Source organism: Thermomonas beijingensis, assembly GCF_020034655.1.
Lineage (GTDB): Bacteria > Pseudomonadota > Gammaproteobacteria > Xanthomonadales > Xanthomonadaceae > Thermomonas > Thermomonas beijingensis.
Window position 1 is genome coordinate 57,096 of the sequence record NZ_JAIQDJ010000004.1, and the last position, 55,717, is coordinate 112,812.

Here is a 55,717-nt window from a genome sequence, read left to right on the forward strand (position 1 = left end):
CAGCCAGGCAGGCACTCGCAATGCATGCCGCGCACCTGTTGGAAGGCGGGCGTGGCGCACTGGCCCGCACCCTGACCTTGATCGAGCCGATGCTGCCACCAGTGGCATCGGCGTGAGCGTGAACCCGTCTTTACGGATCAGCCGCCGGCCAGACTCTTGTCGATGGCCTTGTCGGTGGTCAGCAAGCGGTTGATGTCTTCCACATCGCTGACATTCAAATCACCTGCGGATTGTTCCAGCAGCAGACGGCTTTGCAGGAAGTTGTACTTGGCCTGCGCATAGGCCTGTTGCGCGCTGAACAAGGTGCGCTGGTTGTTCAATACATCCAGCACGGTGCGGGTACCTACCTCCAGACCCACTTGCGAGGCGTCATACGCCTTTTGTGCGGACAGCAGCGAGGAATGCAGTGCCTCGACTTGGCTGATGCCGGCCACCATGGTCTGGTAGGCGCTACGGGTGCTGCGCTCGACCGCGCGCTTGGTTTGCTCCACGGCATCGGCCGCTGCGTCGCGTTGCGCCAAAGCGCTGCGGATATTCGATTGCGTTGCCATGCCCGAAAAAATCGGTATGTTCAAGGTCAGGCCCACGCTGGTGGAGGCCTTGTTGGCGCCGATGAACGCCGGGTCATACAGGCCGGTGATGGCTTTGCCATACGAGGCTTGCAGGCCAAGCGTGGGCAGATGTCCGGCACGTGCGGTGGCCACCGAAGATTCAGCGGCATCCAGACTGGCTTGTTGTGCTTTCAAGGTGGGGTTGTTGGCCAAGGCATTGGCTACCCAGGCATCCACGTTCTTGTCGCTGGACAGTGCAGGCTTGAAGTCGTCTGGCAGGCCCTTGAGGTTGCCCGCTGCGGCATGGGTGATTTCCAGCAATGCCTGATAGGCATCCTGCGCGGCATTGCGAGCCAGCAGGGTGTTGGCACGTGCGCCGTCGTACTGGGCGCGGGCTTCATACACGTCGGTGATCGGGGCCAGGCCCACTTCCAAACGCTTGCTGGCGAAATCAAATTGCTTCTTCAGTGCGGTTTCTGCTGCTTCGGCAGCGCTCAGGGTTTCCAGCTGCACCAGCACATTGAAGTACGCTGCCGAAGTACGGGTGATCAGGGTTTGGCCCGCGGCTTGCAGCGTAAAACCACCGGCGCGATCGAGTGACTTGGCGCCCTCCAATGCTTTATAGCTGCCGAAATTGAACAGCGACTGCTGCATGTTGATGCCCCACGAGCCGGTGCGTACGCCGCCGACGCCGTGATCGACACGGTTGGCGCCGATGCTGCCACCGATATTGGGCAGTAGCGCCGCCCGCGCTTGCACCGGGCGTTCAGCGGTGACCAAGCGGTTGGCCTCTGCGGCCGCGTATTGGGGATCGCTGTTGCGCGCATTCTGATAGCTCTGGAGCAGGTCATCGGCCTGCGCCGCCATCGGCAGCAGGGCAAAGGCAAGGGCAAGGGTGAGCGGGCGACGCAACATGAGGAGGGATCCTTGACGGGGCTTACAGGGTGAAGGCTGGGGCAGGGGCTGCGCCGGCCAGATAGGACAGGTCGGTTTCAAACAACGTTTCAATGCGGCTGCCGTTGACCGTGCGATGCACCAGCACTGCGTCCATCACTGGCGATTGGCCATGCACGATAAACATGCGTCCATTCGGGTTGAGCCATTCCACGAAGCGTGCCGGGAGACTGTCCATGGCACCAGTGACACATATCACGTCAAAGCTGCGGCCCGGGTTCCAGCTCAGCACATCGGCGCAGCGCACCTGCACATTGCCAATGGCTTGCGCGGCCAGGCGCGCCTGCGCGGCGTCGGCCAGATCGGCATGCAATTCAATGCTGATCACTTCGCGCGCCAACTGCCCCAGACAAGCCGTCAGATAGCCGCTGCCGGTGCCAATTTCCAACACGCTTTCATGTGCCTGCGGTTGCAGCGATTGCAGCAGGCGGCCTTCCAATACCGGCTTCATCATCACCTGGCCATGCCCCAGCGGCAGTTCGACATCGGCATACGCCAAGTTGCGAAGGTCATCGGCCACAAAAGCTTCACGCGGCAGCTTGCCGATGGTGTCCAGCACGCGGACATCCAACACATCCCAAGGGCGTACTTGTTGTTCCACCATGGTTTCGCGGGTACGGGCAAAGTCGATGTTCATACGGGGGAATTCCGATACTGGAAACCGCTTAGTTTAATGCGCCAAGGGCTTTGACTGGTGCGCAGTGTGAGCGTGTTGGTACACCAGCACGCAGTGCCGGAAGTCATCGCCACCAATGGCAATGCAAGGCAGTGTTCAGGCTTTGGCATAAGCACGCAGGAACAGATCCACCACACTCTCGATATGGGCATCCAGATTGCCATCTTGCGTGTTGCCGGCACCGCAGTAATTGCCCAACACGGCTTGCGCGTGCAACTCGCCTTTGAGCAAGGTGAAGAAATGCCCGGCGGCACGGGCCGGTTCATTGATCTCCAGCTCGCCGGCCTCAATCCGGCGCATCAGCAGCGCGGTGAATGCGTCATTGATGCGCTTGGGGCCGGCGTCCCAGATCATTTTCGGCAAATTGCTGCTGGCCACATGCGGCGAACACAGCACACGATGACCGGCAATCGCTTCCGGGGTCATGACCATCGCCAAAAACGCATGTGCGATTTCACTGAGTCGCACGCGCAGCGGTACATTCGGTGCCGGCACGAACAATTCAGTCGGCATGCCGCGTTCGCAATGCGCCTGCACCGCCGCCGCAAACAGGCTGTCCTTGTCACCGTAATGGCTATATACGGTCAGTTTGGAGACGCCCGCCTCGGCGGCGATCTGATCCATGCTGACCCCGCCGTAGCCGTGTTGCACAAACAGTTTGGACGCGGCGGTCAAAATCGAGGCACGTTTGGCCATGTCCTTGGGGCGCCCCGGGGGGGCAGGCTTTCCAGCGGGTGCAGGCGTATTCATGGCGGCCATGGATTCAATGCAGATGCAACACTATACCATACTGTGCGGTTTACTTAATATGGGGATCCGGTGACCACGGCAATCCAGGCCCGGCTATCCTGTGGTGGTACTCAGCCGCGCTCTGCCTGTTGCAGCAACAGCCGTGTGAACGCCTGTGCCGCCCTTGATGGAGTGCGCCCGCTATGGGTGATCAACCCCAATTGGCGCGACAACGCCACGCCCTGCACCGGCAGCCGCAGCAGGCTGCGATCCAGCAAGGTTTGTGGCAGCACGCTCCACGCCAGCCCGACGCTGGCCAGCATTTTGATGGTCTCCAGATAGTGGGTGGTCATCCGCAATTGCAGCGGCAAGCCACGCGCCGCAAAGGCATCGGCCACGATGCGATGGGTGAAGGTGCCGGGGTCGGCCAGCACCGCAGGATGGGCGGACAGATCGCTCAGGCTGAGGCGTGTGCGCTGTGCCAATGGGTGGCTTGGGGCAGCGACAAAATGCAGCGGGTCGTGCCAGACAGGCGTGGCCTGCAACGGCGATGCGGTGGGTCCCAGCGTGGTCAATGCCAACTCGGCGCGGGCGTGCAGCACCTCGTGCCAGGCCTGCTCGGAATCCATGAAGCGCAATTCCAACGCCACCTGCGGGTAGCGTGCGCTGAACTTGCGCAGCAGCGGTGGCAGCCGGTGCAGGCCGATATGGTGACTGCTGACCAAACGCAGGCTGCCACCAATGCCGTGCTCGAGCTCGCGCAGGGCGCGCCGCGCATCGTTGGCATCGCCCAGTAATTGCCGTGCACGCGGCAGCAGCAGTTGGCCGGCTTCGGTGAGTAGCACTTGCCGGCCCACGCGGTCGAACAGGCGGGCATCAAGTTCGGATTCCAACTGCGCAATGCGCTTGCTCACCGCCGGCTGGGTCAGGTGCAGGGCGGCGGCCGCAGCGGAAAACCCGCCGGCATCGGCCACCGCAAGGAATGCAGCAAGATTAGCGAGTTCCATCACTATTCCTAATGGGAATCAATTGGATGAAAAATATCCATTTGAGTGATGAAAGGAAAGCTGCCACTCTGGCACCGACTTGTGCTGCCAAGGTGCACCATGCCCGGCCAAACCCTGTACGACAAACTGTGGAACATGCATGAAGTGGTGCGCCGTGATGATGGCTCGTCGCTGCTCTACATCGACCGCCACATCCTGCATGAAGTGACCTCGCCGCAGGCGTTTGAAGGTCTGCGGCTGGCCGGGCGCAAGCCGTGGCGGGTGGCGGCCAATATCGCCACGCCCGACCACAACGTGCCCACCACCCGCGTCGAGCGCGCCGGTGGGTTGGCGGCGATCAGTGATGACGTATCGCGCGTGCAGGTGCAAACCCTGGACGAAAACTGCGCCGATTTCGGCATCCTCGAATTCAAAATGAACGATGTACGCCAAGGCATCGTGCATGTGGTGGGCCCCGAACAAGGTGCCACCTTGCCCGGTATGACCGTGGTCTGCGGTGATTCGCACACCTCCACGCATGGTGCATTCGGCGCGCTGGCGCATGGCATCGGCACATCGGAAGTGGAACACGTCCTGGCCACTCAATGTTTGGTGGCGCAAAAGATGAAAAACATGCGCGTGCTGGTGGACGGCACGCTGCCACCCGGCGTCACTGCCAAAGACATGGTACTGGCGATCATCGGCAAGATTGGTACCGCCGGTGGCACCGGCTATGCGCTGGAATTTGCCGGCAGTACCATTCGCGCCTTGTCGATGGAAGGCCGCATGACGGTCTGCAATATGGCGATTGAAGCGGGCGCGCGGGTGGGCCTGGTGGCGGTGGATCAAACCACGCTGGATTACGTGCACGGCCGCCCGTTTGCGCCCACTGGTGCCCAATGGGATGCCGCAGTGGCGCAGTGGCGCAATTTGGTGAGCGATGCCGACGCGCTGTTTGATGCCGACGTCGTGCTGCGTGCCGAGGATATTCGCCCGCAAGTCAGCTGGGGCACATCGCCGGAAATGGTGTTGCCAGTGGATGCGCACACGCCAGACCCCGCGCATGAAACCGATCCCGTCAAACAAGACGCGATCACCCGCGCGCTGCACTACATGGGCTTGCACGCCAATCAGCCGATCACCTCGATCCGGTTGGATCGTATTTTTATTGGCTCGTGTACCAATGCCCGCATCGAGGATTTGCGCGCCGCCGCCGCCGTTGCCAATGGCCGCAAAGTGGCCGCGTCCATCAAACAAGCCTTGGTGGTGCCGGGCTCCGGTTTGGTGAAAGCGCAGGCCGAGCGCGAAGGGCTGGATAAAATTTTTATCGATGCCGGGTTTGAATGGCGCGAGCCGGGGTGCTCGATGTGCTTGGCGATGAACCCCGACCGCCTGCAAGCCGGCGAGCACTGTGCGTCCACCTCCAACCGCAATTTCGAAGGCCGCCAAGGCAACGGCGGCCGCACCCATCTGGTCAGCCCGGCGATGGCCGCCGCCGCTGCGATTGCCGGCCACTTCATCGACGTGCGAGCCCTGCAATGACGCCTTTTACCCAACACACCGGCATGGTGGTGCCGCTGGATCGTGCCAATGTGGATACCGACCAGATCATCCCCAAACAATTTTTGAAGTCGATCAAACGCACGGGCTTTGGCCCCAACCTGTTCGACCCGTGGCGCTATCTGGATGAGGGCCAACCGGGGCAAGATTGCAGCACGCGCCCGCTGAACCCCGATTTTGTGCTGAATGCGCCGCGCTACCAGGGGGCCAGCGTATTACTGGCGCGGGAAAACTTTGGTTGCGGTTCCAGCCGCGAACACGCCCCGTGGGCCTTGGCCGAGTATGGTTTTCGCGCCATCATCGCGCCCAGTTTTGCCGATATTTTTTATAACAATAGTTTCAAAAATGGCCTGTTGCCCATCGTGCTGGACAAAGCCGCCATCGACACCCTGTTTACCCAATGCGACGCCAGCGAGGGCTATACGTTGCGCATTGATCTGGACGCACAAACCGTCACCCGCCCGGAGGGTGTGGCGCATACCTTTGCCGTCGATGCCTTCCGCAAACATTGCCTACTCAATGGGCTGGACGATATCGGCCTGACCCTGCAAGACCAAGCCGCCATCGAGGCGTTTGAAACCCGCCACCGCACTGCGCGGCCGTGGTTGTTTGGGAGGTAGGGGCGACGGGCTTGCACGGACGGGTTTCAAACCCGCCCCTGCGGGTCACGCGATCTCCTCAATCCCGCAACGCCAACACCTGGCAGCCTTGCTGGCGTTCCAGCACGGCGGCGGTGGCGGTGTGGGTGCTGACGGCGTGACCTTGTGTGGCAAGGTCGGCGGTGAAGACGCCGGCTTCGAGAGCTTCGGCAACGGATGTTTCGACGCATTGCGCTTCTGCTTCCAGCCCCAGTGAATGCCGCAACAGCAAGGCGGCGCTGAGAATGGTGGCGTAGGGGTTGGCGATGCCTTTGCCGGCGATGTCGGGGGCGCTGCCGTGGATGGGTTCGTAGATGCCGACCTTGCCATCGCCCAGTGAAGCACTGGGCAGCAGGCCCAGTGAGCCGGCCAGCATCGACGCCTCGTCGGTAAGGATGTCGCCAAACATGTTTTCGGTGACGATCACGTCGTACTCGCGCGGGCGTGCCAGCAAATGCATCGCCATCGAATCGACCAGTTGATGCTCCAGCGTGACATCGGGAAATTCCTCGCGCACCACGCGGCTGGTGACGTCGCGCCATAGGCGTGAGGTTTCCAGCACATTGGCTTTATCCACCGAGGTCAGTTTGCCGCTGCGGCTGCGCGCCAAGGTGGCGGCGTGGCGCACCACGCGTTCGATTTCGACAACGCTGTAGCGACACAGGTCGGAGGCATCGGTGGCGCTGCGGGTTTTTTCGCCAAAATAAATGCCGCCGGTGAGTTCACGTACCACCATCACATCCACGCCTTGCAGCAGATGCGGTTTGATGGGCGATGCGCCCAGCGTGGCCGCGTGCGGTTTGACCGGGCGCAGGTTGGAATACAAGCCCAGTGCTTTGCGGATGGCCAGCAGGCCTTGCTCGGGGCGCACCTTGGCATTGGGGTCTGACCACTTGGGCCCGCCCACGGCACCCAGCAACACCGCATCGGCGTGCTGTGCGGCGTGCAACGTCGCGTCGGGCAGCGGCGTGCCGGTGGCGTCGATGGCGGCACCGCCGATCAACTGTTCATCAAACTGGAACTCATGGCCGAAGCGCTGGGCCACGCATTGCAACACTTCGACCGCAGCGGCGGTGACTTCCGGGCCGATGCCGTCACCTGGCAAGACAAGAATATGGGCTTTCATGGTGTTCCCTGGAAAATGGATTAAGCGAAGGCCGGTACGCGCTGCATGGCATAGCTGCGCAGCAGGCGGTTGGCAACCTCCAGCCAGGCAATCGCGGAGGCTTCCAGCACGTCGCGGCTGGTGCCTTGACCGCTGAACGTTTCGCCGCCGATGCGTGCGCTGAGGTTGGCCTCGCCGCGGGCGTCGCGGCCGATGCCCATGCTGTGCACTTCATAGCTTTCCAGTTCGAAATCCACACCGGCAGCCTTGGCCAGTGCGGCAAACAGCGCCGCAATCGGGCCGTCGCCGCTGGCATCCTGCTTGACGCGGTGGCCATCGGGATCCGACAGTTCCACATGCGCACGGGTATGTTGGCCCTCGTCGATCAAACTCATCGAGGCGATGCGCCAGCCGGTATCACCGTGGTCGCCGGCCACCAGCCGCAGCAAGTCGGCATCACTCACCACATGCTGGGTGTGGGTCAGTGCCTTTGCCTGCGCGATGACCAGATCCAGCTGTGCATCGTCCAATACATGCCCTAACGCGCGCAGACGGTCGGCCACCGCCGCACGGCCACTGTGGCGGCCCAGCACCAATTGCGATGCCGGCCAGCCCACATCTTGCGGGTGCATGATTTCGTAGGTGTCGCGGTTTTTCAGCATGCCGTGTTGATGGATGCCGGACTCATGCGCAAAGGCATTCAAGCCGACGATGGCTTTGTTGCGCTGCACTTGGATGCCGGTGATGCGCGACAGCAGGCGCGAGGTGTCCAGCAGTTTGGGGGTGGTGATGCCGGTGTCCACGCCGTACCACCCTTGGCGCACTTTCAGCGCCATCACCAATTCTTCCAGCGCGGCATTGCCGGCGCGTTCGCCGATGCCGTTGATGGTGCACTCCACTTGCCGCGCGCCGCCCTCAATGGCGGCCAGCGAGTTGGCCACCGCCAGTCCAAGATCGTTGTGGCAGTGCGCACTGAACACCACGCCATCGGCACCTTGTACATTGGCGCGCAGGTAGCGGAACAATTCGCGGATTTCATCGGGCGTGGCATAGCCCACGGTATCGGGCACATTCAAGGTAGTGGCACCGGTGGCCACCGCAGCATTGAAAAGTTCAACCAAAAAATCACGCTCGGTGCGAAACGCATCTTCGGCCGAAAACTCGACATCATCCACATGCTTGCGTGCCAGTGTGACGCCCATGATGGCGTGCTCGATCACTTGCTCGCGGCTCATGTTCAATTTGTATTGGCGATGCAGCGGGCTGCTGGAAATAAATACGTGGATGCGTGGGGATTCGGCACGCTCCAATGCGCGCGCGCAGGCTTCGATATCGCCTTCGTGGCAGCGTGCCAGTGCGGCAATCGACGCGCCGCGCACATCGCGGGCGATGGTCTGCACCGCGCTGTAGTCGGCCGGCGAGCTATTGGGAAAACCGGCTTCAATCACGTCCACGCCCAGCTCGGCCAAGGCGTGGGCGAAGGCGATTTTTTGCGCGCCGCTCATGGTGAAGCCGGGCGATTGTTCGCCGTCGCGCAGGCTGGTATCGAAAATGCGGATACGGTTGTTGGGACTGTTCATGCGGGAAGCTCTTCTGTGCGGGAAACGCGCGGCTTGCGCGGCGTTGGGAGGGTATGTGAAAGACTGGACAGCAAGCCGGCAGGCAGTGCGCTTGGCAGCGCTGCCGGCGGCATAAGTCGCTCCTGTTTGCGTTGGCGCGGTTTGCGCGGCGGCCGCGGGCGCACGTCTTGCAGCAGGCTGGCCAGCACGCCGGCATCCAGATTGCCGCCGGACACCACCGCGCATTTGCGCTTGGCGGCGATGCGCTTGCCGGCGGCCAGCGCCAGCGCACCCGCGCCTTCGGCAATTACATGTTCTTCCAGCGCCAAGCGCACCAGGGTTTCGCGTAGTTCGGCTTCGCGCACGATAACGACATCATCCAGCAGCTCACGCAGCACGCGCCGGGTCAGTTGTCCGGGTTCTTTCACTTTCACGCCATCGGCCAAGGTGGCCACCGGCTCAAGGATGCGGTCATCGCCACGCAATGCGCGCGCCATTGCATCCACGCCTTCCACTTGCGCGCCGATCACCCGCACACCTTGTGATTTCAGTGCCAGCACCACGCCCGCCGCCAGGCCGCCGCCGCCAATCGGCACGATCACCACATCCGGCGACAACACGCTGGCAATTTCCAGCCCCACCGTGCCTTGCCCGGCAATCACGTCGGGATCATCGAATGCCGACAGCAGGCGGTAGTCGTGCTGCGCGGCCAACTCGGCGGCAAATGCTTTGGCTTCGTCATAGCTCTCGCCATGCAAGCGCACGGTGGCGCCCCAATGCGCCACGCCGGCAATCTTGGTTTGCGGTGCGCAGCGCGGCATCACCGTGATCGCTTGCAGGCCAAGCCGGTACGCCGCCCATGCCAAACCTTGCGCGTGGTTGCCGGCCGAGGCGGCAATGGTAGGGCGGTTGTCGCCACGTTCGCGCGCGGCCAGCAGCGCGTTCAGCGCGCCGCGCACTTTGTACGAGCCGGTGCGCTGCAGGTTTTCCAGTTTCAACCAGCAGCCAAAACGTTCGGCGTAATGGGTGGGGGTAATGTCCAGATAGCGGCGCAAACGGGCCTGTGCTGCCAGGACATCACTGGCAGAAACAGCTGAGGCGATGGCTACGGAGGGCTCCATCAGCAGACTGCGCTGTGCATGGTTACGCGCATGGTTGCACCTCGACCGCAAGGCAGTCGTAGAGCTTGGCCAGCTGGTGTTGCAGGCCTTCGGCTTCGCGTTCACCTTCCACCGTCATGCGCAACTGCCAGCGCTCGCCATCGGCATGCGCATGGCCATCCACCGACAGCGGTGCAAAACCGCGGCGTTCGGCTGTGCCCAGCACGCGGGTCAGTGCACCTTCGGCACGACGCAAGGTCAACTCAAGCTGGTAGCGCATGGGGGGTCTCTTTGGGTGAGGAAGCGTCGTCGATCATTTGCGCGTTATTGCGGTTGGGTGGCACCAGTGGCCACACATTGGCGGTGGTGTCGATGGCCACATGCAGCAGTGCCGGGCCTTTTGCAGCCAGCAGTGCGGCGATGGCGGTATCCACGTCTCCGGCGCGATCCACATGCAGGGCTTCGATGCCGAAGGCGGTGGCCAAGGCGATGAAGTCGGGGTTGTCGGACAGGTCGATTTCCGAATAACGCTGTTCGAAAAATAGCTCCTGCCACTGCCGCACCATGCCCAGTGCCTGGTTGTCCAACAGCACGATCTTCACCGGCAGGTTGTAGCGGCGCAGGGTGGCCAGCTCCTGGATGTTCATCTGGATCGAGCCATCGCCACTGACGCAGATCACTTGCGCAGTGCGGTCTTGCAGTTGCGCACCGATGGCGGCCGGCAGGCCAAAGCCCATCGCGCCGAGTGCGCCCGAAGTCAGGTGTTTGCGTGGGTGCTGCATTTGCCAGTGCTGTGCCACCCACATTTGATGCTGACCCACATCGCAGACCACGAATGCATCGGCGGCAGTTTCCGATAGCCGCTTCAACAAGGCTGGCGCATACACGGTGGCACCAGGGGCGTCGTAGCGCGGTGCAAATTGCAATGCACGTTGCTGGCATTGGCTGCGCCAGGCCTTGCGTGCTGGGCCGTTGCGGCCATGCAGATGCGCTGCACACGCCAAGGTCAGCTTGGCCAAGGTGGTACAAATATCGCCACGCACACCGGCATCGGCCACCCGCAATTTGCCGATTTCGCAGGCATCCACATCCATATGCACCACACGCGCATGTGGCGCGAACTCGGCCAGTTTGCCGGTGGCGCGGTCATCAAAGCGCGCACCCACCACAATCAGCAAATCGGCCTCTTGCACGGCCAGATTGGCCGCGCGCGAGCCGTGCATGCCCAGCATGCCCAAGTTCAACGGGTGCTTGGATGACAGTGCGCCCAAGCCTTTCAGGGTCAGCACGGTGGGGATTTGGGTGGCATCCACGAAGGTACGGAAGTCCTGCACGGCATCGCCCAGGGCAATGCCGCCACCGCCGTAGATCACCGGCCGCTGGGCCAATGAGATCAAGGCCAAGGCTTCGTGCAGCGAGGCATCCTTGGGCGCCTCGACATCGTCGATGGGCTGCGGCACATGCGGTGGCAGATGGCTGGCATCGGCGTTTTGCACATCCTTGGGCAGGTCGATCAACACCGGCCCGGGGCGACCACTGCGGGCGAGGCGAAAGGCTTCACCAACAATGTTTGGCAATTCGTCCACGCTACGCGCCAGAAAGCTGTGCTTGACCATCGGGAAGCTCATCCCGAATACGTCGAGTTCTTGGAATGCATCGGTGCCCATCAAGCCGGTGGGCACCTGTCCGGTGATGGCCACCATCGGCACCGAGTCCACCAGTGCATCGGCAATGCCAGTGAACAGGTTGGTGGCACCCGGGCCGGAGGTGGCCACGCACACCCCCACGCGCCCGCTGGCACGCGCATAGCCATTGGCGGCAAACGCGGCACCTTGTTCGTGGCGAACCAGCACGTGCTGGAGTTCGGGCACGTCGTACAGCGCATCGTAGAACGGCATGATCGCGCCACCCGGATACCCGAACAGCGTGTCCACCCCTTCTGCAACCAAGGCTTGCGCCAACCAGCGGGCACCGTTCATTACGCGGCCTCGCTCTGTTTGGCGGTGGTATTGGCGGCTTGCGAGGTGCTCAGCCATTGCATATTGGCGCGCAGTTGCTTGCCCACGGTTTCGATCGGATGATCCAGATCGGCCTGTTTCATCGCCTTGTAATTGGCATTGCCGGCGGCATATTCGGCGATCCATTGACGTGCGAAGGTGCCGTCCTGGATTTCTGCCAGCACCTTGCGCATTTGCGCGCGGGTGTTGTCATCCACCACGTAATTGCCGCGAGTCAATGCGCCGTACTGCGCGGTTTCGCTGATGAATTCATGCATGCGCGTGACGCCACCTTCGTAGAACAAATCCACGATCAGCTTCAGCTCATGCAGGCATTCGTAGTAGGCGACTTCGGGCTGATAGCCGGCTTCCACCAGGGTTTCCCAGCCGGCCTGCACCAGCTTGGTGGCACCGCCGCACAGCACGGCTTGTTCGCCAAACAGATCGGTTTCGGTTTCTTCCTTGAAGCTGGTCTTGATCGCGTTCTGGCGCGCACCACCAATGCCGGCGCAGTAGGTCAGCGCCAATTGTTCGGCCTTGCCGCTGGTGTCTTGGTGCACCGCATACACCGACGGCACGCCACGGCCGATTTCGTATTCGCGACGCACCAAGGCACCCGGGCCCTTGGGTGCCACCAGCACCACATCGAGGTCTGCGCGTGGGCTGATCTGGCCGTAATGCACGTTGAAGCCATGCGCAAACAGCAGGCACGCGCCCTTGGCCATATTCGGCTCCAGCACTTCGCCATACAGCTGCGGCTGCACCATGTCGGGGGTCAGCACCGCCACGATGTCGGCGTCTTTCACCGCGTCGGCCGGCGTTTTCACGGTGAAGCCATCGGCCTTGGCTTTCAGCTCGGTGGGGCCGCCGGGGCGCAGGCCCACGGTGACATCGAAGCCGGAGTCACGCAGGTTGAGCGCATGTGCGCGGCCTTGGCTACCGTAGCCGACGATGGTGATGCGGGGTTTGTTGCTGGTCATTGCGGTGGTTCCTGTTGGGAGAGGTTGGTAAAGACCCAAAACGAAAAACCCCGCACCTTGCGATGCGGGGTTTTCGATTTTGGCGTTGTGCGTTTGTTGCTTACACGCCGGATCGTCCCGCAGATGTGGGCGGAATAATGAGTACGAGTACGAGCGCGCTTGCCGCCGAAAGGGCGGTCACGGAAGGTGTCGGCAGGGGCATGTGGCGTTGCAACATAATTGCAGGAAAACACGCTAGGATCGGGTTTGTCAAGCCTCGCGCAAAAATAATCCGGAGCCGCAAAACGATTTCATCTGAAATCGTTGAAAGCTTTCTGCACCAAGGCTTTCATGATTCTTCCCCACTGGAATTGAGCACCCTTCATGCCCGACTATCGCTCCAAAACATCAACCCATGGGCGCAACATGGCTGGTGCCCGCGCCCTCTGGCGCGCCACCGGCATGCAAGATGCCGACTTCCACAAACCCATCATCGCCATTGCCAATTCCTTCACCCAGTTCGTGCCCGGGCACGTGCATCTGAAGGACATGGGGCAGTTGGTGGCGCGTGAAATCGAGCGTGTCGGCGGCGTGGCCAAGGAGTTCAACACGATTGCGGTGGATGACGGGATCGCGATGGGCCACGACGGCATGTTGTATTCGCTGCCAAGCCGTGAACTCATTGCCGATGCGGTGGAATACATGGTCAATGCGCATTGCGCCGATGCGCTGGTGTGCATTTCCAATTGCGACAAGATCACTCCCGGCATGTTGATGGCGGCGCTGCGTTTGAACATCCCGGTGGTGTTTGTCTCGGGTGGGCCGATGGAAGCCGGCAAGACCGCGCTATCACCGCGCAAACTGGATTTGGTGGACGCCATCGTGCAGGCCACCGATGTCAATGTCAGCGATGCGCAGTTGGACGCGGTGGAGCGCAGCGCATGCCCCACCTGTGGCAGTTGCAGTGGCATGTTCACAGCCAATTCGATGAATTGTTTGACCGAGGCGCTGGGTCTCTCGCTGCCCGGCAACGGCACGATGCTGGCCACCCATGCCGACCGTGAAGCGCTGTTCAAGCAAGCCGGTGTGACGGCGGTCGAGCTGTGTCATCGCTGGTATGGCGCGGAAGATGCCAGTGCATTGCCACGCAGCATTGCCAGCTTCTATGCGTTTGAAAACGCGATGATGCTGGACATCGCGATGGGCGGTTCCACCAATACCATTTTGCATCTGCTGGCCGCCGCGCAAGAGGCCGGCGTGGACTTCACGCTGCGTGATATCGACCGCTTGTCACGCAAGGTGCCGCAGTTGTGCAAGGTGGCACCCAATACCGAGAAGTACCATATCGAAGATGTGCATCGCGCCGGTGGCGTGATCGCGATCCTGGGTGAATTGGCGCGCGCCGGATTACTCCACACGGATGTGCCGACGGTGCACGCCAGGACATTGGGCGAGGCGATTGCGCATTGGGATATCACCCAAACCGGCGATGCCAAGGTGCATGAGTTTTTCCAAGCCGGGCCTGCCGGTATTCCCACCCAAGTGGCGTTCAGTCAAGCCACACGTTGGCCGTCGTTGGACATGGATCGCAGCACGGGTTGTATCCGTGATGTTGCGCATGCGTATTCGCAAGAAGGTGGCCTCGCGGTGTTGTACGGCAATCTGGCGAAAGATGGCTGCGTGGTGAAAACGGCCGGCGTGGATGCATCCATCCATGTGTTTGAGGGGCGTGCGCGGGTGTATGAAAGTCAGGACGCAGCGGTGGCTGGCATCTTGGCCGACGCGGTGCGCGCCGCGGATGTGGTGGTGATTCGCTACGAAGGTCCGAAGGGCGGGCCGGGCATGCAGGAAATGCTGTATCCCACCAGCTATCTGAAATCCAAGGGCATGGGCAAAACCTGCGCATTGCTCACCGATGGCCGGTTTTCCGGTGGAACCTCGGGCTTGTCGATCGGCCATGTTTCACCGGAAGCGGCCGCCGGTGGCGCGATCGGTTTGGTGCGCGAAGGTGACCGCATCCACATCGATATTCCTGCGCGCAGCATCACCTTGCTGGTGCCGGAGGCCGAGTTGGCCGCACGCCGCGCAGCGCAAGAGGCGCAAGGTTGGAAGCCTGCATTTCCGCGTGCGCGCAAGGTCTCCAGTGCACTCAAAGCGTATGCGCTGTTGGCCACCAGCGCGGACAAGGGCGCGGTGCGGAATCAGGCGTTGCTGGAGCAGTAGAGCGCACTGCCGCAGGAGCGCACCGCAGGGGCGCGATGCATTTCCAGGGATTTCGCGAAAGCGTTCGCACCCCTGTGGTGTGCTCCTGCGAGTATCGTTCAAAGCACCAGCGGTGGCTGCCCGCCGACAATCACCACATCGGCGGGGCGGCGTGCAAACAGACCCACCGAGACGACGCCTGGGATTTGATTGATGGCGCGCTCCATCGCCACCGGGTCGGTGATGGCCAGATTGTGGATGTCGAGGATCACATTGCCGTTGTCGGTGATGACGCCATCGCGCCACACTGGTTGGCCACCGGTCAGTTCCAGCAGTTTGCGAGCCACCAGACTGCGCGCCATCGGGATCACTTCCACCGGCAGCGGGAATTTGCCCAGCACCGGTACCTGCTTGGATGGATCGACGATGCAGATAAAGCGTTCGCTGGCTTCGGCAATGATTTTCTCGCGGGTGAGTGCGGCACCGCCACCCTTGATCAGGCATTTGTCGGGGTCGCATTCGTCGGCACCATCCACATACAGGGATAACGGGCCAGCGGCATTGAGGTCGATGACGTCGATACCATGCGCCTGCAGGCGTGCGGTGCTTTGCTCGGAGCTGGACACCGCACCTTGGATGCGATCTTTCCAGGCGGCCAGCGCGTCGATGAAATAGGCCACGGTGGAGCCGGTGCCTACGCCCACGATCATGTTGTCTTCAACGTATTGAATGGCTTTTTCTGCGGCGAGTTTTTTGGCTTCAGACATGGGGTGCACCAAGTTCAAGGGGAGAAGGTCAGGGCTTTTCCAGGCCCAGCAATAGTTTCCACTGCGCGGTGGTTACCGGAAACACCGACAGCCGGCTGCCACGTGCGGTGAGTGCAAAGCCTTCGCCCAATGCATCGGCGTGCTGGCGAATGTCTTCCAGCGCAATGACCTGCTTGAACTTGCGCTCGAATGCCACGTCCACCAAAAACCAGCGTGGGGCTTCGGGGGTGGCTTTGGGGTCGAAATAGTGGGACTTCGGGTCGAACTGGGTGCTATCGGGATAAGCATGACTGGCCACGCGGGCCAGCCCGGCGATGCCCGGCACTTTGCAATTGGAGTGGTAGAACATCACGCCGTCGCCCACCTGCATGCCGTCGCGCATGAAATTGCGCGCTTGGTAATTGCGCACCCCATTCCACGGCTCAGTGCCAACGCGGGCAAGGTCATCAATCGAAAATGCATCCGGCTCCGATTTCATCATCCAATAGCGTTTGCGTGGGCTCATGCGTGATCCTCGCGGAAGTAGGTGGCGCTTTCGCAGCAAATGGCATCCATCCGGATATCCCAATATTCGTGGGCAATCGCGTCGGTTTGCTGCGCGGCAAAGCCTACGCCGACCAGCCAGGGTGGGGCCGGTTGGGTGTTGCGGAATGCAAAGCTGCGGTCGTACCAACCGCCGCCCATCCCCAAGCGGTGGCAGTGCGCATCAAACCCGACCAAGGGCAGCAGCACCAGCGTCATTGCGTCGGCGCGCAATGCCGCGTCGGGGCTGATGTCGGGTTCGGGGATGCCGTAGCGGTTGGTCACCAACGAATCGCCCGGGTGCCACGGCGCAAAGCGCAGCGTACCATCGGGGTGCAGGATCGGCAGGCAATAGATCCAGCCCTTGGGCAGGCCTAATTGCAAGGCGTGCAAGCCGATTTCGCCATCCATTGCCCAATAGCCGGCCACATAACCACCGGCCGACCGGTCTGTTTGCGCCAGCATCGGCAGCGCCAGCAAGCGTTGGGCGAGGGCATCGGCGGCGGCAATGCGCTGCGCGGCCGGCAGGCTGCGGCGCACTTCACGCAATTGGGCACGCAGGGTTTTGCGCAGCATGGCGCGGTTGGAAGGCGGGCTCACGCGGCAAACGCCTGCAGCAAAAGGGGGGAATGTCTCCGCTGTGGCGATGCGAGCGAAACGACCTTGAACCCGGGGTTCAAGTGGGAACGCGTGGCGGCCATTGGGCTTTCCGCATGAAGCGGACTTGCACTCCCGGCAACCAATGCGTCCCCGTGGTCGTCATTAAGGGACAAGGCGAATGTTGCGCGCGCCGTCGCTCACAGCAGAGGACATCGCCAGTATAGCTGGCGATGCCGATTAGTGAAGCAGAAAGGTGGGCTGCGGACTTGAGTGGTTCAGCTTGCCGCCAGCAGCGCATCCAGTTTGCGATTGGCATCATCCAGCAGGGCGAAGGGATCGCCGCTGCGCGCTGTTGCCGGCGTTTGGCTTTGTTGCAATTCGTGCGCCAAATTGAGCGCGGTCAGCACCGCCAGCCGGTCGGGGGCCACCATCTTGTTGCCGCCGCGCAGCTCGCGCATGCGCGCATCCAGCATGCGTGCCGCTGCGGTGAGCGAATCGCGTTCATCATCGCTCACGCCCACGGTGTATTCGCGGTCCAGAATACGGACGGTGACCGGCTCGCTCATGTGTGTTGCTCCAGCGATTTCAAGCGGCCAATCATCGCTTCCACCCGGCTGCGTGCTTGTTCCTGCTTGCTGAGTAGTTGCGCACGCTCGCCGCTCATTTGCTCCACTTGCTGGCGCAGGCTGCGGTTCTCGTCGTGCAGACGTTGCGTGCGCACGGCAAGCAGGTCGATGCGTGCCAGCAGTTTGTGCAATTCAGCATGCAGGTCGCGGTTTGTCATCTGCCCACATTAGGCAGGTGGCAGTGCTTGGTCAAGATGCGTGGTGGGCTGTGCCAACGCGTGCCGAGCAGTGTGCTGCTGAACATCAAGAATAAAGCGCAGGCAGGCGTCGGCCTCCAATGGAGGAGAAATCAGATAGCCCTGCGCAAGATCACAGTGTTGTTGTTGCAAGAAGGTGAGTTGCTCGGGGGTTTCCACGCCCTCAGCGACCACAAGCAAGCCCAGTGAACGGGCCATTGCGATGATGGTGGTGGTGATGGTGGTGTCTTCGCTGTCGCCGGACAATTGCAGACCGTCGACGAACGCTTTGTCGATCTTCAGGGTATTGATCGGCAGGCGATGCAGATAGGCCAGCGACGAATAGCCGGTACCGAAATCATCCACCGCAATCGACACCCCCATCTCCCGAAAGGCTTGCAACCGCTCGGTAGCCACATCGGCATTTGCCATCAGCACGCTCTCGGTCAACTCCAATTCCAATGCACTGGGCGGCAAATGACTTTGTGTGAGCGCGGCGTGGACGGTTTGCGTCAGATCGCTGCGCAGAAACTGAAGCGCCGATACGTTGACCGACACCGAGAGCTGCGTGCTGACACCGGCACGCTGCCAGGCGGCTAGTGTGCGACACGCTTCTTGCAACACCCATTCGCCAATGGGAAGAATGGCACCGCAGTCTTCTGCCAACGGGATGAATTGATCGGGTTGGATCGAGCCATGTTCAGGGCTATCCCAACGTAGCAATGCTTCCACTGCATCGATGCGGCCGTCGGCCAGCACTTGCTGCGGTTGAAATACCAATCGCAATTCGCCGCGTTCCACCACGCGCCGCAGCGAGCTGATCAGATGTGCGCGTCTGCGCAGATCCACGGCCATGCTGTCGGTGTAGCACATGCAGGTGCGTTTGCCGGCAGCCTTGGCGTGATACATCGCGGTATCGGCGTATTTAAGTAGATCGGTGGGCACCTGCGCATGCTCGGGGAACAGGCTGATGCCGATCGAGGGCGTGATGGTGAATTCGAAGCGGTCATCCAGCCGCAGCGGCGCATCAAATGCAGTCAGAATGCGTTGTGCACATGCTTCAGCCTCGGAAGCATCGTGCAGATCTTCCAGCAGTGCGGTGAATTCATCGCCGCTGACCCGTGCAACTGTGCGCTCCGCACCCACGACGTCCTGCAAACGCTGTGCGGCTGCGCGCAACACGCGGTCACCAGTGGCGTGGCCCAGCGAATCGTTGACGTCCTTGAAGTTATCCAAATCAAGAAACAGCAGCGCCAATTTGTTGCCCTTGCGGCGTGCGTTGACGATGGCGCGCGACAGGCGTTCGGCCAGCAAGGTGCGATTGGGAAGGCCGGTCAGGGTGTCGAAATTGGCCAGGTAGCGCAGCTCTTGCTCAATCCGGTGGCGCTCGGTGATGTCATTGGCCACCAGCACATACAGCGGGGCGGCAGCGCCCGATTGCTCGATCTGGTTGCACTGCATTGCGCACAGCACCACGCTACCGTCCTTGCGTTGCTGCCACATGTTGCCCACCCAGCTGCCGTTGTTGCGTACGGCATTGCGGACATCTGCATAGAATTGGGGGTCATGGCGGGTGGAGTTGATCAGCGCTGCATCTTCACCCACCACGTCTTCAGCGGTATAGCCTGTCATTTGACTGAACGCCGGGTTGACGGTCACGAAGTGAAATTGCGCATCCAGCACGGCGACTGACTCGGCCATGCTGTGCATCACCTTGGCGGCAATTTGGCGTTGGCTTTCCAACTCTCTGAGTGATTCGACATTGCGCGCCGTGCCGGCGATACGTACCACCCGGCCATCATCAGAATACTCAACTGCGCGGCCGCGCAGCAGCATCCATTGCCACTGCCCGGCGTCCCCTAGCATGCGATGTTCGGAGAGGAAAATCGCAGACTTGCCCTGCAAATACTCGCGCAAGCGCTGCAGTACATCCTGCAGATCGTCAGGATGGATTTGTGGGTTGGTGTCGAGGATGCTGTACACCACCAAGTCGTTGGCTTGGTCTGGCAGTACCCGAGTGGTTTCCAGTTCTCGTGAGCGCAAGTCGTACTGCCAGTACAACTCGTTGGACGCCCACAGTGACAGGCGCAGGCGCTGTTCACGTTCATGGGTCTCCGATAGATGTTCGCGTTGCACGCGTTCGCGGCGACGGTAATTGATTAGCGTTGTGCCGGCCAGCACCAGCACCAGAGCGACCAAGACCAACAACAAATAGTGGCTGCCCGGCAAGTTGCCAGAAACCGCAACCGCAGGCACTGTCGCCAGCGTACGCTGTGCGCTGCCAAGGATTGTTCCTGCCGCTGAAAACAGCTCTTTCCCCATGTGTCGAGTGTAGACCAAGGCAACCGGAAGACAACAAGCCGGGGCGGCGATTGCTACACTCGCATCTCCCTTCGCCGAGATTGTGTGCGTGAGCGAGAACGAGTTGCCGGGCTGGACCGAAGTGGCGCAAGCCGCAAATCGACTGGCGTTGGCCAGCAGCCCTGCCGAATTGCATGGCAGCCTGTGTGGTTGGCTGGCGGCGGGCGGTGCGGATGTGGCCGATTGGCCAGCACAGGTGATGGTGGATTCGGCCTTGTCCACACCGGTGGCTGGGGATGCGCTGGATCGCTTGCGCAGGGCCAGCGTTGAGCAGTTGCGGGATCCGGACTTCGGCTTCCAAATGCTGCTGCCAGAGGACGCTGCCGTCAGTGTGCGTGCGATGGAGTTGTTTGCGTGGTGCCGTGCCTTTTTGGGCGGGTTCGGGCTGGCTTTGGGCCAAGCCACCTTGTCCGAGGAAGCGCAGGAGGCCTTGTCCGATCTGGCCAATCTGGGCGGCGCGCAGCTGGATGAGGGTGAGCAGGACGATGACGAGGAGGCCTTGGCCGAAATCGAGGAATACCTGCGCATGGCGGTGTTGTTGCTGCACGCAGATTGCGTACTGGGTAGCCAGCAACGGCAGCGTCTGCACTGATGGAGTAGCTTGCCGGTGAGTGATCGCAAGCATTTTGCACGGCGACGCCAACAGCTGATGCAGGCGGCAGGGGAGGGGTCGATCCTGATTTTGCCGGCTGCACCGGAACGTGTGCGCAGTCGGGACACGTATTATCCGTATCGGCAGGATTCCGATTTTTGGTATCTGACCGGCTGTGATGAGCCCGAGGCGGTACTGGCCTTGGTGCCGGGGCGCAAGCATGGCGAGGCGATTTTGTTTTGCCGCGAGCGCGACCTTGAGCGCGAAGCCTGGGATGGCGCACGCATGGGGCCGGAGCGTGCGATTGCGGTATTGGGTTTGGATGATGCCTATCCGATTGCGGATATCGACGACATCCTGCCCGGTTTGCTGGAAGGCCGCCGGCGCGTGCATTACCACCTTGGCCGCGATCCCGACTTTGACCTGAAATTGATCGGCTGGATCAACCGTGTGCGCGCCCAGGTGCGACAGGGCGCGCAGCCGCCGCAGGAATTCCTTGAGCTGGGACATTTGCTGGACGAGCTGCGTTTGTTCAAATCGGCAGATGAGATCCGCATGATGCAGAAAGCAGCCGATATCAGTATCGAAGCGCATCGTGCGGCGATGCGTGCCAGCCGCGTTGGCATGCATGAGTTTGAATTGCAGGCAGAGTTGGAATACGTATTCCGCAAGCATGGCGCACAACCGGCGTATGCCAGCATCGTGGGCAGCGGTGCCAATGCTTGTGTACTGCACTATCGCGATAATGCGGCGAAATGCCGCGACGGCGAGTTGGTGCTAATCGACGCCGGTGCCGAATACGCTGGCTATGCGGCGGACATCACGCGCACGTTTCCGGCCAATGGACGTTTCAGCAAGCCGCAGCGTGCGCTGCATACGCTGGTGTGCGCGGCACAAGCGGCTGCATTGGCACAGGCGCGTCCGGGTGTGCCTTACGAGGCTGGTCACGACGCGGCAGTGGCCACGCTGGCAGAGGGTTTGCTGTCGCTGGGCTTGCTCAAGGGCAGGCTGGAAAAGGTGATTGCCAATGGCGATTACAAGCGATTTTATCGGCACAAGACCGGGCACTGGCTGGGGCTGGATGTGCACGATGTGGGCGAGTACCGCATCGATGGCGCATCGCGCCTGTTGGAGCCGGGAATGGTGTTCACCATCGAGCCTGGCGTGTATATCCCGCCCGACGACACGTCGGTTGCGGCGCAGTGGCGCGGGATTGGTATCCGTATTGAAGATGACGTGTTGATTACCCGCGAGGGTCACCGGGTGTTGACCGCTGCGCTGGAACGCAGCGCAGAGGATGTAGAGGGGTTGATGGCGGGCTGATCTCGCGGCGGGAGAATGAAGTCTTAGGCTGCAAACGCCTCACGCGTCAGGTTGATCGGTACATCCTCGGTGCACACCACATCGTCCTCGATGCGGATGCCGCCAAATGGCTTGAACGCGTCCACGCGTGACCAATCGACCGCATCGCCCAGCCCCTTGGCTTTGACTTCGTCCAGCAGCATGTCGATGAAATAGATCCCCGGTTCAATCGTCACCACCATGCCGGGGGCCAGCGTGCGGGTGAGGCGCAGATAGGGGTGGCCGTCGGGCTTGGCAATCCGGCCGCCACTGTCCGATTCGGCAAAGCCAGCCACATCGTGCACCTGCAAGCCAATCCCGTGGCCAATCCCGTGCGGGAAGAACGCGCTGGACACGCCACTGGCCAGGGCGTCTTCCGGTGACACGTTCAAGACCCCGAATTCACGCAGTACACCGGCCAGCAGCAGGTGCGCCTGCAGATGGATGTGTGCGTAATCGGTGCCGGCGCGCACGCGATCGCAAAGTTCGAGCTGTGCGGCGTCAACCGCGCGGATCATCGCGGCGAATTCGTCCTCCGCGGCGGAATAGGTGCGGGTGATGTCGCTGGCGTAGCCGCCGAAGCTGGCCCCGGCGTCGATCAGGAAGCTGCGCACTGGCTTGGGCGGCACACGGTCACGGTCGGTGTAGTGCAGCACGGCGCCGTGTTCATTGAGCGCCACGATGTTGCCGTAGGGCAAGTCGTTGGCGTCCTGGCCGGCGGCTTGGCAATAGGCCAGATGGATGCCGAACTCGCTGGCCCCGGCGCGGAAGGCGCGCTCGGCGGCGCGGTGCGCACGTACGCCGATGCGGTTGGCTTGCCGCATCATCTCGATTTCATATGCGGTTTTGAACGCGCGGTGATACTCCAGATAGTGCACGACGGCGGCCGGATTGTTCGGGGTGCAATCACCCAGTGCACTGTGCGGCTCACCCACGATCGCGCAGCTGGCGAGGTCTTGCGGCAGATGCATCAACGCTTCGTCTGCTGTGCGAATGGTGAGGATGTCGAAGTGCTCTACCCAGTAGCCACTGGGTGCATCCGGCACCACATGCCAATAATCATGCGGCTGCAAGAACAGCAGCTTGGGGCGCTGGCCGGGGCTGATCAGCAGCCAACTGCCGGGCGCACGGGTCAGCGGCAGCCACGCTTTGAATTGCGGATTGACCGCGTACGGGTAATCACGGTCATCGAAGGCTTGGTAGTGCAGCGTGCCGCTGGGAATCAACAGGTGGTCGAAGCCGCCGCGTTGCAAGGCTTCGGCGCTGCGTGCCAGCAGGGTGTCAATGTGCTGCGGGTACAGCGAGGCAAGCGTAGCTGAGGACATGAGCAGAGTGCCGCGAGGAAAATGCGATTGTCGCGCATTGATCGTTGCGCTGCAGCTGACGCACTCAACTGGCCGGTTGCGTGGACCAGATGCGCAACCGGTGCCCGGCATCGCGTGACAACCCCAAAAATCGCATGCCGACCCAATATTGCCCCGGTGCATGCCCACGTGCCTGCCACAGCACATGCCCGCCAGTAATAATCGGTTGGGCTGCGTCGATCTCGTCGGGCAGGTTGAAACGCAGCTGAAACAATGCATCCTCGGGTAGATCGCGGTTGGCAATCAGCAACATGCCGCCAGACGATAGATTGCCGAGATGGCCCACGACTTCATCGGTCATGGTGTCGATGACCTCCACGATGCCGGACACAGCACGGCGCGGTTGGCGGCGCGATTCAATCCCCATGGCGAGCCTCCGGATCTTGCTGGTCGGCGTCATGCCCAAATCGCTTCAAACTATCCAAAGTGGCGCTCCATGCGGCTTCGGTGGGTGAGGCATCGTCGACCAACAAACGCATTTGGCCGGCTGCCAGTTTGCGCGATAGCGAATCCAGATCGTCATTGGCGATGCGCTGGCCACGACGATTGACAACCAGGATTTGTCCGGTCTGTGCACTGACCCATGCCAGCCTGAAGCGATGGCTCTGGCCATGTTCGTTCTGGACTTCCATCCAAACGGGTTCCTGCAGGCCGCGCAGTGCTTGCTGTGCCAATTGCTCTTGATCGGACAGCTGCGTTTCGGGGGGGGCTGCGGCAGCCACCTGGCCCTCACCCAAACGCGATTGGTTGCCGTATTTCGACAGCAATTCCTGGCAGGAATCGGCGGTTGCCGCATGGCCATTGATCAGATGCTGAGTAATGACTTCGGCGCCTTCGGCGTGATAGCCCACTTGTTCCAGCGAGCTGCGCATGCATTCGATATCGGCCTGCGGCAGCGCGCCCTGGCTGCCATCGGTGCAGGTGTCGATGATGCGGGTGGTGACTTCCAGCAATTGGTGCCACGCATCGGAGTGGTCACCACTGCGCAGATGTGCCAGTGACAGCACGTCAACCCACGCTTGTTCCAACAATGCAGTTTGAAACTCCGGCAAATTACGGCCTTGGGTGCGACGGGCAATTTCAATCTGTGCACGGCTGCGTGCCACTTCCAATTTTTCACGCCCGCGCGCGGCTTCGACTTGCCTGCGTTCGGCCATTTCTGCTTTGCGGGTCATCGCCTGCAGGCCCGACTGCAGGGTTCGATTGGCCTCAATGAATGTATCAACCGTGCAGTCGGGTTCTTGCTGGATAGTCAGCACCGCACGTTGCAGCAATCCCAACCACTGTGGATCCAGATCCTCTTCCGGCAGCCATTTGGCACCGGCTTGCGATACCGAATTCAATAATTGGCGGGCGGGATGATTGGCATCCACGAAGAAGCTTTGATCACGCAGTGCCATTTGCAGTAGCGGCAGTTTCAAGCGATCGACCAATGCATCTCCAATACTGGATTTACGCAGATTGCCCTGCAGCTGGTTGACGAACATCACCAGCAAGTCGAAGGTGTCATGGTCGGCTTGCGACAACGTCACGCCATGCCCATGCAGTTGGCGCGCCTGAGCCAGCAGGATTTGCCGGTATTCATTCACCGAATCGGCACTGACATTGCCGGCGCGCATCCGCTGCAGCCCAGTCAGCACGTCGTCATGCTGCAAGAGTTGGCGGACGCGCTCGTCACGCGCACCCGGGCGCAACTTGCTAAGCAGGCTGCGACGTTGATCCAATAGCGTTTGCAGCATGCTGAAACCGGGGTCGGTTGCGGTGGTCGATGGTTCGGGCGGAACCTGCACAATCGGCGGCGGCGCAAACTCGCCGGGATCGGAGCTGCGCAAGGGGACGGTTTCAAACATCGCGGGTGGCGGTGTGGAGGGGGCGGTGCTTTCGGCTGTGGCACTCCTTGCAGCGGAGCCAGGACGTACACGCACCGGCACGAAGCTCAAATGCGGCAAGATTCCGTCTTCAATCAGCCGGGCGTTGAACGCTTCCAGTAATGTCGGATAAAACTCCACCATGCTGCGTTCAAACTGCTGGAACAGTTGCAGTCTGGCGTAACGCGACAGGGTCAACGCAGCGGCCGCTTCCGCCAAGGCATAGCACAACGTGTGCGGTCCTAACGGCAGGTATTCACCTTGCAATGCCGGGGTACCTGCCAGCACACCAAATCGCAGGCCCATCAGCTGCAGGCCAAGACTGTTACGTGCCTCCATGCGGCTGGCCATATTGTCCAGCGTGGCATCGTCGCTGACCTCATCATCGTCCAGCAAGCTCAGCTCGACGGGGGGGGGCTCGGCATCCGCAGTCGATGCCGCAGTGGCCAACCGGTTGCTGCCCACGCTGGCCATGGCCGACTCGATATGCGCCAAGAAAATCCGCACAAAGGTTCTGGAGCCGGCGCCCAGGCTGCGAATCGATGTCAGGCGTGCATCTTCCTGTTTGGCGTCGCTACCGATGGGCGTGCGCGCGAGTACCAGCTCGGCCTCGTGCAAGATAAAAGGCAATTGCTCATCGAATGCATTGCGCGCCACACCCAGCAAGTGTTCCAGCACTTGTTTCGGATAGCGCGGCAGGCGCGCTTTGGCAAGCGTATTCGATGCAGTGCCCGTGGATGTGATAAAGGTGGCGTTGGCCATCTGCGCCCCCGATGCGCGGACAAGATGTGCATGGTATGCGCGAACCGGCGTTGCCTCAATCCGTGCCGATCGTCACCATCGCTGACACGCAATTCAGTCTAGGAACAGGCCAATCACGTCATTGGCAAACCGGCGACCCAATTCGGTGGGGCGCAGCCAGTCCGGATCGGGTTCCAGCCAGCCATTGGCGCGGGCCTTGGCAAGCCGGGTGGCGATGACATCCCTCGGCAGCCCGGTGCGCGCTTCAAACAGGGAGAGCGGCACGCCCTCGTTCAGGCGCAAGGCATTGAGCATGAAGTCGAATGGCAGCCGCTGCGCACTCAGGTATTCATCGCCGCCCACGGCGTCGGCGGTACCGGCTTTTTCGCGATACAGCTCCGGGTGACGGAGTTTCCAGCGTCGCAAGACTTGCTGGCTGGCCCCCAAGGTCAGCTTGCCGTGGGCGCCGGCACCAATACCCAGGTAGTCGCCAAAGCGCCAATAGTTGAGGTTGTGCGCGCATTGCCGGCCGGGTCTGGCGTAGGCGCTGGTTTCGTATTGGTCGTAGCCGGCAGTCGCCAGTTGCGCCTGGCAGGCCTCCTGCATGTCCCAGGCACTGTCGAGATCAGGGATCCCGGCGGGTGGGCGCGCGGCAAACTGGGTGCCGGTTTCCAGCGTCAATTGGTAATGGCTGATATGGGTGGGGGCAAGGGCAATCGCGCGTTCGACATCGTGCCGGGCCATCGCCAAGGTCTGCTGTGGCAGCGCATACATCAGGTCAAGGTTGACATTGTCGAAGCCGGCATCCTGCGCGGACTGGATGGCGCGCTCGGCGTCGCGGCTGGAGTGGATGCGGCCCAGACGCTGCAAGCAACCGTCGTCGAAACTCTGCACGCCAAAGCTCAGGCGGTTGACGCCCGCGGCGCGGTAGCCGGCAAACGGGCCATGTTCCACCGTGCCGGGGTTGGTTTCCAACGTGATTTCCGCGTCGGGGGCAAACCGCAGGCGCGCGCAGGCTTGCTGCAAAAAACGATCAATCGCCTCCGGTGGGAACAGGGAAGGCGTGCCGCCACCAAAGAACACGCTATGCACCACTCGGCCCCACACCAGCGGCAGATCAAAATCCAGATCGGCCAGCAGCGCATCAACATAGGCCTCGATGGGCAGCGTGCCCTTGGCCGTGTGCGAATTGAAATCGCAATACGGGCATTTGCGTACGCACCACGGCAGGTGGACGTAAAGCGATAGTGCTGGGGGAGTCAGCATGGTTGCAGCAGGTTTCGCAACTGGATAAGCGCCATCCCGCGATGGCTGTCGCGGTGCTTGATCTCGGCGGGCAGGTCTGCCGCACTGCAGCCGTGCGCGGGCGAGAAAAACACCGGGTCATAGCCAAACCCATTGCTACCTTGGCGGGCATGCAAAATGCGCCCTTCCCACACGCCCTGTGCAAGCAGCGGCAGTGGGTCGTCGGCGTGTTGCAGCAGCGCCAGCACGCACACAAAACGCGCGCTGCGCCGGGAGTCTTCCACACCGGCAAGTGCGCCCAGCAATTTTTCGATATTGGCGTTGCTATCGCCATGTGTGCCGGCATAGCGTGCCGAATACAAGCCCGGCCCACCGTGCAGGGCATCCACGCACAGGCCGGAATCATCGGCCAATGCTGGCAGGCCACTGGCGCGTGCGGCGTGGCGTGCTTTCAGGAGTGCGTTTTCGACGAAGGACAGCCCGGTTTCATCAATATCGGCAATCCCGAATTCAGATTGCGCATGCAGGGTAAAGCCGTCACCCAGCAGGGCGCGCAACTCGGCCAACTTGCCGGCATTGCCGCTGGCCAACACCAATTTCATTCGGCCAACGCGGCTTGCTGTGCGGCAAACAGCTCGGTACAGCCTTGCTCGGCCAGCACCAGCAGGGCGTCGAGCTCATTGCGCCGGAACGCATGGCCTTCGGCGGTGCCTTGTACTTCGATGAAACCGCCGCCGTCGTTCATCACCACGTTCATGTCGGTGTCGCAATCGCTGTCTTCGGCGTAATCCAGATCCAGCACCGGCACGCCGCGATAGATGCCCACCGAGATTGCGGCCACTGCGCCAAAGATCGGACTGCGCTTGATGTCGCCTTTTTTCAGCAGCCCATTGACCGCATCCACCAAGGCCACATAGGCGCCGGTAATGGCGGCGGTACGGGTGCCGCCATCGGCCTGCAACACATCGCAATCCAGCGTGATGGTGCGTTCGCCCAACAGGCTGCGATCCACGCAGGCGCGCAGGCTGCGGCCAATCAGGCGCTGGATTTCCAGTGTGCGTCCGCCTTGCTTGCCGCGCGCGGCTTCGCGATCGCTGCGGGTGTGGGTGGCGCGCGGCAGCATGCCGTATTCGGCGGTCACCCAGCCCTCGCCCTTGCCGCGCAAAAACCCCGGCACCTTGTTATCCACGCTGGCAGTGCACAGCACGCGGGTATCGCCAAAGCTCACCAGCACCGAGCCTTCGGCATGGCGGGTAAAGCTGCGTTGGATGGACACATGGCGCAACTGGCTGGCGCTGCGGCCACTGGGACGGGAGAGAGACATTGCTGAAAGCCGACAATCTACGGGGCGCTAGATTACCATTGCCTCTTTGTAGGCTTTGGATTGCCCATGATCCGCAGCATGACCGCGTTTGCCGCCGGCGAACGCAGCACCGAATGGGGTGTGCTTTCCGGCGAATTGCGGGCGGTGAATCACCGTTTCCTTGAACTTGGCTTGCGCCTGCCCGATGAGTTGCGTGCATTCGAAGCGCAATTGCGTGAGCGGGTGGCGGCCAGGGTGTCGCGTGGCAAGCTGGATCTGGTGCTGCGCTTGCGCAGTACCGGTGGTGGCGATGCGCTGCAAGTGGACGAGGCGTTGCTGGCGCGGCTGGGGGATCTGGCGCAGCGCCTGGATACCCGCTTCCCGCGCTTGCAGGTGCAGTTCACCGAGTTGCTGCAATTTCCGGGTGTGGTGCAAGCGCGTGGTGTGGATGCCGATGTCTTGCAGCGGGAAGTGTTGGTCTTGCTGGATGGGATGTTGGACGATTTTGTTCGCGCCCGCGAACGCGAGGGTGGCAAGTTGGCGCAGGTGATTGCCGAACGCGCCGATGCCATCGGCAAGATCGCTGCCGAAGTGCGTGGCCTGGTGCCGCAGATTCGCGTCGGGCAGCGACAAAAGCTGGAAGCGCGCTTGCATGATCTGGGCACCGCGTTGGACCCCGGCCGCCTGGAGCAGGAACTGGTGATCTGGCTGCAAAAACTCGATGTGGATGAAGAGCTGGACCGGCTGGATAGTCACCTTGCCGAATTGCGCCGTATTCTCAACGGTGGCAAGGACGCGGTGGGGCGGCGCCTGGACTTTTTGCTGCAGGAGTTCAATCGCGAAGCCAATACCCTGGGCAGTAAATCGGTCGATGCCCGCACCAGTAACGCCGCGGTGGAACTGAAAGTGTTGATCGACCAGATTCGCGAGCAAATCCAGAACATCGAGTGACAGGCAGTCAGCAGCCCATGCGCGGAACCCTCTACATCGTCGCGGCGCCCTCGGGTGCCGGCAAATCCAGCATCGTCAATGCCGTGTTGGCACGTGACGCCAATATCCGGCTGTCGATTTCGTTTACCTCACGGCCGCCGCGCCCGGGCGAACGCCACGCCGAGCATTACAACTTCGTCACTGCGCAGGAATTCGAGGCGATGGTGGCCGCCGGGGATTTTTTCGAACATGCCCGGGTGCATGGCGATTGGAAAGGCACCGCGCGGCAATCGGTGGAGCCACACCTGGCGCAGGGCCGCGATGTGTTGCTGGAAATCGACTGGCAGGGCGCACGCCAAGTGCGGGCCATGATCCCAGATGCGGTCAGCGTGTTTATCCTGCCGCCCTCGAAAGCGGCGCTGGAAGAGCGCATGCGCAAGCGCGGGCAGGATTCGGAGGCGGTCATCGCGCAGCGTCTTGCCGCTGCACGCGAGGAAATGAGCCATTACGGCGAGTTCGATTATGTCATCGTCAATGAAGTGTTCGAGCTGGCGGTGGCCGAAATGTGCAGCATCTTCACCGCCAGCCGGCTGCGCAAAGATGCGCAGGTGGCGCGGCATGCGCGCTTGCTCACCTCGCTGCTGGTGGACCCGTGATACAGAAGTTGCTTCGGCTATGTGCTTGATTTTCAAGACATGAGCTTGCCAGTTGTGTTGTGCCAAGCTATACTTGCCAACCCCTCGTATCACTTGCGCGGCCTATCGCCGCAGGACAGACATGGCCCGTATTACCGTTGAAGATTGCCTGCAGGTTGTCGATAACCGTTTCGAACTCGTGATGATGGCGTCCAAGCGTGCGCGCCAATTGGCGGGTGGCGTGGAGTCGAAGCTGGACAACAGCGAAGCGCAGGACAAGCCCACTGTGCTGGCGCTGCGTGAAATCGCAGCGCGTGCCATCGACACCGGTTTCATTGATGCCGTCGAAAAGGCCGAGCGCGAGCGCAAAGAGCGCGAGGCGCTGGAATGGGCTGCTGCTGAGGTTGTTGCTGCCGACGACGACATGAAGGGCGACGACTGAGCACCCACGCACTGAGTGGTGTGCCACGGCGGCCCCTCGGGGCCGCTTTTGTTTTTGGTGGTTGCCAATGAATTTCGAATGAAATTCGTTTGCGGCTGCGCGGCGGCAAGGTTAGGCTCCACACATGACCCCAGGAGATCCTGCGCTCGCCATGCTCGTAGCCGTGCCCGCAGGGGACGCGGTGCCAGGTTATGTGCACGCATTGGAGCGCGCCGCCAGCTATCTGAGCGAAGCGCAGCGGGGCCTGTTGCGTCAGGCATGGGCGGTGGGCGCAGCCGCACATGAGGGGCAGACCCGCAAATCCGGGGAACCCTACATCACGCATCCGGTGGCGGTTGCGCAGGTGTTGGCCGAACAAGGGTTGGATGTGGAGACCTTGGTGGCGGCAATTCTGCACGACACCATCGAAGACACCCCACTCACACGTGCCGATATCGCCCGACAATTTGGCGAGACCGTGGCTGAATTGGTGGATGGCGTCACCAAGCTGGACAAGCTCAGTTTCAGTAGCCGGCAGGAAGCGGCCGCTGAAAGTTTCCGCAAGATGCTGTTGGCGATGTCGCGTGACTTGCGCGTGATTTTGATCAAGCTGGCCGATCGTCTGCACAATATGCGCACATTGGGCGCACAGTCACCCGAAGCGCGCCGGCGGATCGCCATCGAAACCCTGGAGATTTTTGCCCCGATTGCGCAGCGGCTGGGCATGAATCTGATCAAGGCCGAATTGCAGGATCTGGGGTTTCGCGCGTTGCATCCGTGGCGGCATACGATCATTGACAAGCGCATTCATAGCCAACCGCTGGTGCGGCGCGAGGCCTTGACCCAGATCGAAGCGAAATTGGCGCAGCGGTTGGCGCTGGAAAAGCTGGACCACCAATTGGTGGGGCGGATCAAAACACCGTGGAGCGTCTATACCAAGATGCGTTCGCAAGGGCGTAGTTTTGACCAGGTCATGGATGTGTTCGGCTTCCGGGTGGTGGTGGCGAGCGTGCCCGATTGCTATCACGCGTTGGGCGTGGTGCATGCGGTGTACAAGCCGCTGGATGGGCGGTTTCGTGACTTCATCGCGATTCCCAAGGCCAATGGCTACCAGTCGTTGCACACGGTGTTGTTCGGGCCGTATGGCTCGCCGATCGAGGTGCAGATCCGCACCCTCGAGATGAACTTGATCGCCGAGCGCGGGGTGGCAGCGCACTGGGCCTACAAGATGGGGATCGAAACCGGCGGCAATAGCGCGCAAACCCGGGCTGCCAACTGGATTGCCAATCTGGTGGAAAGTCAGCGTGGCACCGGTTCCTCGCTGGAGTTTCTGGAAAACGTCAAGGTCGATCTGTTCCCGGACGAAGTGTATTTGTTCAGCCCGAAAGGCGATATCCTGTCGTTACCACGCAATGCCACCGCGCTGGACTTTGCCTATGCGGTGCATACCGATGTGGGCAATCATGCGGTCACCGCGCGCGTGGACAAGAAATTGGCACCACTGCGTACCAAGCTGGTCAGTGGGCAAACCGTGCAAATCATTACGGCGAAATCCGCTGCGCCCAGCACCCAATGGCTGGAGTTTGTGGCCACCAGCAAGGCGCGTACTGCCATCCGCCAGCAGCTCAAACAGCTCGAGCATGAAGACGCGGTGCAGTTGGGCCACTACATGCTGGATCGTGCGTTGGGCGCGCAAGGCACGGCACTCGATCGGATTCCAATGCCGCGGTTGGACGCCTACCTTGCCGATAACCGTTACTCGCGGTTGGAGGCACTGCTGGCTGATATTGCGTTGGGCAACCGTATGCCCGTGCAAGTGGCGCAGGCCTTGGCCCAAGAGCAACCGCAAAGCCCCGCCAAGCCGGGTGCACGCAACCCGGCTGCCACCCTGTCGCAGGAGCGCATTCTGATCACCGGTGCCGAGCGCGGCGTGATCAGTTTCGCGCAATGTTGTTTGCCGATCCCGCGTGATGAGATCATGGGTTATCACAGTGCCGGCAAAGGCATCGTGGTGCATCGACTGGAATGCCCGAATGTGGCCGAGTACCGCAAATCGCCGGACCGTTGGGTGGCGATTGGTTGGGATCGCGAGGTGGCGGGCGACTTCAGCGTAGCCATTCGGATCGAAGTGGAAAACCGTCCCGGCGTATTGGCGCAAGTGGCAGCCGCGATTGCTCAGGCCGAATCCAATATCGACCGTGTGGAATATCTGGAGCGCGACAGCAATATCGCGGTATTGCGGTTTGGTATCGACGTGACCGATAGCCGGCATTTGGATGAAGTGATTCGTGGTGTGCGTCGGTTGCATGTGGTGCAGGACGTGCAGCGCTGTTGAAATTGGAGCGCGCTTGACGTGCGGGCAATGAGCTATCGAGCAGTGGCGCTCTACAATAGGCCGATTTCCCACGTGCAAGGACTTCAGCATGCCTCGTAACGCCATTCATACCGACGCCGCCCCCGCCGCCATTGGCCCGTACTCGCAGGCCACCCGCGCTGGCCATCAGGTGTTCTTCAGTGGACAGATTCCGCTGGATCCTGTCACTGGTACGCTAGTGGACGGTGGTATCGAAGCGCAGGCACGGCGCGCATTCGATAACTTGAAAGCGGTGTGTACGGCTGCTGGCGGCACGATGGACGACATCGTGCGGGTCGGTCTGTACCTCACCGATTTGTCGCAATTTGGCACCGTCAATGCGGTGATGGGCGAATATTTTGCGCAGCCGTATCCGGCGCGTTCCACCATTGAAGTGTCGGCTCTGCCCAAGGGCGCGGCATTCGAAGTGGATGCCATCATGGTGTTGGGTTAAGTCTTTCGCTTGACCGCTTGACGCATGCCTGCGGCAGCGCCCATCGCCATTGCCGACGTTGAAACGCCACTCACGGTATTGGCTGGCGTTGGCCCCGCGCTGCGCGAAAAGTTGGCGGCACGCGGGTTATTGACCCTGCAGGATCTGTGGCTGCATCTGCCCCGCAGTTATGAAGACCGTACCCAACTCACACCGATGTCTGCACTGCGGGCCGGAATTGCGGCGCAGACCGAAGGCCGGGTGGAGTTGGTGGAGCGCAGTTTTCGTGGCCGCCCGGTGCTCAAGGTGGTCTTGGTCGATGCCGGGAATCAGCGCTTGACCCTGCGGTTTTTCCATTTCCGCGCGCAGCAAGTGACGCAGTTTGCCAAGGGCGTGCGGGTGCGGGTGTTCGGCACGCCGCGCCCGGGCCAGTTGGGTTTGGAAATCGTGCATCCCAGTTATAGGTTGCTGGATGACGACGAGCACGCACTGAGCCAGTCGCTGGATCCGGTGTATCCCGAAATTGAAGGGTTCGGTGCGGCCAGCATTCGCAAGTTGATCGTGCAGGCGTTGCAACGGTTGCCGAGTGAGGATGCGCTGGAATTGTTGCCGTCGGCATGGCTTGCACGCTTGCGCTTGCCATCGTTGCGGCAAGCGATTGTGTATTTGCATCAGCCGCCGCGTGATGCCAACGTGGCCTTGTTGCAAAGCGGCCTGCATCCGGCGCAGCGGCGCTTGGCGTTGGAAGAATTGTTGGCCCACCAACTCAGCCTGCGGCGGCAGCGGTTGGCGCTGCAAGCCGAGGGCACGCGCGCCTTGCGCGGCAGCGAAGGACTGGTTTCGAAATTGAAAAACGCGCTGCCCTTCAAGCTCACTGGCGCGCAGGCGCGGGTGTATGCACAGCTGCGCGAGGATTTGCGCCAGCCCAAACCCATGTTGCGGCTGGTGCAGGGCGACGTGGGCAGCGGCAAGACCGTGGTGGCGGCAATGGCGGCGCTGCTGGCGATTGCCGATGGTCGCCAAGCCGCGCTGATGGCGCCGACCGAGCTGTTGGCCGAACAGCACCTTGCCAACTTGCGGGCATGGTTGGAGCCCCTGGGGCTGCGCGTGTGCTGGTTGGCGGGCAAGGTGACCGGCAAAGCGCGCACCAAAGCGCTGGACGAGGTGGCCTCGGGCGCGGCGCAGTTGGTGGTAGGCACCCATGCATTGATGCAGGAGGGTGTGGCATTTCATGATCTGGCATTGGCCATCATCGACGAGCAACATCGCTTCGGTGTGCACCAGCGGTTGGCGCTGCGTGAAAAAGGGCGTGGCAGCATCCCGCATCAACTGGTGATGACCGCCACCCCGATCCCGCGCACGCTGGCGATGAGCGCCTATGCCGACTTGGATGTGTCCGCCATCGACGAATTGCCGCCCGGACGCACACCGGTGACCACGGTGGTGCTGTCCTCCGAACGCAGACCCGAGTTGATCGACCGCATCCACGTCGCCTGTGCCGAAGGGCGGCAGGTGTATTGGGTGTGCACCTTGATCGACGAGAGTGATGAAGTGCAGGCGCAAGCGGCACAGACCACGTTTGAGGCGCTGCAGGACGCGCTGCCGAGCGTGCGTGTCGGGCTGGTGCATGGCAGGTTGAAGGCTGCGGACAAGCAGGCCACGATGCTCGCCTTCAAGGCCGGTGAACTGGACCTGCTGGTGGCCACCACGGTGATTGAAGTGGGCGTGGATGTGCCCAATGCCTCGCTGATGGTGATTGAAAATGCCGAGCGTCTGGGCCTGTCGCAATTGCACCAGCTGCGCGGGCGGGTCGGGCGCGGCAGCGCGGCATCCAGCTGCGTGCTGCTGTATCAAAGCCCGCTGGGGCAGATGGCGCGGCAGCGGCTGGACACCTTGCGGCAGACCAATGACGGCTTCGCAATCGCCGAAAAAGACCTGGAGCTGCGCGGCCCCGGCGAACTCCTGGGTACGCGTCAAACCGGTATCGCCAGTTTCCGGATGGCCGATCTTGTGCGCGATGCCGACTTGCTGCCGCAGGTGCATGCACTGGCGGATGACCTGCTGCAGACTGCGCCGGTGGTGGCCGATGGCATCATCCAGCGCTGGATTGGCGCGGCCGCACGCTACGCCTCGGCCTAGCGGTGTAAAACCCGTGCGCTTGCCCTTGGTAGCCCCGCAGCGCACAATCCAATGGCAAACTTTGCCATTACTGGAGCTGCGCCATGGCGACGATGAATATTTCCCTGACCGATCCGCTCAAGCAATTCGTCGATGAAGAAGTGCGCGAAGGCGGGTTTTCCAGCACGTCCGACTACATGCGCGACCTGATCCGCCAGCGCCAACGCGCCAAAGCGGCAGAGTTTTTGCGTCAACTGATTGCGGAAGGCATGGCGTCGGGCCCTGCTACACCGCAGGAACCAGATTTTTTCGACAACTTGCGCCAGCGTGCACACCAGCGTGCCGAGCAAGGTAAGCGCTAAGTGAAGCCCATTCATTGGCGCGATCCCGCACGCCATGATTTAGAGGATGCTGCCAGCTGGTACGCACAACAAGGCGGGTTTCTGCTGGAAACGCGCTTCATTGCAGCGGTGGAATCCACATCCCTGCTTATCCGGCAGCATCCCGCCGTAGGCTCAGCGCGGCACGCCAACGCAGTGACGGGCTTGCCTGCGCCGTTGCGCTATTTCTTGATCAAGCACTTCGAACGTTATCTGCTTTACTACCTCGACCTTCCCACCCACGTTGAAGTGCTGCGTATCTGGAACAGCGCACGCGGGCTTGCAGCCTTGATGGAAGAAGACGCATGACCGCCGTCGCAACCGCTGCGACGTGCATCCGCACACTGTCTGCAATTCTCTTTGGAACACATCCCGCATGCCCAGCCTGAACTGGATCGGCAAAGCCGCCGTCGTCAACCACCACCAGGACGTGCCGTTCCGCCTGCTGGAGCCGGCGCAATCGTTGTCCTGCGGGGATACCGAAACCGGCAACCTGATCGTGCAAGGCGACAACCTGCTGGCGCTCAAGGCCTTGCTGCCGCGCTACGCCGGGCAGGTGAAGTGCATCTATATCGACCCGCCGTACAACACCGGCAACGAGGGCTGGGTCTATAACGACAACGTCAACTCGCCGGAGATCCGCCGCTGGTTGGGCGAGGTGGTGGGCAAGGAAGGCGAGACCCTGGACCGGCACGACCGCTGGCTGTGCATGATGTATCCGCGGTTGATGCTGCTGAAGCAGTTTCTGCGGGAGGATGGGGCGATCTTCGTGTCGATTGATGATAACGAAGTGGCGAGTTTGCGACTGTTGATGAACGAGGTGTTTGGATCTGAAAATTTCGTTGCGACCGTCATCTGGCAGAAGAAGTACGCCGCTTCCAACGACCACAAAACGATCGCACCGATGCATGATTTCGTGCTGCTGTATCAACGAACGGAAAGTTGGCGTCGCAATCTTTTGCCGCGAGGTGAAGAAAAGGATTCGCAGTACAAGTTTGAGGATGATGCGGGTGTGTTTCGAAGTAGCGATTACACCTGCGCCAAGACGGTTGAAGAGCGTCCCAACCTGTACTACTCGGTTATCAATCCCAACACCGGCGAAGAAATCTGGCCAAAGCGCACCCGCGTCTGGGCGTATTCTCAGGAAGAGCATCAGCGCCATGTGACAGAAGGGTTGATCTATTGGGGCAAGGATGGGAGGGGCAAAGTCCCGGCGTACAAACGCTACAAACATGCACTTCGTAATGATGGAATCATTCCGCAAACGCTGTGGCCGCATGAGTTTGCTGGGCATACGGACGGTTCGCGCAAAGAGTTGCGTGAAGTGCTGCATGACGTGCCTTCAGTGTCTGACTTTGCAACTCCCAAGCCTTCACTATTGATCCAACGCATTTTGCAAATCGCCAGCGACAAAGATTCGATCATCCTCGACAGCTTCGCCGGCTCCGGCACCACCGCCCACGCCGTGCTGAAACAGAACGCCGAAGACGGCGGCAACCGCCGCTTCATCCTGGTTGAAATGGACGAAGGCATCGCCCGCGACGTGACGGCCGAGCGCGTCAAGCGCGTCGCGCAGGGCTACACCAACGGCAAAGGCCAACCGGTCGAAGGCCTTGGCGGCGGTTTCCAATTCTGCACACTCGGCAAACCGCTGTTCGACGCCCGCGGCCATATCAGCAATGACGTGCGCTTTGCCGAGCTGGCGCGCTTCGTCTGGTTCGTGGAAACCGGCATGGGCCTGCCCGCCAAACGCGCCAGCCGCAATACCGCCGATACCGCAAGCCCCTTGCTGGGTATGCACGAAGGCCGCGCCGTCTATCTGCTCTACAACGGCATCCTGAAAGACCGCAGCATCGACGGCGGCAACGTACTCACCTCCCTGCTGCTAGAGCACCTGCCCGCCCACGACGGCCCCAAGGTGGTGTACGCCGCCCGCTGCGCCATCGGTGCCGAGCGCCTGCGCAAACTCGGCATCACCTTCAAGCAATTGCCCTACCACCTGCGGGTAGCGCCGTGATCGCGCATCTACGCAATCCCTCCGTAGGTTGGGTTGAGCGAAGCGAAGCCCAACGCCCGCCATGCCACAAGGCCACCCCCGTAGGTTGGGCTGAGCGCAGCGAAGCCCAACGTCATCCGCGTTACCCGTTGGGCTTCCTTGCGTCAGCCCAACCTACGTTTGGTGACGCGGATGCACTTGAACCTGAACGAACCATTCGGAAATTTCGAATAGTTCAGACAGAAAGTGTATTTGAGTTGGGTTTCCTGCCGTTAGCCCAACCTACGCAATGTTTCAATGCCACCCCCGTAGGTTGGGCTGAGCGCAGCGAAGCCCAACGTCAAGCACCGGGCCGGTTGTCATGAGGTACCGGCGCGCCAACGTAGAAGGCGGGACGTACTTCTTCACGGTGAACCTTGCCGACCGGCAGGCAGACACGTTGGTCAGGCACATCGACGCTTTGCGTGAAAGCTTGCACACGATGAAAGCGGCACATCCGTTTGCACTTGTTGCAATGGCGGTATTGCCAGAGCACTTGCACGCCATCTGGCGGCTTCCGGCTGGTGATGCGGACTATTCCACGCGTTGGGCTTTACTCAAAGCGGGGTTCTCGCGCCGCGTGCAGGCAGGGGAATCCATCAGTCAGAGTCGCGCAGCAAAGCGCGAGCGTGGGCTATGGCAACGCCGCTATTGGGAGCACCAAATTCGTGACGAGGACGACCTTGCGCGGCATGTGGACTACACCCATTTCAATCCAGTCAAGCATGGTTGGGTTTCAGCCGCCGCAGACTGGCCGCACTCGACGTTGCATGCATATGCTGCGCGTGGATTGGTTTCGCCTGATTGGGGCGTGGTGAACAATGATGATGCGCATTGCTATGGCGAATGACATACGAGTAATGCTCAAGTCCGGGTGTTGGGCTTCGCGGCGCTCAGCCCAAGCTACGGGAACAAGCCCGAGTTATTGCGTAGGTTGGGTTGAGCGCAGCGAAGCCCAACACCCGCCATGCCACACGACCAACCGAGTAGGTTGGGTTGAGCACCGCGAAGCCCAACACCAACCACCGCGATCAACCAAGGACACGGGCGCATGAGCCTGAAGGACTACCAGAGCGAAGTGCTGGATCGCTACGAGGCCTTCCTGCACGCATGGCGTGCGCAGGCCGAGGCCAACCCCGGCACCCGGCAGGCCAGCCGGTTGGCGTTCGAGCAATGCACGCAGGCCAATTTCGGCTTCCGCATTCCCTACCACGCGCCTGAAGCATTGGCTGCGGACGATGTGCCGGTGGTCTGCCTGCGCGTGCCCACCGGTGGTGGCAAAACGGTGATTGGCGGCCATGCCATCGCCCGCGCCAAGCGCGCATTGCCGCTGGGCGAGCGCAGCCTGACCGTGTGGCTGGTGCCTACCGATGCTATCCGCACGCAAACCTTGCGCGTGCTGAAAACCCCCGGCGAGTTGCTCTACCGCGAGTTGCGCACATTGTTTGGTGAGGTGGCGGTGCTGGATATCGACGAGGCGCTGGCGGTGCCGCCCTCGGTGCTGGATGGCCACGACACCATCATCGTGGCCACCATGCAGGCGTTCAAACAGGCCGATACCGAACGCTTGGCGGTGTATCGCGCCAATGGCGCGCTGATGGAGCATTTTCGCGGTATCGAAGGCAGCGGCTGGTCGCTGGTGGAAGCGCTGGCGCTGCGCCGCCCGTTCATCGTGGTGGATGAGGCGCACAACCAAGGCAGCGAACTGGCCTTCGATACCTTGGCTCGGCTGGCCCCCAGTGCGGTGCTGGAATTGACCGCCACCCCGGACCGCCTGCATCAACCGTCCAATGTGCTGGTGTCGATTTCCGCCTCCACCCTGCAAAGCGAGGACATGATCAAGCTGCCGGTGGATATGGCCGTACACCCGGACTGGCGCATTGCCCTGCGTGAGGCCATCGCCCAGTTGGGTGCGCTGCAACGCGAGGCCGATGCCGAATGCGTGGCCACCGGCGAAGTGCTGCGGCCGATCATGCTGTTGCAGGCCGAGCGCCAGCAGAAAGACAACCCGGACGCGATGACCGTGGACCGCGTGCGTGCGGCGTTGATCGATGAATTCGGCATCCCCGCCGCGCAGATCGCACGTTCCGCCACCGGCGTGGATGAGCTGGTGGATGTGGATGCGGCCGCGCTGCGCTTTGTCATCACCTCGGACAAATTGCGCGAAGGTTGGGACTGGCCAGCGGCGTATGTGTTGATGAGCTTTCGCGGCAGCAGCACGCAGATGGCGCTGGAACAGGTGCTGGGCCGCGTGCTGCGCATGCCGCAGGTGACCCGCAAGCAGCACGAGGCGCTTAACCGCGCCTATGCCTTCGCGGTGTCCAGCAATATCGCCGAGGTGGCCGCCACCCTGCGTGATGGTTTGGTGCAGGCCGGGTTTGAACGGCAAGACATCAATGATCTGGTGCGTACCGTCATGCCGCAGGCAGATGGCGCGGAAGACCTGTTACGGCAGAACGCCAGTGTATCGTTGTCATTGCCGATGGCTGGCGATGCGGTGGTGTTGCCGGATTTCAGCCAAATGCCGGACGCCACCCGCAAGCGGATCGAAGGCAAGCTGGATATTTCGCCGGAAACCGGCAGCATGACCTTGCGCGGGCAGTGGAAGCCTGCGGAACAGAAAGCACTGCAGGACGCATTCGCCGGTACCACGGCGGCGGCGGGCCTTGAGCGGGCGTTCAACCGCTTGGCCGCACCCGTCGAATTGCCCGTGCAGACACCTTCAGAGCGTGGCGAGGCGTTCAGCCTGCCGCTGTTGGCGTGGTCGCAGGGTGATTGGCTGGTGGACCTGGGCGACGCGCCGCCACTGGAAGGCACGCTGGCGCTGGGCGAGATCGATCCTTTGCTGGATGAGGCGGCCTATCCGCGTGAACTGGAAACCCTGCAACGCCGGCGCCTGCAAATGAATGACGCCGGCAGGCTGCACCTTGATCCGCTGGAAAAGCTCGACGTGCAGATGGGCCTGTTCGGCGTGCGCGACACCGCCAGCGTGGAAGATCTGCTGTGGACGTTGGAGCAGCATCTTTCGGCAGCGGATCTGGAACCGGATGAGCTTTCGGCGTGGCTGTCCGGTGTGCTGCGGCACTTGCAGGAAGCACGCGGTTTTTCCATCGACGAGCTGGCCTATCGCCGGCCACGCCTGCGCGAGGCGCTGGGTGAACGGATTGCGGCGGCACGGCGCATGGGACATCGCCAGCGCTTTCTCGATTTGCTGGGCGATGAGACGCAGATGAGCGCGGATGCGCGCCTGCAATGCGTGTTCAAAAGCGGCCGTTATGCCTGGGACTCGCTGTACAACGGCTTCATCACCCTGCCCAAGCACTTCTTCCCGCAGATCGGCAACCTGAAATCGCAAGGCGAAGAGTTCGAGTGCGCGGATTTCATCGCCAATCGTCTGGACGGCGTGCGCGACTGGGTGCGCAATATCGAACGCAAGCACGGCGCGTTCTCGTTGCCGACCTCGAAACAGCGTTTCTATCCCGACTTCCTGCTGCGCATGCAGGACGGCCGCATGCTGGTGGTCGAGTACAAAGGCGCGCATCTGTACAACGACCCCGATCAGGTGGAAAAGCGCCGTATCGGTGCGCTGTGGGCCAGGCGCGCGGGCAAGGGTTTTGGCTTCGTGATGCCCAAGCAGAAAGAGTGGTCGGCGATCCAGCAGGCGTTGGACGACATGCGCGCATGACGCCCGATGCTATCGGGCTGATTCAGGTCGCGCAGGCGGGTGTGCCGCAATAAATCCCGTGCAGGGTTTCGATGATGCGCTGCGCCGGGCCTTTGGCCAGCGTGTAGTAAATCGTCTGTGCTTCGCGCCGCGTCGTCACCAAGCCGTCGTTGCGCAACACCGCCAAGTGCTGTGACAGCGCCGATTGGCTGAGATCCACCCGGGCGTTGAGCTCGCCGACCGAGCGTTCGCCTTCCACCAGCAGGCACAACAGCATCAGGCGCTTGTCATTGGCCAGTGCGCGCAGCAGTTGCGCGGCATCGGCGGCGTGTGCGCGCATGGCTTCTGGATCTATTGGGGAGTCCTTTTTTGTCATCGCGGCAAAATATCACTTGACTCTAATATAAGCAAGTACTAATGTATGGTTGTTGCCGAAGTGGCATGACTTGGGGCATTGCAATGGCGAAGTTTGTGGTGGTGGGCGCGGGGCTGGGCGGCATGAGTGCGGCGTACGAGCTGCGCGAAACCCTCGGCAAGGGGCATGACATTGTGTTGGTTGGGGTGGGCGAGAGTTTCGGCTTCACGCCCTCCAATCCGTGGCTGGCGGTGGGTTGGCGCAAGCAGGACGACATCACCTTGCCGGTGGGCGAGCACGTGGGCAAACACGGCATTCGTTATGACAGTAGCGGGGTGGCGCAGATCGATGCGGCAGGCAATGCGGTGGTGACGGGCAAAGGTGACCGTATTGATTACGACTACTTGTTGATTTGCACCGGTCCCAAACTCGCCTTTGAAGAAGTGCCCGGTACCGGGCCGCACGGTGGATTCACCCAGTCGATCTGCACCACACCGCATGCCGCGCAGGCATGGGAGGCGTATCAGGAATTTGTGAAGAACCCCGGCCCGGTGGTCATTGGCGCGGTAGCCGGGGCCAGCTGTTTTGGCCCCGCATATGAGTTCGCGATGATTGTCGATGCCGATCTGCGCAAGCGCAAATTGCGCGACAAGGTGCCGATGACGTTCGTCACCAGCGAACCCTATATCGGGCATATGGGGTTGGGCGGTGTGGGTGATTCCAAAGGCTTGATGGAATCGGAAATGCGCCAGCGTCATATCCACTGGGTGGTCAATAGCAAAGTGACGGAAGTGCGCGATGGCGAAATGACCGTACTGGAGCACGATGCCAAGGGCCAGCCAGCAGATACACGCACACTGCCGTTCAAGTTTTCGATGCTGCTGCCCGCCTTCAAAGGCGTGGATGCGGTGGCTGCAGTGGAAGGGCTGTGCAATCCACGCGGGTTTGTGATCGTGGATAAGCAGCAGCGCAGCCCCAAATACCCCAAGATTTTTTCAGCCGGCGTGTGCGTGGCCATTCCGCCCGTAGAAGCGACGCCAGTGCCCACTGGTGCGCCGAAAACGGGGTTCATGATTGAGTCGATGGTTACCACCATCGTGAAAAACATCCAAGCCGAACTCAAAGGCGAGGTAGCAAATTTCGAAGGCACGTGGAACGCGGTGTGCTTGGCTGATATGGGCGATACCGGCGCGGCGTTCGTGGCGCTGCCACAGATTCCGCCGCGCAACGTCACCTGGACCAAAATCGGCAAATGGGTGCATCTGGCCAAAATCGGGTTCGAAAAATATTTCCTCTACAAGATGCGCAACGGTACCAGCGAGCCCATCTATGAAAAACACATCTTGAGCCTGCTTGGCATCGAGCGGCTGAAAGACGTAAAGCGTTCTTCCTGATTTCGACCACTACACAAGGAGATTCCCCATGAGCCTCGACCGTGCCGTACAAGCCTTTGCCGGCGTGATGGTGTTGATCAGCGTGTTGCTGACCCAATTCGTCCATCCTTATTTCTTCTGGATGACCGTGTTTATCGGTTTCAATTTGTTCCAGTCCGCGTTCACCGGCTTTTGCCCTGCCGCCAAAGTGATGAAGAAACTTGGCATCGGGCGTGGTCAAGAGTCGTCTTGCAACCGCTGTTGATCCACTGCATCCAATCCAGAGAAACGCCATGTCCAAGACTTCACTGACCCTATTGCCGCTGCTGCTGGCACTGTCCGCGTGCAGCCACGACAAGCCGGTCGCCACGCCGGCATTACCCAAAGACCTTGCCACGTTCGCGGTGGATGCCGGGGCGGGCTTGCCCGGGCGTGGTTGGGATGGTGTGGTAGAGGCGGTACAGCGCGCAGATTTGGCCGCGCAAACCGCAGGCCGGGTGGCGGCGGTCTTGGTGGATGTGAATCAGCCGGTAAAGGCGGGTGATGTGCTGCTGCGTATTACGGCGGTGGAGCAAGACGCCGGGGCCAATGCCGCACGCGCGCAACTGCGTGCGGCAGACGCATCAGCGGCGGAAGCGGAACAAAATTACAAGCGTTTTGCCGCGCTGGCCGATGCGCAATATGTCTCCAAAGCGCAGATCGACCAAGCGCGTGCGGCGCGTGATTCTGCCGTGGCGGCGCGCAATGCCGCTGCCGCAATCGCGGCGCAGGCGGCGCAACAAGCGGCGTACACGGTGGTGCGTGCGCCGTATGCCGGTGTGATATCGGCACGCACTGTGGAACCGGGTGAAACCGTAGCCCCCGGCATGCCGCTGATGCGCATGTACGCGCCGAATGCGTTGCGGATTGAAGTGGCGGTACCGCAAACCCGCGCCGATGCCATCCGCAAGCAGACGCAAGCACAGGTGTTGCTGGCCGATGGGCGTAGTGTGGTGCCTGCCGAGGTTATCGTGTTTCCGGCCGCAGATCCGGCGACGCATAGCGTCAATGTGCGGGTGAATTTGCCCAAGTTGGCGGTGCCGCCTGCGCCGGGGACCACCGCGAAAGTGGTGTTCGCTGCAGACACGCAAGCCGCCAATACGGAGGCAGGCAAAGGCGCTGTGCGCATTCCCGCAAGCAGCATCACCCAGCGCGGTGAACTTAGTGCGGTGTATGTGGTGCAAGACGGCCGCCTGCTGTTGCGGCAATTGCGTTTGGGTGCACGCAGCGGTGACCGCGTTGAGGTGATTGCTGGTTTGAACCCGGGAGATGTGGTGGCCAAAGACCCGGTTGCGGCCACGCAAGCACTGGCCCAGCAGCGCAAAGCGATGGAGTCTGGCCGTGACTGAGCTCCCGCGCATGGGCATTTCCGGGCGCCTGGCCGCAGCCTTCCAAAACAATCCGCTCACGCCCATTTTGTTGATCGTGGGATTGTTGCTGGGCCTGCTGGCGGTGATCGTCACCCCGCGCGAAGAAGAGCCGCAGATCGATGTCACCATGGCCAATGTCATGGTGCCGTTTGATGGCGCCAGCGCGCGTGACGTCGAGCAATGGGTGGCAACGCCACTGGAGCAAAAGTTATCTGAAATCGAAGGTGTCAAACACGTCTATTCGATCAGCCGTCCCGGCATGGCGGTGCTCACGGTGGAGTTTGAAGTGGGTGTGGCGCGGCAGCCGGCACTGGTGCGCCTGTATAACCAGGTGTTTTCCAACGGTGATTTTCTGCCGCAAGGTGTGGGTGTGGGGCAACCCATCGTCAAACCCAAAGGGATTGATGATGTGCCGGTGATGGCGCTAACCCTATGGAGTGATGACGCGCGGGTGGACGCCACTGCGCTGGCCGAAGTGGCCCATTCCTTGGAGGCGGATCTTAAACGCATCCCCGGCACACGCGATATCTACACCATCGGCGCACCTAATCGCAGTGTCTTGGTGACGCTGGATGCTGCCAAGCTTGCCGCTTACGGCATGGCCAGTAATGACCTGGCGCAAGCGTTGCAAGCGGCCAATGTTGTGCATCAGGCAGGGGAACGTATCGATGCTGGCACCGGTGCGGTACCGGTGACGGCGGGCCGCTATTTGGCCAATGCGGAAGATGTGGCCAATCTGGTGATTGGTAGCCAAGGCGGTAAACCACTGTTGCTATCGGATGTCGCCCACATCCAAGCGCGTGGCGATATCGCATCGCAATATGTTTGGTACGGCGCACCTGCCGGGCGCGCAGGCCCCAAAGCGGGCACCGCGCCCGCAGTGACTATTGCCATTGCCAAAAAACCAGGCAGTAATGCCGCAGATATCACCACCGCCGTTAGCAAGCGCATTGCGCAGCTGCGCGGCGAGTTGATTCCTGCAAACGTGCATGTGGATATCACCCGCGACTATGGCGCCACTGCCAGCGATAAAGCGCAAAAACTCATTCAAAAATTGATCTTCGCGACCGGCAGCGTGGTGCTGTTGGTGCTGTTCGCACTCGGCTGGCGCGAAGCGGTTGTGGTCGGCACGGCGGTGGTACTCACGCTGGCTGTCACCTTGTTTGCATCGAAGATGATGGGCTTCACCCTTAATCGGGTGTCTTTGTTCGCGTTGATTTTTTCCATCGGCATTTTGGTGGACGATGCGATCGTGGTGGTGGAAAACATCCACCGGCATATGGCACGCGATGGCAAATCGCTGATCGAAGCCATCCCGCCCGCCGTGGATGAAGTCGGCGGTCCCACCATTTTGGCGACATTCACCGTGATTGCCGCGCTGATGCCAATGGCATTTGTGTCGGGCTTGATGGGCCCGTATATGCGGCCCATTCCGGTGAATGCGTCGGTGGGGATGCTGCTGTCGCTGGCGATTGCGCTGATCGTCACCCCATGGTTGTCGTTGAAGCTGCTGGCGCGGCATGGGCAAAGCGAACATGCCGAACAGTCCCACGAAGCGCAACAAGCGGGCTGGCTGCACCGTCTGTTCGAACGGGTGATGTCGCCGTTTTTGAAAGGCGAGCAAGCAGGCAAAAAACGGGCATTGCTATTTGCGTCGATGTTGGGCTTGGTCTTGCTGTCGGCGTCGCTAGCCGTCTTCAAGCTGGTGGTGTTGAAGATGCTGCCGTTGGATAACAAGTCTGAAGTACAAGTGGTGGTGGATATGCCCGAAGGCAGCACCTTGGAGCAAACGAATGCGCTGCTGACCGAGCTTGCCGCCAAGCTTGATGGCGTGCCAGAAGTGCTGAACTACCAAGGCTATGCAGGCACCGCAGCACCGATCAATTTCAATGGCTTGGTGCGCCAATATTTCCTGCGCAGCGGCAATAACGTGGGGGATCTGCAAGTCAACTTGGTGGACAAACATCACCGCAAACGGCAGAGTCATGCCATCGCACTGGCGGTGCGTCCCGCACTTGCCAAGCTGGGTGAAAAATACGGCGCATCCGTCAAAGTGGTGGAAGTGCCGCCCGGCCCGCCGGTGCTCTCGCCCCTAGTGGCGGAAGTCTATGGCCCCGATTACGCCGGGCAACGCAAGATTGCCAAAGCTTTGGAGCAAGACCACTTCGTCCGCACAGAAGGTATTGTCGATATCGATACCAGCGTAGAAGCCAATGCCCCGCGCGAGCAGATTGTGGTGGATCGCGAGCGCGCTGCACGGCTAGGTGTGCCGCAATCGGCGATTACCGATGCCATTGCGATGGGTGTTGCCGGGTTGGCCGCAACGTATGTGCACGATGGCGTTTCAAAATATCCACGCCCGGTGCGGCTGCGCTTGCCTGCGCAAGATCAAGCCGCTCTGGAGGGGGTTTTGGCGATCAAGGTGCGCGCGATGCAGGGCCAACTGGTGCCGCTGTCGGAGCTGGTGCGCGTAGAAAAAACCACATGGGATGGTGCGATCTATCACAAAGACGGCTTGCCCGTGGTGTATGTGATGGCCGATGAAGCCGGTAAATTGGATAGCCCGCTGTACGGCATGTTCAATATCGTGTCGCAACTCAATGACCACAAGGTCGCAGGGCAAACGCTGGCGCAAACCTTCATCAGCCAACCTGCCGATACCAGCAGCTATGCGATCAAATGGGATGGCGAATGGCAGATCACCTATGAAACGTTCCGTGACATGGGCATTGCCTATGCCGCCGGCATGGTGCTGATCTATCTTCTGGTGGTCGCGCAGTTCCGCAGCTACTTGGTGCCACTGGTGATCATGGCGCCGATCCCGCTGACCGTGATTGGCGTCATGCCGGGGCATGCACTGCTGGGCAAGCAGTTCACCGCCACCAGCATGATCGGCATGATCGCGCTGGCCGGCATCATCGTGCGCAATTCCATTTTGCTGGTGGACTTCATCAACCAGGAAACCGCGCGTGGCGTGCCGTTGGTGGATGCCGTGATCGATGCCTGCGCGGTGCGTGCCAAGCCCATTGTCCTCACTGGTGTGGCGGCGATGCTGGGTGCATTCTTCATTCTCGATGACCCGATCTTCAACGGGCTGGCGATCTCGCTGATCTTCGGCATCCTGGTCAGCACCGTCCTCACGCTGGTGGTGATCCCGTTGTTGTATTACGTGCTCAAGCGCAGGACAGCGGATGCCGGCCATGCCGAGCAAACAAATGGAGGAGCAAGATGAGTGGCGAAGACGGCATCCGGCTGCTGCTGGAACAGGACGGGCCTTACGCGTTCCGGATCAGTTTCGAAGGCGCCGGCCTGGACGCCTTGCACACCGATGAAAGCACGCCGCTGGGCGCGGGTGCGGGCCCTACTCCGTCGCACCTGCTGCTGGCGGGTATTGCCAACTGTCTATCGGCCAGCCTGCTGTTCGCGCTGCGCAAGTTCAAGAATGCGCCGGGCCTGATCCGCACCGAGATCGTCGCCGACAAGGTGCGCAACGCCGCCGGCCGCTGGCGCATCCCACGCGCTGAGGTGGTGATCCGGTTGTCGGATGCCGCGACCGGGCTGGAGCATTTCGACCGCGTGCTGGGCCAGTTCGAGGAGTTCTGCATCGTCACCCAGAGCGTGCGCGAGGGCATGCAGGTGGACGTCCGCATCATCGACGCCGATGGCACCGAATACGTGCCCGGCGGCGCGGGGAAGGCCGCATGAGCGCCGCCCCATCCACTATCATCGCTTGCCCGGCCTGCAACGGCCTGAACCGCGTGCCCGATGCGCGGCTGGCGGAGGCCCCCAAGTGCGGCAAGTGTGGCGCTGCGCTGTTCACCGGCCATCCGCTGGCGCTGGATGGTGCCGGCTTCCATGCCCACGTCGAGCGTGCGGACTTGCCGCTGTTGGTGGATTTCTGGGCACCATGGTGCGGGCCGTGCCGGATGATGGCCCCACAATTCGAGGCGGCGGCCAGGCAATTGGAGCCGCGGCTGCGGCTGACCAAGGTGGATACCGAAGCGCAGCCTGCGCTGGGCAGCCGCTTCGGTATCCGCAGTATTCCCACCTTGGTATTGTTTCGCCAGGGCCATGAGCTTGCGCGGCAGTCGGGTGCCATGGGTACTGCCGATATCGTGCGCTGGACGCACCAGTTTCTTTGATCGAAGGAGTGTTACATGAGCCAGTCGTTTCCGGATTTGATCGATGATCTCAACGCCGCCATTGGCAAGTTCCGGGAGGGCGCGCCCGAGCCGATGCGGGGGTTTTCCATGCTTGCGCGCGAAGCGCTGAAGCCCGGCGCGCTGGACGTGAAGACCAAGGAATTGATCGCCATGGGCATTGCAGTCGCGGTGCGCTGCGATGGTTGCATCGGCTTCCATGCCAAGGCGGCCATCGGTGCCGGCGCCAGCCGGCAGGAAATCCTGGAAACCTTGTCGATGGCGATCTACATGGGCGCAGGGCCCTCGATGATTTATGCCGCCGAAGCACTGCGCGCCTATGATGAGCTTTCGCCGGCACCGGAAGCCAGTACATGAACACGCTGCATCGCATCGCCTGTGGCACAGCACTGGCGGCGCTGGTGAGCGGCTGCGCACACGCGCCGATGACCACCACCATCGGTACGCAAACCCCGCTGATGCAGCCGTTGCCGGGTTTGTTTACCGCCGGCCAACCGGCGGCGAATGACTGGGTGCTGATCAAAGCCGACGGCATTCGTACCGTCATCAATCTGCGTGCAGCGGGGGAACTGAAAGACCGCAACGAGGCCGCCGAGGTCAAGGCAGCGGGCCTGCACTACCTGGAAATCCCGGTGCCAGGTGGCGAAGGCATCAATCTGGCCAATGCGCGCTTGTTGCATGTGGCGTTGGCCCCCAGGCACGGTGGCGGCGTGCTGGTGCATTGCGCCAGCGGTAATCGCGCGGGGGCGTTGTTGGCACTGGAGCAAAAAGACTTTGATGGCGCGTCTGCGCAGTCGGCCTTGGAGTTGGGCCGCAAAGCGGGTGTCACCCACATCGAACCCGTATTGAAAAAAGCGCTGGGAATCGGCGAATAAGGGGCGCGAGATGACCACACGCATCACCGTGGTGGGCGCTGGCTTCGCCGGCCTCACCGCGCTGCGCACCCTGCGCCGGCACGCGCCGGACGCCGAACTCACCCTGGTGGCACCGGAGGCGGCGCTGCACTACCTGCCCGGTACCATCTGGATTCCCTCGGGCCTGCGCAGCCGCACCGACTTGGTGGTGCCGCTGGACGCCTTCCTGCGCCGCGAGCGCATCGCCTTCCATCGCGCCCGCGCCACCGGGCTGTCGGCGGATGCGCGCACCCTGCACACCGACGCGGGCGACATGGCGAGCGACGGCCTGATCGTCGCCACCGGCGCGCGCTTCATCCGCAAGTTGCCGGGCATCGAGCACGCCATCATCCCTTGCGAGGGCGTGGACGCCGGCGAGGCGATCCGCGACCGGCTGGCCGCGCTGGAGGGCGGCACGCTCTGCTTCGGCTTCGGCAGCAACCCGAACGAGCCCATCGCCATGCGCGGCGGCCCGGTGTTCGAGTTCGTGTTCGGCATCGACACCCTGCTGCGCAAGCAGCGCCGCCGCGACCGCTTCCGGCTGGCGTTCTTCAGTCCGTCGGAGAAACCCGGGCAGCGCCTGGGCGAGAAGGCGGTCGGCCTGATCCTGGGCGAGATGCGCAAGCGCGGCATCGACACCGTGCTGGGCGAGAAACCGCAGCGCTTCGAGGCTGACGCCGTGCAGCTGGAGCGCACCCGCCTGGACAGTGCGATGACCGTGTTCATGCCCGGGCTGACCGGGCAGGCGTGGCTGGACGCCACGGCGTTGCCGCGGTCGCCCGGTGGCTTCGTGCAGGGCGATGCGCAGTGCCGCGTGCCCGGCGTGGCCTGCACCTACGTGGCCGGCGACGGCGGCAGCTATCCCGGTCCCGACTGGCTGCCCAAGCAGGCCCACCAGGCCGATCTGCAGGCCGAGGTGGCCGCACGCAACCTGCTGCGCACCCTGCGCGGTGAGCCGGCGGAGGAAGCGTTCACCGCCGAGCTGGTGTGCATCGTGGACACGCTCGATCGCGGCCTGCTGGTGACCCGTAAGGGTGCCGGCGGTCGCGCGCTGCCGCCGCTGCGCATGATGCACTGGGCCAAGGCGGCGTTCGAGAAGCGCTACCTGCGCCGCTACCGCTGAGCCAACAGATCAGGCGGTCCAGAACAGACCGGCGGTCACGGCTGCCGCGGGCCAAAGCACCCATGGCGAAAACAGGTGCGTGGCCCAGCGCGCATGGAAGCGGAACCCGCTGCCGTGCACGAACAGCGCGCAGATCGCCAGCAGCACCAGCGTCATCCGCCCGTGTTCGGACGCCGTGAGTGCCTGCCCGCGAGCTGCGGGCAGGAACAGCAGGGCCAGCGCCAGACCGGTCCCGCCCAGCAGCGACAGCAACCGGGCCAACGCGGCGCCCTCAGGGGGCTTCGAACGGCCGCTTCACGCCGCGCGCGCGGTCGCTGTGCAGCTCGTACCACATGGCATTGAGGATCGCGAACGCGGCGGCGAACGCGATGCCGAGGATCCAGGTGAAGTACCACATCAGTAACCACCTCCGTTGCGTGCTTGTTCTTCGACGTGGGCGCGGGTCACCTTGCCGCGCATGATCCGGAACGCCCAGGTGCTATAGGCGAGCACCAGCGGCAGGAACACCGCGGTGGCGAACAGCATGATCCCGAGCGTGCGCTGGCTGGACGAGGCGTCCCAGACCGTGAGGCCATGGCCGGGATCGGTGGCCGATGGCAGCAGGAAGGGAAACAGCGCGACGCCGGCGGTCAGGATGACGGTGGCCACCGCCACGGCGCTGGCGACGAAGGCGATCACGCGTTGGCGCACCACCGCCACCGCCAGCATCGACAGGGCGGCCAGTCCCGGCACCAGCCACAGCACCGGGTGGGCCCGCGGGTTGCCCAGCCAGGCGCCGGCTTCCACCACGACTTGCTTGCCCAGCGGATTCGACGGGCCGTCCGCCATGGCGCCAGCGACGATGGCGTGGCCCGGCAGGAACGCGAGCCAGGCGCCGGCTGCCGCGAAGGCGGCCAGCGTGATCACCGCGGCCACGCGTGCCACGCGGTGCGCACGGTCGCCGACCGGGCCTTCGACCTTCATCGCACCAAAGGTGGCACCGTGCATCACCAGCATGGCCAGGCTGACCACGCCCGCGACAAGCGCGAACGGATGGAACAAGCCGAAGAACCGGCCGTCGTAGACCGGCAGCAGGTTGTCGGTGAAGTGGAAGGGCACGCCCAGGAACAGGTTGCCAAATGCCACGCCGAACACCAGCGATGGCACCGCGCCGGCCACCATCAGCGCCCAGTCCCAGCCATTGCGCCATGCCGGGTGCTGGACCTTGTTGCGGAAGTTGAAGCCGACGGGCCGCAGGATGAGTGCCAGCAGTACCAGCAGCATCGCGAAATAGAAGCCGGAAAACGAGGCCGCGTAGAGCATCGGCCACGCCGCGAATACCGCGCCACCGCCAAGGATGAACCAGACCTGGTGGCCCTCCCAATGGGGTTCGATGGCCTCCAGAGCCATCCGGCGCTCGGTGTCGTCGCGGGCGATGAACCGGTAGATCGCGCCCAGGCCCAGGTCGTAGCCATCGGTGACGGCGAAGCCGATCAGCAGGATGCCCAGCAGCAGCCACCAGATCTCGCGCAGGGTGCCGTAGTCAAACATGGCCGTTCTCCTTGGCGGTGGCGTGGGTCTCGTGCGCCTGCTGCGCGTCCGGTAGTGGCCACAGCCTCAGGCCCTCGGGGCCGGCCTTGACCATGCGCCGCATCAGGAACACGTCGAACACGGCCAGCGTGGTGTACAGCAGGACGAAGCCGATCAGGCTGCCGGTGACCTGTGCGCTGCTGGTGGACGAGACACCGAGGAAGGTCGGCAACACGCCGTCGATCGCCCAGGGTTGGCGGCCGTACTCGGCCACGATCCAGCCGAGTTCCGCTGCGATCCATGGCAGCGGCAGGCTCCACAGCGCGATGCGCAGGAAGCGCGGGTTCTCCAGCTTGCGCTTGCTCGCCAGCAAGAAGGCCCAGGTGAACAGCGCGATGAAGAAGAAGCCCAGCGCCACCATGATCCGGAACGAGAAGAACAGCACCGGTACGTTCGGCACGGTCGACCAGGCAGCCTGGTCGATCACGCGTTCGTCGGCCTTGGCCGGATCGTCCACGTACTTCAGGGTCAGCAGGCCGAAGCCCAGGTCCTCGCGCTTGGCCAGGAACGCCTGCTGTTTCGCCGGATTGGTCCGGTCCGCGCGCACGGCGGCCAACGCCGCGTGCGCCTCGATCCCGTTGCGGATGCGCTGCTTGTTCTGCTCCACCAGGTCATGGATGCCCGGCACCTGCTCGTCCAGCGAGCGGGTGGCGATCATGCCCAGCGCCCACGGGATCCGCACCGCCGCCTTGGTCTCGCGCTCCTCCATGCTGGGCAGGCCGAACAGGGTGAACGACGCCGGTGCCGGGGCCGTATGCCACTCGGCCTCGATCGCCGCCACCTTCATGTGCTGGTTCTCCGAGGCGGTGTAGCCGCTCTCGTCGCCCAGCACCACCACCGACAGCGCGGAGGCGAGGCCGAAGCTGGCCGCCACCGTGATGGAGCGCTTCGCGAACTGCAGGTTGCGCCCCTTCAGCAGGTAGTAGGCGCTGATCGACAGCACGAACATCGCGCCGGTCACGTAGCCCGCGCTCACCGTGTGCACGAACTTCGACTGCGCCACCGGATTGAACAGCACGGCGGCGAAGTCGGTCACTTCCATCCGCATGGTCTCGAAGTTGAACTCGGCACCCACCGGATTCTGCATCCAGCCGTTCGCGATCAGGATCCACAGGGCCGAGAAATTCGCACCCAGCGCCATCAACCAGGTCACCACCATGTGTTGCAGCCGGCTCATGCGGTCCCAGCCGAAGAAGAACAGGCCGACGAAGGTGCTCTCCAGGAAGAACGCCATCAGGCCTTCGATGGCCAGCGGCGCGCCGAAGATGTCACCGACGTAGTGCGAGTAGTAGGCCCAGTTGGTGCCGAACTGGAATTCCATGGTGATGCCGGTGGCCACGCCCATGGCGAAGTTGATGCCGAACAGCACGCCCCAGAACTTCACCATCTGCTTCCAGATGACGCGCCCGGTCATCACGTAGACGCTTTCCATGATCGCCAACAGCAGCGCCAAGCCCAGCGTCAGCGGGACGAACAGGAAGTGGTACAGGGCAGTGATCGCGAACTGGAGCCGCGACAGATCGACGACGTGCAGGTCAGGCATGACACTTACCTCGGGGGGGATTCAAGGCGGCGGCCCACGGCGTCTGCGTCGACGTCCGGGCGATGTGCAGGAGTGAAGAACAGGGCGTAAAGCAGTGCCAGCACGATCACCTTGGCGATGACCACGAAGACTAAGTGGACGACGGTGCTGCGCAGGAGCTTCATGAGGATCCGTAATAATTAAGATAATTCTAATATAAATATCGGACTGCACAATCCCCTGAGTCCGGGCGTAGGCCATAATCGGGTGATGAAGACATCCCGTATTCCTCTGTTGATTGATACCGACCCCGGCGTGGACGACGCGCTGGCCCTGCTGATGGCCTTCAACGACCTGCAGCATGAGGTGGTGGGCTTGACCATTGCCGCCGGCAATGTGGGCCTTGCGCACACCGTCGCCAATGCATTGAAACTGTGCGAAGTCTGCGCAGTGCGGGTGCCGGTATTTGCCGGCACCGATGCACCGCTGGTGTTCCCCGCGCGTGATGCCGCTTATGTGCACGGGCGCGATGGGTTTGGCGATACCGGCTATGCGCCTGCAGCCCGCCATGCCGAGGCCGAACACGCGGCGCTGGCGATCTTGCGGCTGTCGCACGAGCACGCCGGCAACTTGCTGCTAGTGGCGTTGGGCCCGCTGACCAATCTGGCGTTGGCGCTCAAACTGGACCCCAGCTTGCCATCGCGAATTGCGCGCTGCGTGGTGATGGGCGCGGCGGTCAGCGCGCACGGCAATATCACCGCAGCGGCCGAGTTCAATATCGCCTTTGATCCAGAGGCGGCGCATATCGTGTTTTCCGCATTCCCGAAGATCGAGCTGGCCGACTGGGAAGCGGTGCTGGCACACGGCTTCCGCCATGACGATGCCGAGCGCTGGCTGGCGGCGGACTCGCCGCGGGCGCGTTTTTATGCCGGCATCTCCGCCCATACCCGCGCCTGGGCCAAGGCCGGCCGCGGCGAGCGCTGGCATGCCGCCGACGCGCTGGCGATGGCGCTGGCCTTGCAGCCGGAGGGTGCGCTGGAGCTGCGGGAGCGGCCGCTGGTGGTGGAAACCGCCGGTCAGCACGCACGCGGAGCCACGATTGTCGATTGGAACCGGCAAACCGGCGCAGCAGATAATGTGGCGATCCTGATGCGCTATGACCAGGCACGTTTCGAGGCCATGATCGAGGCCGCGTTGGCGGCCCCTGGCGGGGCCTGAATTCGGTACAGTTGCACGCCCGGCCACGGCGCGTCTATAATGCGCGGCTCACAATCCGTTCCACTTCCTAGAGTTTGCTCATGAAAGCCGGCATCCATCCCGAATACCGCGACGTCGTCTTCCAGGACGTGACCTCGGACTTCAAGATTCTGACCCGTTCCACCCTCGCCAGCAAAGAAACGGTGAAGTGGGAAGACGGCAATGAATATCCGCTGATCAAAGTGGAAGTCTCGTCGTCTTCGCACCCGTTCTACACCGGTCAAAACAAGATCATGGACACCAGTGGTCGCGTGGATCGGTTTCGCAAGCGCTACCAGAAATAAGCACCTGGCGCTTGTTGTTGCAACGGCCGCCTTTAGGCGGCCGTTTTGCTGTGCGTGGCAGGCTCACATCAGGCGATTGTGACGTTAGTCCAAGGTCGAGCTCGGCAAGCGTATGCGATAATTCGGGTTTCCCCATGCGCAGGCGCATGGCCAATGGCCGTTGCCGCGCTCCCCACTGGAGGTTCTTGTGTCCAACCTTGACCAGATCACCCTGAATGCAGGTGACAAATCGATCGCCATGCCGGTGCTGCACCCGACGCTGGGCCAGCCCTGCGTGGATA

Annotated in this window: 57 protein-coding genes and 1 other RNA gene (2 of these 58 only partly in view); 29 read left to right on the plus strand and 29 right to left on the minus strand. The window is 62.0% G+C overall.

From position 1 onward, the window contains the following. Positions 1-116: the final stretch of a lipid IV(A) 3-deoxy-D-manno-octulosonic acid transferase gene (waaA, locus tag K7B09_RS08945; protein WP_223629117.1), read on the plus strand. The gene continues 1,186 nt to the left of window position 1, outside the view; 116 of the gene's 1,302 nt are visible here — the last part of the coding sequence; its start codon lies beyond the left edge, outside the window; its stop codon occupies positions 114-116. A gap of 21 nt (positions 117-137) precedes the next feature. Here waaA and K7B09_RS08950 read toward each other — a convergent pair whose 3' ends face one another. The 4 genes from K7B09_RS08950 to K7B09_RS08965 form a co-directional block, all read right to left on the minus strand. Then, a complete protein-coding gene (locus K7B09_RS08950) occupies positions 138-1,466 on the minus strand; it encodes a TolC family outer membrane protein (protein ID WP_223629118.1) in 1,329 nt (442 codons plus the stop codon). Between the two features lie 22 nt (positions 1,467-1,488). Then, complete coding sequence (locus K7B09_RS08955) at positions 1,489-2,142, minus strand: protein-L-isoaspartate O-methyltransferase family protein (protein WP_223629119.1); 654 nt, start codon at positions 2,140-2,142, stop codon at positions 1,489-1,491. Positions 2,143-2,277: 135 nt separating this feature from the next. Then, positions 2,278-2,940, minus strand: coding sequence for a TetR/AcrR family transcriptional regulator (locus tag K7B09_RS08960; protein ID WP_347246914.1), 663 nt, complete (start codon positions 2,938-2,940; stop codon positions 2,278-2,280). A 101-nt stretch (positions 2,941-3,041) separates the two neighbouring features. After that, a complete protein-coding gene (locus tag K7B09_RS08965; protein ID WP_223629121.1) occupies positions 3,042-3,917 on the minus strand; it encodes a LysR family transcriptional regulator in 876 nt (291 codons plus the stop codon). Positions 3,918-4,016: 99 nt separating this feature from the next. Between K7B09_RS08965 and leuC the strand changes: the two genes are divergently transcribed. Then, positions 4,017-5,438: a 3-isopropylmalate dehydratase large subunit gene (gene leuC, locus K7B09_RS08970; RefSeq protein WP_223629122.1), complete on the plus strand. Its 1,422-nt coding sequence runs from the start codon at positions 4,017-4,019 to the stop codon at positions 5,436-5,438. After that, the gene (leuD, locus tag K7B09_RS08975) at positions 5,435-6,076 is read left to right on the plus strand and encodes a 3-isopropylmalate dehydratase small subunit (RefSeq protein ID WP_223629123.1); all 642 of its coding nucleotides are present in this window, start codon (positions 5,435-5,437) and stop codon (positions 6,074-6,076) included. The genes leuC and leuD overlap by 4 nt, the downstream gene beginning before the upstream one ends. A 58-nt stretch (positions 6,077-6,134) precedes the next feature. Here leuD and leuB read toward each other — a convergent pair whose 3' ends face one another. From leuB to ilvC, 6 genes are read right to left on the minus strand one after another with little or no spacing between them, the layout of a single operon-like run. Then, positions 6,135-7,220 (minus strand): 3-isopropylmalate dehydrogenase, encoded by a 1,086-nt coding sequence (leuB, locus tag K7B09_RS08980; RefSeq protein ID WP_223629124.1) that lies wholly within the window; start codon positions 7,218-7,220, stop codon positions 6,135-6,137. A gap of 20 nt (positions 7,221-7,240) precedes the next feature. Further along, positions 7,241-8,779, minus strand: a complete 1,539-nt coding sequence (locus K7B09_RS08985) for a 2-isopropylmalate synthase (RefSeq protein WP_223629125.1) — start codon at positions 8,777-8,779, stop codon at positions 7,241-7,243. Then, positions 8,776-9,879, minus strand: coding sequence for a threonine dehydratase (locus K7B09_RS08990; protein WP_263296769.1), 1,104 nt, complete (start codon positions 9,877-9,879; stop codon positions 8,776-8,778). Before K7B09_RS08990 ends, K7B09_RS08985 begins: the two co-directional genes overlap by 4 nt. Positions 9,880-9,901: 22 nt before the next feature. Next, positions 9,902-10,138, minus strand: a complete 237-nt coding sequence (locus K7B09_RS08995; RefSeq protein WP_223629126.1) for an ACT domain-containing protein — start codon at positions 10,136-10,138, stop codon at positions 9,902-9,904. Beyond that, on the minus strand, positions 10,122-11,837 hold the full coding sequence (gene ilvG / locus K7B09_RS09000) for an acetolactate synthase 2 catalytic subunit (protein ID WP_223629127.1): 1,716 nt from the start codon (positions 11,835-11,837) through the stop codon (positions 10,122-10,124). Before ilvG ends, K7B09_RS08995 begins: the two co-directional genes overlap by 17 nt. Next, positions 11,837-12,835, minus strand: a complete 999-nt coding sequence (gene ilvC / locus K7B09_RS09005; RefSeq protein ID WP_223629128.1) for a ketol-acid reductoisomerase — start codon at positions 12,833-12,835, stop codon at positions 11,837-11,839. The genes ilvG and ilvC overlap by 1 nt, the downstream gene beginning before the upstream one ends. A gap of 363 nt (positions 12,836-13,198) precedes the next feature. Between ilvC and ilvD the strand changes: the two genes are divergently transcribed. Further along, the gene (ilvD, locus tag K7B09_RS09010; protein WP_223629129.1) at positions 13,199-15,037 is read left to right on the plus strand and encodes a dihydroxy-acid dehydratase; all 1,839 of its coding nucleotides are present in this window, start codon (positions 13,199-13,201) and stop codon (positions 15,035-15,037) included. 98 nt (positions 15,038-15,135) lie between these two features. Here the strand turns inward: ilvD and rpiA are convergent, their stop codons facing one another. The 7 genes from rpiA to K7B09_RS09045 all read right to left on the minus strand — a co-directional run bounded on the left by rpiA (position 15,136) and on the right by K7B09_RS09045 (position 20,029). Further along, positions 15,136-15,783, minus strand: coding sequence for a ribose-5-phosphate isomerase RpiA (rpiA, locus tag K7B09_RS09015; protein WP_223629130.1), 648 nt, complete (start codon positions 15,781-15,783; stop codon positions 15,136-15,138). Between the two features lie 28 nt (positions 15,784-15,811). Further along, entirely contained in the window at positions 15,812-16,288 is a 477-nt protein-coding gene (locus K7B09_RS09020) for an EVE domain-containing protein (protein WP_223629131.1), read from the minus strand. Further along, positions 16,285-16,905 carry a 5-formyltetrahydrofolate cyclo-ligase gene (locus tag K7B09_RS09025; RefSeq protein ID WP_425507854.1) on the minus strand — a complete coding sequence of 207 codons (621 nt, stop codon included), beginning with the start codon at positions 16,903-16,905 and terminating at the stop codon, positions 16,285-16,287. Before K7B09_RS09025 ends, K7B09_RS09020 begins: the two co-directional genes overlap by 4 nt. A gap of 28 nt (positions 16,906-16,933) precedes the next feature. Then, positions 16,934-17,117, minus strand: a non-coding RNA gene (ssrS, locus tag K7B09_RS09030) — 6S RNA. A 63-nt stretch (positions 17,118-17,180) separates the two neighbouring features. Further along, complete coding sequence (locus K7B09_RS09035) at positions 17,181-17,471, minus strand: cell division protein ZapA (RefSeq protein WP_223629132.1); 291 nt, start codon at positions 17,469-17,471, stop codon at positions 17,181-17,183. Further along, the gene (locus K7B09_RS09040) at positions 17,468-17,689 is read right to left on the minus strand and encodes a TIGR02449 family protein (protein ID WP_223629133.1); all 222 of its coding nucleotides are present in this window, start codon (positions 17,687-17,689) and stop codon (positions 17,468-17,470) included. The genes K7B09_RS09035 and K7B09_RS09040 overlap by 4 nt, the downstream gene beginning before the upstream one ends. Positions 17,690-17,698: 9 nt before the next feature. Further along, positions 17,699-20,029, minus strand: coding sequence for a putative bifunctional diguanylate cyclase/phosphodiesterase (locus K7B09_RS09045; RefSeq protein ID WP_223629134.1), 2,331 nt, complete (start codon positions 20,027-20,029; stop codon positions 17,699-17,701). Positions 20,030-20,117: 88 nt separating this feature from the next. On the opposite strand from K7B09_RS09045, the gene K7B09_RS09050 reads away from it, so the two are divergent. Beyond that, complete coding sequence (locus K7B09_RS09050; RefSeq protein ID WP_223629135.1) at positions 20,118-20,660, plus strand: UPF0149 family protein; 543 nt, start codon at positions 20,118-20,120, stop codon at positions 20,658-20,660. A 9-nt stretch (positions 20,661-20,669) separates the two neighbouring features. Continuing rightward, a complete protein-coding gene (locus tag K7B09_RS09055) occupies positions 20,670-21,983 on the plus strand; it encodes an aminopeptidase P N-terminal domain-containing protein (RefSeq protein ID WP_425507855.1) in 1,314 nt (437 codons plus the stop codon). A gap of 23 nt (positions 21,984-22,006) precedes the next feature. Here K7B09_RS09055 and pepQ read toward each other — a convergent pair whose 3' ends face one another. The 6 genes from pepQ to rph form a co-directional block, all read right to left on the minus strand. Further along, positions 22,007-23,326, minus strand: coding sequence for a Xaa-Pro dipeptidase (gene pepQ / locus K7B09_RS09060; RefSeq protein WP_223629137.1), 1,320 nt, complete (start codon positions 23,324-23,326; stop codon positions 22,007-22,009). Positions 23,327-23,390: 64 nt separating this feature from the next. After that, positions 23,391-23,732 (minus strand): PilZ domain-containing protein, encoded by a 342-nt coding sequence (locus tag K7B09_RS09065; RefSeq protein ID WP_223629138.1) that lies wholly within the window; start codon positions 23,730-23,732, stop codon positions 23,391-23,393. Then, positions 23,722-25,995: a DUF1631 family protein gene (locus tag K7B09_RS09070; protein WP_223629139.1), complete on the minus strand. Its 2,274-nt coding sequence runs from the start codon at positions 25,993-25,995 to the stop codon at positions 23,722-23,724. Before K7B09_RS09070 ends, K7B09_RS09065 begins: the two co-directional genes overlap by 11 nt. Positions 25,996-26,088: 93 nt before the next feature. Next, positions 26,089-27,240 (minus strand): radical SAM family heme chaperone HemW, encoded by a 1,152-nt coding sequence (gene hemW / locus K7B09_RS09075; protein ID WP_223629140.1) that lies wholly within the window; start codon positions 27,238-27,240, stop codon positions 26,089-26,091. After that, complete coding sequence (rdgB, locus tag K7B09_RS09080; RefSeq protein WP_223629141.1) at positions 27,234-27,821, minus strand: RdgB/HAM1 family non-canonical purine NTP pyrophosphatase; 588 nt, start codon at positions 27,819-27,821, stop codon at positions 27,234-27,236. The genes hemW and rdgB overlap by 7 nt, the downstream gene beginning before the upstream one ends. Then, complete coding sequence (gene rph / locus K7B09_RS09085) at positions 27,818-28,543, minus strand: ribonuclease PH (protein ID WP_223629142.1); 726 nt, start codon at positions 28,541-28,543, stop codon at positions 27,818-27,820. The genes rdgB and rph overlap by 4 nt, the downstream gene beginning before the upstream one ends. Before the next feature lie 66 nt (positions 28,544-28,609). Between rph and K7B09_RS09090 the strand changes: the two genes are divergently transcribed. The 11 genes from K7B09_RS09090 to K7B09_RS09140 all read left to right on the plus strand — a co-directional run bounded on the left by K7B09_RS09090 (position 28,610) and on the right by K7B09_RS09140 (position 41,512). Next, on the plus strand, positions 28,610-29,473 hold the full coding sequence (locus tag K7B09_RS09090) for a YicC/YloC family endoribonuclease (protein WP_223629143.1): 864 nt from the start codon (positions 28,610-28,612) through the stop codon (positions 29,471-29,473). 17 nt (positions 29,474-29,490) lie between these two features. Further along, complete coding sequence (gene gmk, locus K7B09_RS09095) at positions 29,491-30,108, plus strand: guanylate kinase (RefSeq protein WP_223629144.1); 618 nt, start codon at positions 29,491-29,493, stop codon at positions 30,106-30,108. Between the two features lie 121 nt (positions 30,109-30,229). After that, complete coding sequence (rpoZ, locus tag K7B09_RS09100) at positions 30,230-30,529, plus strand: DNA-directed RNA polymerase subunit omega (RefSeq protein ID WP_223629145.1); 300 nt, start codon at positions 30,230-30,232, stop codon at positions 30,527-30,529. Between the two features lie 124 nt (positions 30,530-30,653). Continuing rightward, a complete protein-coding gene (locus tag K7B09_RS09105) occupies positions 30,654-32,843 on the plus strand; it encodes a RelA/SpoT family protein (protein WP_223629146.1) in 2,190 nt (729 codons plus the stop codon). Between the two features lie 88 nt (positions 32,844-32,931). Continuing rightward, complete coding sequence (locus K7B09_RS09110) at positions 32,932-33,315, plus strand: RidA family protein (protein ID WP_223629147.1); 384 nt, start codon at positions 32,932-32,934, stop codon at positions 33,313-33,315. A gap of 24 nt (positions 33,316-33,339) precedes the next feature. Further along, positions 33,340-35,433, plus strand: a complete 2,094-nt coding sequence (recG, locus tag K7B09_RS09115) for an ATP-dependent DNA helicase RecG (protein WP_223629148.1) — start codon at positions 33,340-33,342, stop codon at positions 35,431-35,433. Positions 35,434-35,516: 83 nt separating this feature from the next. Next, on the plus strand, positions 35,517-35,774 hold the full coding sequence (locus tag K7B09_RS09120; RefSeq protein ID WP_223629149.1) for a type II toxin-antitoxin system ParD family antitoxin: 258 nt from the start codon (positions 35,517-35,519) through the stop codon (positions 35,772-35,774). Next, positions 35,775-36,101, plus strand: coding sequence for a type II toxin-antitoxin system RelE/ParE family toxin (locus tag K7B09_RS09125; RefSeq protein ID WP_223629150.1), 327 nt, complete (start codon positions 35,775-35,777; stop codon positions 36,099-36,101). It abuts the gene before it with no gap. Positions 36,102-36,168: 67 nt separating this feature from the next. After that, positions 36,169-37,809 (plus strand): site-specific DNA-methyltransferase, encoded by a 1,641-nt coding sequence (locus tag K7B09_RS09130; RefSeq protein WP_223629151.1) that lies wholly within the window; start codon positions 36,169-36,171, stop codon positions 37,807-37,809. 340 nt (positions 37,810-38,149) lie between these two features. Continuing rightward, positions 38,150-38,677: an REP-associated tyrosine transposase gene (locus tag K7B09_RS09135; protein WP_223629152.1), complete on the plus strand. Its 528-nt coding sequence runs from the start codon at positions 38,150-38,152 to the stop codon at positions 38,675-38,677. Between the two features lie 201 nt (positions 38,678-38,878). After that, entirely contained in the window at positions 38,879-41,512 is a 2,634-nt protein-coding gene (locus K7B09_RS09140) for a DEAD/DEAH box helicase (RefSeq protein WP_223629153.1), read from the plus strand. Between the two features lie 22 nt (positions 41,513-41,534). On the opposite strand, the gene K7B09_RS09145 is transcribed toward K7B09_RS09140, so the two are convergent. After that, entirely contained in the window at positions 41,535-41,831 is a 297-nt protein-coding gene (locus K7B09_RS09145) for an ArsR/SmtB family transcription factor (RefSeq protein ID WP_425507856.1), read from the minus strand. A 101-nt stretch (positions 41,832-41,932) separates the two neighbouring features. On the opposite strand from K7B09_RS09145, the gene K7B09_RS09150 reads away from it, so the two are divergent. Genes K7B09_RS09150 through K7B09_RS09190 form a run of 9 tightly spaced genes read left to right on the plus strand, consistent with a single transcriptional unit; the run spans position 41,933 to position 50,804 of the window. After that, complete coding sequence (locus K7B09_RS09150) at positions 41,933-43,240, plus strand: NAD(P)/FAD-dependent oxidoreductase (protein WP_223629155.1); 1,308 nt, start codon at positions 41,933-41,935, stop codon at positions 43,238-43,240. Between the two features lie 28 nt (positions 43,241-43,268). Beyond that, positions 43,269-43,484, plus strand: coding sequence for a YgaP family membrane protein (locus tag K7B09_RS09155; protein WP_223629156.1), 216 nt, complete (start codon positions 43,269-43,271; stop codon positions 43,482-43,484). Between the two features lie 28 nt (positions 43,485-43,512). Then, entirely contained in the window at positions 43,513-44,607 is a 1,095-nt protein-coding gene (locus tag K7B09_RS09160; protein ID WP_223629157.1) for an efflux RND transporter periplasmic adaptor subunit, read from the plus strand. Between the two features lie 10 nt (positions 44,608-44,617). Continuing rightward, positions 44,618-47,860 carry an efflux RND transporter permease subunit gene (locus K7B09_RS09165; protein WP_223629202.1) on the plus strand — a complete coding sequence of 1,081 codons (3,243 nt, stop codon included), beginning with the start codon at positions 44,618-44,620 and terminating at the stop codon, positions 47,858-47,860. Next, a complete protein-coding gene (locus tag K7B09_RS09170) occupies positions 47,857-48,333 on the plus strand; it encodes an OsmC family protein (protein ID WP_223629158.1) in 477 nt (158 codons plus the stop codon). Before K7B09_RS09165 ends, K7B09_RS09170 begins: the two co-directional genes overlap by 4 nt. Continuing rightward, entirely contained in the window at positions 48,330-48,770 is a 441-nt protein-coding gene (gene trxC, locus K7B09_RS09175; RefSeq protein WP_223629159.1) for a thioredoxin TrxC, read from the plus strand. Before K7B09_RS09170 ends, trxC begins: the two co-directional genes overlap by 4 nt. Positions 48,771-48,785: 15 nt before the next feature. Further along, positions 48,786-49,145 carry a carboxymuconolactone decarboxylase family protein gene (locus tag K7B09_RS09180; protein WP_223629160.1) on the plus strand — a complete coding sequence of 120 codons (360 nt, stop codon included), beginning with the start codon at positions 48,786-48,788 and terminating at the stop codon, positions 49,143-49,145. After that, entirely contained in the window at positions 49,142-49,663 is a 522-nt protein-coding gene (locus tag K7B09_RS09185) for a protein tyrosine phosphatase family protein (protein ID WP_223629161.1), read from the plus strand. The genes K7B09_RS09180 and K7B09_RS09185 overlap by 4 nt, the downstream gene beginning before the upstream one ends. Before the next feature lie 10 nt (positions 49,664-49,673). Continuing rightward, on the plus strand, positions 49,674-50,804 hold the full coding sequence (locus K7B09_RS09190) for an NAD(P)/FAD-dependent oxidoreductase (RefSeq protein WP_223629162.1): 1,131 nt from the start codon (positions 49,674-49,676) through the stop codon (positions 50,802-50,804). A 9-nt stretch (positions 50,805-50,813) separates the two neighbouring features. Here K7B09_RS09190 and K7B09_RS09195 read toward each other — a convergent pair whose 3' ends face one another. From K7B09_RS09195 to cydP, 5 genes are read right to left on the minus strand one after another with little or no spacing between them, the layout of a single operon-like run. Further along, positions 50,814-51,065, minus strand: coding sequence for a cyd operon YbgE family protein (locus tag K7B09_RS09195; RefSeq protein ID WP_223629163.1), 252 nt, complete (start codon positions 51,063-51,065; stop codon positions 50,814-50,816). Between the two features lie 10 nt (positions 51,066-51,075). Further along, positions 51,076-51,201, minus strand: a complete 126-nt coding sequence (cydX, locus tag K7B09_RS09200) for a cytochrome bd-I oxidase subunit CydX (RefSeq protein ID WP_223629164.1) — start codon at positions 51,199-51,201, stop codon at positions 51,076-51,078. Beyond that, positions 51,201-52,334, minus strand: coding sequence for a cytochrome d ubiquinol oxidase subunit II (gene cydB / locus K7B09_RS09205; protein WP_223629165.1), 1,134 nt, complete (start codon positions 52,332-52,334; stop codon positions 51,201-51,203). Before cydB ends, cydX begins: the two co-directional genes overlap by 1 nt. Further along, entirely contained in the window at positions 52,327-53,916 is a 1,590-nt protein-coding gene (locus K7B09_RS09210; RefSeq protein WP_223629166.1) for a cytochrome ubiquinol oxidase subunit I, read from the minus strand. The genes cydB and K7B09_RS09210 overlap by 8 nt, the downstream gene beginning before the upstream one ends. A 5-nt stretch (positions 53,917-53,921) precedes the next feature. Beyond that, positions 53,922-54,080 carry a cytochrome oxidase putative small subunit CydP gene (cydP, locus tag K7B09_RS09215; protein ID WP_223629167.1) on the minus strand — a complete coding sequence of 53 codons (159 nt, stop codon included), beginning with the start codon at positions 54,078-54,080 and terminating at the stop codon, positions 53,922-53,924. Positions 54,081-54,165: 85 nt separating this feature from the next. Here cydP and K7B09_RS09220 point away from each other — a divergent pair, with 85 nt between their 5' ends. From K7B09_RS09220 to K7B09_RS09230, 3 genes are all read left to right on the plus strand, one after another. After that, positions 54,166-55,113, plus strand: coding sequence for a nucleoside hydrolase (locus K7B09_RS09220; RefSeq protein ID WP_223629168.1), 948 nt, complete (start codon positions 54,166-54,168; stop codon positions 55,111-55,113). A gap of 80 nt (positions 55,114-55,193) precedes the next feature. Further along, positions 55,194-55,436, plus strand: coding sequence for a type B 50S ribosomal protein L31 (locus tag K7B09_RS09225; protein WP_223629169.1), 243 nt, complete (start codon positions 55,194-55,196; stop codon positions 55,434-55,436). A 187-nt stretch (positions 55,437-55,623) separates the two neighbouring features. Further along, positions 55,624-55,717, plus strand: the start of a protein-coding gene (locus tag K7B09_RS09230) for a citrate synthase (RefSeq protein WP_223629170.1). The gene runs 1,196 nt beyond the window's last position; 94 of the gene's 1,290 nt are visible here — the first part of the coding sequence; its start codon is at positions 55,624-55,626; its stop codon lies off the right edge, out of view.

Excerpts from the sequence above, each read along its gene's own strand:
- K7B09_RS09190 (WP_223629162.1), top strand. The coding sequence starts at position 49,674 with ATGACCACACGCATCACCGTGGTGGGCGCTGGCTTCGCCGGCCTCACC.
- K7B09_RS09070 (WP_223629139.1), bottom strand. The coding sequence starts at position 25,995 with ATGGCCAACGCCACCTTTATCACATCCACGGGCACTGCATCGAATACG.
- K7B09_RS09155 (WP_223629156.1), top strand. The coding sequence starts at position 43,269 with ATGAGCCTCGACCGTGCCGTACAAGCCTTTGCCGGCGTGATGGTGTTG.
- K7B09_RS08985 (WP_223629125.1), bottom strand. The coding sequence starts at position 8,779 with ATGAACAGTCCCAACAACCGTATCCGCATTTTCGATACCAGCCTGCGC.
- K7B09_RS09105 (WP_223629146.1), top strand. The coding sequence starts at position 30,654 with ATGACCCCAGGAGATCCTGCGCTCGCCATGCTCGTAGCCGTGCCCGCA.
- K7B09_RS09165 (WP_223629202.1), top strand. The coding sequence starts at position 44,618 with ATGGGCATTTCCGGGCGCCTGGCCGCAGCCTTCCAAAACAATCCGCTC.
- K7B09_RS08950 (WP_223629118.1), bottom strand. The coding sequence starts at position 1,466 with ATGTTGCGTCGCCCGCTCACCCTTGCCCTTGCCTTTGCCCTGCTGCCG.
- trxC (WP_223629159.1), top strand. The coding sequence starts at position 48,330 with ATGAGCGCCGCCCCATCCACTATCATCGCTTGCCCGGCCTGCAACGGC.
- K7B09_RS09220 (WP_223629168.1), top strand. The coding sequence starts at position 54,166 with ATGAAGACATCCCGTATTCCTCTGTTGATTGATACCGACCCCGGCGTG.
- K7B09_RS09090 (WP_223629143.1), top strand. The coding sequence starts at position 28,610 with ATGATCCGCAGCATGACCGCGTTTGCCGCCGGCGAACGCAGCACCGAA.
- pepQ (WP_223629137.1), bottom strand. The coding sequence starts at position 23,326 with ATGTCCTCAGCTACGCTTGCCTCGCTGTACCCGCAGCACATTGACACC.
- K7B09_RS08995 (WP_223629126.1), bottom strand. The coding sequence starts at position 10,138 with ATGCGCTACCAGCTTGAGTTGACCTTGCGTCGTGCCGAAGGTGCACTG.
- K7B09_RS09120 (WP_223629149.1), top strand. The coding sequence starts at position 35,517 with ATGGCGACGATGAATATTTCCCTGACCGATCCGCTCAAGCAATTCGTC.
- K7B09_RS09185 (WP_223629161.1), top strand. The coding sequence starts at position 49,142 with ATGAACACGCTGCATCGCATCGCCTGTGGCACAGCACTGGCGGCGCTG.
- K7B09_RS09150 (WP_223629155.1), top strand. The coding sequence starts at position 41,933 with ATGACTTGGGGCATTGCAATGGCGAAGTTTGTGGTGGTGGGCGCGGGG.
- K7B09_RS09130 (WP_223629151.1), top strand. The coding sequence starts at position 36,169 with ATGCCCAGCCTGAACTGGATCGGCAAAGCCGCCGTCGTCAACCACCAC.
- K7B09_RS09180 (WP_223629160.1), top strand. The coding sequence starts at position 48,786 with ATGAGCCAGTCGTTTCCGGATTTGATCGATGATCTCAACGCCGCCATT.
- leuB (WP_223629124.1), bottom strand. The coding sequence starts at position 7,220 with ATGAAAGCCCATATTCTTGTCTTGCCAGGTGACGGCATCGGCCCGGAA.
- K7B09_RS09110 (WP_223629147.1), top strand. The coding sequence starts at position 32,932 with ATGCCTCGTAACGCCATTCATACCGACGCCGCCCCCGCCGCCATTGGC.
- rpiA (WP_223629130.1), bottom strand. The coding sequence starts at position 15,783 with ATGTCTGAAGCCAAAAAACTCGCCGCAGAAAAAGCCATTCAATACGTT.
- K7B09_RS09225 (WP_223629169.1), top strand. The coding sequence starts at position 55,194 with ATGAAAGCCGGCATCCATCCCGAATACCGCGACGTCGTCTTCCAGGAC.
- recG (WP_223629148.1), top strand. The coding sequence starts at position 33,340 with ATGCCTGCGGCAGCGCCCATCGCCATTGCCGACGTTGAAACGCCACTC.
- K7B09_RS09020 (WP_223629131.1), bottom strand. The coding sequence starts at position 16,288 with ATGAGCCCACGCAAACGCTATTGGATGATGAAATCGGAGCCGGATGCA.
- K7B09_RS09170 (WP_223629158.1), top strand. The coding sequence starts at position 47,857 with ATGAGTGGCGAAGACGGCATCCGGCTGCTGCTGGAACAGGACGGGCCT.
- K7B09_RS09035 (WP_223629132.1), bottom strand. The coding sequence starts at position 17,471 with ATGAGCGAGCCGGTCACCGTCCGTATTCTGGACCGCGAATACACCGTG.
- leuC (WP_223629122.1), top strand. The coding sequence starts at position 4,017 with ATGCCCGGCCAAACCCTGTACGACAAACTGTGGAACATGCATGAAGTG.
- K7B09_RS09045 (WP_223629134.1), bottom strand. The coding sequence starts at position 20,029 with ATGGGGAAAGAGCTGTTTTCAGCGGCAGGAACAATCCTTGGCAGCGCA.
- K7B09_RS09135 (WP_223629152.1), top strand. The coding sequence starts at position 38,150 with ATGAGGTACCGGCGCGCCAACGTAGAAGGCGGGACGTACTTCTTCACG.
- K7B09_RS09210 (WP_223629166.1), bottom strand. The coding sequence starts at position 53,916 with ATGCCTGACCTGCACGTCGTCGATCTGTCGCGGCTCCAGTTCGCGATC.
- hemW (WP_223629140.1), bottom strand. The coding sequence starts at position 27,240 with ATGCTGACTCCCCCAGCACTATCGCTTTACGTCCACCTGCCGTGGTGC.
- K7B09_RS09145 (WP_425507856.1), bottom strand. The coding sequence starts at position 41,831 with ATGCGCGCACACGCCGCCGATGCCGCGCAACTGCTGCGCGCACTGGCC.
- K7B09_RS09140 (WP_223629153.1), top strand. The coding sequence starts at position 38,879 with ATGAGCCTGAAGGACTACCAGAGCGAAGTGCTGGATCGCTACGAGGCC.
- cydP (WP_223629167.1), bottom strand. The coding sequence starts at position 54,080 with ATGAAGCTCCTGCGCAGCACCGTCGTCCACTTAGTCTTCGTGGTCATC.
- ilvG (WP_223629127.1), bottom strand. The coding sequence starts at position 11,837 with ATGAACGGTGCCCGCTGGTTGGCGCAAGCCTTGGTTGCAGAAGGGGTG.
- leuD (WP_223629123.1), top strand. The coding sequence starts at position 5,435 with ATGACGCCTTTTACCCAACACACCGGCATGGTGGTGCCGCTGGATCGT.
- ilvD (WP_223629129.1), top strand. The coding sequence starts at position 13,199 with ATGCCCGACTATCGCTCCAAAACATCAACCCATGGGCGCAACATGGCT.
- cydB (WP_223629165.1), bottom strand. The coding sequence starts at position 52,334 with ATGTTTGACTACGGCACCCTGCGCGAGATCTGGTGGCTGCTGCTGGGC.
- K7B09_RS08960 (WP_347246914.1), bottom strand. The coding sequence starts at position 2,940 with ATGGCCGCCATGAATACGCCTGCACCCGCTGGAAAGCCTGCCCCCCCG.
- rdgB (WP_223629141.1), bottom strand. The coding sequence starts at position 27,821 with ATGAAATTGGTGTTGGCCAGCGGCAATGCCGGCAAGTTGGCCGAGTTG.
- K7B09_RS09065 (WP_223629138.1), bottom strand. The coding sequence starts at position 23,732 with ATGGGGATTGAATCGCGCCGCCAACCGCGCCGTGCTGTGTCCGGCATC.
- ilvC (WP_223629128.1), bottom strand. The coding sequence starts at position 12,835 with ATGACCAGCAACAAACCCCGCATCACCATCGTCGGCTACGGTAGCCAA.
- K7B09_RS08955 (WP_223629119.1), bottom strand. The coding sequence starts at position 2,142 with ATGAACATCGACTTTGCCCGTACCCGCGAAACCATGGTGGAACAACAA.
- K7B09_RS08990 (WP_263296769.1), bottom strand. The coding sequence starts at position 9,879 with ATGGAGCCCTCCGTAGCCATCGCCTCAGCTGTTTCTGCCAGTGATGTC.
- K7B09_RS08965 (WP_223629121.1), bottom strand. The coding sequence starts at position 3,917 with ATGGAACTCGCTAATCTTGCTGCATTCCTTGCGGTGGCCGATGCCGGC.
- rph (WP_223629142.1), bottom strand. The coding sequence starts at position 28,543 with ATGTCTCTCTCCCGTCCCAGTGGCCGCAGCGCCAGCCAGTTGCGCCAT.
- K7B09_RS09160 (WP_223629157.1), top strand. The coding sequence starts at position 43,513 with ATGTCCAAGACTTCACTGACCCTATTGCCGCTGCTGCTGGCACTGTCC.
- rpoZ (WP_223629145.1), top strand. The coding sequence starts at position 30,230 with ATGGCCCGTATTACCGTTGAAGATTGCCTGCAGGTTGTCGATAACCGT.
- K7B09_RS09040 (WP_223629133.1), bottom strand. The coding sequence starts at position 17,689 with ATGACAAACCGCGACCTGCATGCTGAATTGCACAAACTGCTGGCACGC.
- cydX (WP_223629164.1), bottom strand. The coding sequence starts at position 51,201 with ATGTGGTACTTCACCTGGATCCTCGGCATCGCGTTCGCCGCCGCGTTC.
- gmk (WP_223629144.1), top strand. The coding sequence starts at position 29,491 with ATGCGCGGAACCCTCTACATCGTCGCGGCGCCCTCGGGTGCCGGCAAA.